This window comes from Proteiniclasticum sp. (genome assembly GCF_003514505.1).
Lineage (GTDB): Bacteria > Bacillota > Clostridia > Clostridiales > Clostridiaceae > Proteiniclasticum.
Map to the genome: position 1 here is coordinate 57,672 of NZ_DOPX01000012.1, position 57,671 is coordinate 115,342.

Sequence of the window (57,671 nt, forward strand, 5' to 3'; positions counted from 1 at the left end):
CTTCAAAACCGAGAACCCGTTCCACAATACCAGAAGCTTTTACAGCATCCGATGCTCCTTTCACGTAGGCTCTAGTTAAGCCGCCAGCTCCAAGAAGGATCCCGCCAAAGTACCTTGTGACCACAACGCACACATTTCTCAAGTCATTTTTCTTAAGAACCTCGAGTATGGGAATCCCCCCAGTACCTTGTGGTTCCCCATCATCGCTGTATCTTTGAACATTCATGTTCTCACCAATGGTGTAGGCATACACATGATGCCTCGCATCTTTATACTTCGCTTTGATTCCATCAATAAATGCTCTTGCTTCCTCTTCTGAGAAAACCCTTTTACAAGCTCCTATAAAAGTAGATTTCTTTTCTACAAATTCTGTCTCTGATCTTCGTAAAACCGTTTTATATCCCATTACAGCCAGTACACATTCTCCTTTATAAGTTCTTTTCCGGAAGGCGTCTTCACTTCTCTGAAGTCTCTTTTTAAAAGATTCTTGTGATGAAGGAGGTTCAGAATGCCTTCCATCTGTATATCGAAGTTCTGGAACAAATGGTCTGCAATGATCTCCCTCGCACTCATAGGTTGTGATTTATCTCTGAAGTACTGCAGAATCACTTCAGAAGCTTCTGTGATCTCCTGATCTATGGTCTGTTTCAGGTACTTGTTCACCTGTCTAATTTTCTTCTCTAGATTTTCACCAGAAACCAGGTATTGGTATTTTTCCTCATAGACCGGATCAAGACCAGCAGCCATCCCTATGGTATCTTTGGAGATCATATACCCTCTGGAGTTGACATAAACGGATGCATAGAGCTCCATGGACTCCAGAACAGAATTGTATGCACCATAAAAGTTTCTGTTATGAAGAAACTTATCTGTCGCATCTATGCTCTTGATGAGTTTGCCCAAGTAAGACAGTGTCCATTTTCTTCTGTCCATTTCAGGATAGAATCTGCATTGGTTATAATGCTCTGTAATATCACCGTCTTTTGAGAAAACAAGCTTTGAAGAGGAAAAAATCCTATGAATATAGCTTCCCTTCACCTCAAGCCCTTTTAATGTCATGAACTCTTTCTTGCTCATCACCTTAAAATGTACTGGCACCCCATGTTCCATTGAATAGACATTTTCGACGCCCTCTTCTTCACCATCATAAATCACAAAGAAATCAATATCTGAGTTTTCCCAAAGATCTCCATTGACAATGCTGCCAAAAACAAAAGCTGCCAGAATATCTCGTGTATCACTCATACTCTTGGTTACTTCATGATAAACTCTCTGATATTCAATGATAAGATTCTTCATGGTCTCCTCCTTCAATGATAAAGGGTTCAAATTTCACAAAGTCTTTTTTCAGGATCTTGGCTCTGATCTTCGTTCCCAGTTCCTCATAGGATTCCTGAAGCAGCACACCACTTTCATGAACAGATGAGATGAGTTTCTGCTGGTCATATGGTATCAGTGCTTCTATTTCCAGCAAATGATCTGGAAGAACCTCGTTGAACAGCGCCATCAGTTCTTTCAGATTCGTCCCATTTTTTGCAGATATCTCAATAATTGGATACTTCCCATGGTAAAGTTCTTCCACTTGCTCTGTGACATAACTCTTCCCTTTATCAATTTTATTGATGGCAATGATTCTTCTTGTTTCACCAGCACCAATCTCATGGAGCACTTCATCCACTGCAACTGCTTGTTTCAGACAGTCATCCACTGATCCGTCAATCACATGAACCAAGAGATCTGAATAGATTACTTCTTCCAGTGTGGATTTAAATGCTTCCACAAGATCATGGGGGAGCTTTCTGACAAAACCTACCGTATCTGTTAATGTCACCACTCTATTATTTTCAAGACTTAATGCTCTTGTGGTTGTATCAAGTGTTGCAAAGAGCATATCCTTTTCCAAAACCTTTTCTTTCACCACCGCATCTTTTGATGCAATATCAGCCAAAGCATTTCTGAGTGTGGATTTACCAGAATTGGTATACCCCACCAGGGAAATTCTTGGAATCTCATTCTGATTTCGGTTTTCTCTCTGGACTCCTCTAATAGCTACAACTTTTTTCAGTTCGTTTCTTAGATCATTCACTCTCTCTCGGATCTTTCGACGGTCAATCTCAAGTTTCTGCTCACCAGGCCCTCTCGTTCCAATGCCTCCACCGGTTCTGGACATAACCGTACCAAGACCAATAAGTCTGGACATTCTATATTTCAATTGAGCCAGTTCCACCTGAAGCTTTGCTTCTTTACTTCTGGCTCTTTTCGCGAAAATCTCTAGAATCAACGTCGTACGGTCAATGACTTTCACCCCAAGCTCATCCTCAAGGTTTCTGATCTGACTGCCAGACAGTTCGTCATCAGCGATGACCATATTGCTTCTCGAAAGCTGCAGTGCATCTCTGATTTCAGACACTTTACCCTTGCCGACATAATATGCATTGTCCTGGGTTGCCCTCTTCTGATAGAGGAGTTCTCCTACAGAAACCTCTGCGGCTTTTGCCAGTTCCCGAAGTTCATAAAGACTTTCTTCCGAATCCAGCCCAATAAGAACCGCACGCTCTTCTTCCTCTTCCAAATCTTCCGCATCCAGAAGAAGACCCTCATTAAAGAGGATCCGATCAATGATATTGAATCTTTGGGCTTCTTCAACACTAAGAGGTTTTGTGGCTTCCACATGAATTCTCTGATTTTCTACTGTGAGGAAGCCCATGACCACTTCAGGAGTTTCCTTGACCCCTATGGCAACGATCGCATCCAGTTTCATTTTTACCAGAGCTGAAATATCCAGCGCTGAAAGATTCGGATTGCCGTTGGGATGTGTATGAACGACCCGTACTCTTGAGAGTTTGTTGTCTCTCAAGTCCACCAAAGGCATGGAAACAGTACTGCTGTCACCAATGGTGACTTCCAGCACCTTTCCCTTTCGGTCAATTAGTACACTGACTTCACGGTTCAGTTCTTCTGTGGCTTTTGTCATAATTTGGATAATTTCGTCATTTAAAAATGAATATTTTTCAGTTTTTATATCAAAAATCGCTTCCAATTCTTCTAGGATACGCTTCCGTACACCTTCAATATTTCCAGTAATCACAAGATTCCCTCCTTTTTTCCAAGGTTCTTGACATATTCACATCAATTATATATTATTTACTTTAATATGTACACTTTGAAAGGAAACGGTGAAGGAAGCCCATGGAAAACAAAGAGAGAAATATTCTCATATCAGCTGAGGAGATTCAGGATAAGGTTAAGATTGTAGGAGCACAAATTACTGAGGACTATAAAGGCAAAAAACTGTATGTGCTGTCTCTGCTTAGAGGTAGTTTTATTTTCACAGCGGATCTTGTGCGGGCCATCGATTTAGACACTACCATCGGCTTTATGACAACCTCATCTTACGGACATAGTGAAACATCCAATGGCAGCTGTAAAGTTGTGAATGATGTGCCTGACAACATCGAAGGCTATGATGTGCTCATTGTGGATGATATCATTGATACCGGAATCACCATGGAGTTTGTCGTAGATTATGTCAAAGCCAAAGGTGCGAATTCAGTGAAGACATGTACCCTTTTAGATAAGCCATCCAGAAGAAAAGTAGAAATTACTGCTGATTACTGCTGCTTTGAAATCGAAGATGTCTTCGTTGTAGGATATGGTCTGAACTATGGAGATTTCTATCGAAATATCCCTTATGTTTTCAACTGGAAATAGTTCAAGAAGAGAATTGTCAAGGAATCTTAAGAGTTTAATAAAGATGCTCTACTTCAAGGTAGAGCATCTTTTATGCTATAATACTTAGGTAAATATTCTACGGAGGTAAGATGATGGTAAGTAAGCCAAATACGCGAAAGAACGCCAAAAGCAACTCCTTCACCTATTTCGCGAAATTCGTAAAGTTCTTTTTTATTTTGTTTATGATTATAACGATGGCAGGTTCACTCTATGTGGCCAAAATTGTCCTTGATATTGCAGAAGAAGCTCCTGAAGTATCCATCAACCGCTTTCTGTCTCTAAACGAGCCCAGTATTGTGCTGGATGATGAAGGCAACCAGATGGACCTGATCCATACCGATGAGGTTCGTTTCCCCATCGCTCTGGAAGACATGGGGCAGAATATCATTGACGCGTTCATCTCCATCGAGGATGAACGTTTTGAAAAACACAAAGGTGTGGATTATCGACGAACTATAGGGGTTACTCTCCGAGACATAGTAGGTCAGGTCACCGGTAATAGAGACATGCAGGGTGGTTCCACTCTGACGCAGCAGATTATCAAGAATACTTTCCTCACAAGAGAGCAGAAGTATGAAAGAAAAATCAAGGAAATTTTCATGGCCCTTCGCGCGGAGAAAATGCTGACAAAAGATCAGATTCTAGAAACATATCTCAACAGCATCTTCCTGGGTGGTCGAGCCAACGGTGTGGAAGCGGCAGCCAGACAGTACTTTAATAAGTCCGCAAAAGACCTGACTGTAATCGAAGCTGCCTATATCGCGGGCACAACCCAAAGCCCCACAAACTTTTATGCATTCTCACAAAGCTCCACGGCAAATCCGCAAAAGTATATCAACCGTACTCAGCTTGTCCTGAACGCTATGAGAGACAACAAGAAGATCTCTGAAGAAGAGTATGCACAATATACAGATCAGCTGAACTCTGCACTGATAGATCCTGATGAAAAAATCGCAAAAGGCGAAGAATTGCGCCTGAAATTTGAATCAGGAGAAATCACTGAAGAAGAATACAACTACCAGACGGATGTGTTAGAAACGGGAATTGTGTTCAACCAAACCAGTATTGTGTCAGACAAGTACAATTATGAGTACTTCACCCGTCCAGTCCTTGATCAGGTCAAAGCTGATCTGAAGGAAGTCAAAGGATATACCGACGAAGAGATTGAGCAAATGATTGCCTATGGTGGATTGGTCATTCACTCCACCATGGACAGAGATGCCCAGGATTATGCTCAATCCGTTCTCTCTGACTTTGAAAATGTAAAAGCAGAATATGTGCTCGTATTGGAAGAAGAAGATAAAGCAACGGGAACCATTGTGGAGAAAGAAGACAGAAGAGAGGCCGAAGCCGCATTCTCCGCAGTAGATTACAAAAGCGGTCAGGTTAAAGTACTTGTTGGGGGACGTGACGCTTCAACACCGGGCACAAAAAACAGAAGCTATTATTCTGATACCTTTGGTGTTTTGGGTGTTCTTAGAGGATTAGGATCTGCCACAAAACCCCTCACCGTTTATGGCCCTGCACTGGAGTCAGGTACAATCAATTTAGGGTATGCAGCTCTTGATGAGCAGTTTAAGAGGCCTCAAGACAACGCCATCTTAAACTCCATCAATGTAGCTGGTAACCGTACAAGTTATCCAAATAACGTGAATTTCAGATACACCGGTCCCACTACCATCCGAAAGTCATTGGTGAACTCCTACAATACTGTAGCTATGAGAACTCTGATAGGCTTAGGTGATTTTCAATCGGTGGCCATGTCCTATGGTGAAAAATTTGGACTAGTATTTCCTAAAAATGAAGACGGCAGCTACAACCGCGCACCAGTGGGAGCCGCCTATCTGTCCTTAGGACGTAATCAGCAAATGGACAAAGATGGTGCGAACCCCTTAATTGTTTCAGGTGCCTATGGTGCCTTCGGCAATAACGGTGTTGTCACTGAAAACATTCTTTATACGAAAGTCACAGATGCAGACGGAAGAATCATCTTAGAAAAAATTCCAGAATCCACTCAGGTTCTCTCTGCTCAGAATGCGTATTTACTCTATGACGTAATGAAAGATGTAGTGAAAAACAATGTACCAGGTACAAGACTGACCTCCATGCCATTGGCCGGTAAGACAGGTACCAACACCAAAGGAGATCAAAGCGATCAGATTGACCTTTGGTTTGCAGGTGTCTCTCCCTATTACTCAGCAACCATATGGTTTGGAAATGACTATAACTCCCGTCTCCTGATTCCAGGAACTGATCGGGGTATCTCCTCCTATTCCACTCAGTATGCTTATGGAAAGATCATGGCATACCTGCATGAAGGCCTTGAGGTAAAAGATATCGCAAGACCATCCGGACTAACAAGTGCATCCTTCTGCTTTGTGTCAGGTGGAATCCCCAATGAGCAGTGCTATATTGAAAACACTGTGGCGTCAGACCTATTCGTCAGTGGCACACAGCCAAAACAAGTATGTACTGTTCATACCTATGAACCACCTGTAATTGACCCGATTCCGGAAGAGCCAGAAACACCAGCTCAGACTCCAGGAAACCCGGGCAACGGCAATGGAAACGGCAACTAGTAGATAACCTATGAAAATAGAACCTCTGAGAAGAAAACTTTTCAGAGGTTCTATTTGTTTGTACAGCTTCTGCTGTATACTGGAATAGACGGCATCAGGATGAAAGAAGGTGGATTATGAAAACAAAAGAACAGATCCTATTGGAAACCATAGAAAATGCAACACTTGAAGAAATCATTGAATTATCAGAAGAACTGCATCCTGTAGATCTGCTTGAAGCCTTACAGGCCTATGAAGGAAACTCAAAAGATCTTCTGGATAAATTCCCCGACGAATATATTGCCATGGTCATTGATGAAGCAGAACTGGATGAAAAATATGAAATCCTTTCTTTGTTTCCCCAAAAACAGAAGCAGGAGATCATCTCAGAAATGTCCTCCGATGAACTGGCAGATATGCTTGGAACCATCGATGAGGAAAGTCAGCGTAATTTGCTGGATGGGATGGAAGAGGACTATCGGGAGGAGATGGAAGAACTTCTCTCCTATAGTCCAGAGACAGCTGGTGGTCTTATGGCCACAGAATACATCGCTGTGAAAGAATCCATGTCCATTGACGAAACATTGAAGTTTCTGAGAGATATTTCACCAAATGCAGAAACGCCGTACTACATCTATGTAACAGATGACCACAAAATGTTAAAGGGTATTGTTCCCATCCGAAGCATTTTGATTTCTGAACCAAAAGCCCTGGTTAAAGATGTCATGGTACAAAATGTCACAACCATTCCCATTGACATGGACCAGGAGGAAGTTTCCAACTTATTCCAGAAATACGGCTATATGGCAATGCCTGTTGTGGATAGAGATCAGATTCTCATGGGGGTCATTACTCTGGATGATATCATTGAAGTCATGTCTGATGAGCACACAGAAGATTTGTATCGTCTCGCCGGACTGGACGAAGAAGAAGAAGTGGACGGGACCATACTGGACTCTATCAAGAGCAGACTTCCCTGGCTTATTGTAAACCTTGGTACTGCAATGCTCGCATCTACAGTGGTACGGCTATTTGATGACACCATCGGGAAAGTAGTAGCATTGGCTGTGTTTATGCCCATTGTCGCAGGCATGGGCGGAAATGCGGGAACGCAAACCCTTACACTTATTGTAAGGGGAATCGCATTGGGCGAGATAGACTTTGAAAACAAGAAAGAGATCTTGAAAAAGGAAAGCCTGGTAGGATTGATTCACGGAGTAATCTTGGGACTCATCGTCGCCTTGATAGCTGGACTCTGGGAGCATAATTTTGTCTTTGGCTTTGTCATCGGCTCTGCAATGCTGCTCAATATGGTAATTGCTGCATTGGCTGGATTTTTCATCCCTCTTCTATTAAAAAAACTGAACATCGATCCCGCTCTGGCTTCTTCAGTTTTTGTCACTACCATGACTGATGTCCTTGGTTTTTCCATATTCCTTGGTCTTGCCACGGTTCTGATCCGTTATCTGATATAACAAAAGCTCCTTCTACATTGAAGGAGCTTTTGTTATATCAATATCCGAGTTCTGTCGGTAGTATCAGAACCTCAATTCTATCTTTGACACTTTGACGCTTGATTAAGGTGTATTCACTGCAGATGCGATCTTTCGCATTGCACTCTGTGCAGCTGCCCAGTTTTGTGCAGGGCGTATCCCGGTTGAGTCTTACATTATTTGCAGGAGCTGCGATGGATCTGATTCTGCCTACAGCTTCCTCTTCTGTATCCACAATTTTGTTTAAGCCAATGATAACAAAGACTTTATCTGGACCAAAAAGCATTGCTGCGACTCGATTCCCGACATGGTCAATATTATAAAGGTGCCCATCAAGTGTAATTGCATTGGTCGAAGTAAAATAAAAGTCTGCGAAAAAGCTGTTTCTGAATACTTCCTTTCTCCCTTCCATCGACAAACCTTCCTCATAACGGTCAAAAAACGTTACATTTCTGGTTCGTAAATATTCAATGACACCAACCTCAAAGAGTGTCTGAGAACCTCCCACAGCCACCTTTACCCCATCTGGAATCTGCTGATTCATATACTCTTGAAGGGCCTCTCTATCTTTTAGAAAAGTTCCCTTCATCTGGTTTTTTTCTAGGTTCTTCATAAGTCTTTCAATTTTCATTTGCCATACTGCACTTAGATGCTGATCCATTTAAACTCCCCCTTTTTATATACAACTATTATACCGTAACTTTTTCACTTTGGGAGTAGTATTGATTTTCTTCTTACCAAACTTCTTCAATACAGCAATTAAGTATGATACAATTTAATCGGAATGATATTAGGAGGGAACGAATGATTGCTATTGTATCACCTTCAAAAACAATGAGGGAAGAAAACAGAAAAATACGAACCACAAGCCCAAAATTTATTTCTGAAACTGATGTCCTTGCAGAGGAGCTGAAAAACTACAGTATCTCAGATCTTGAAAAGCTCATGGGCATCAGTGAAGATCTGGCTATACTGAACTATGAGCGCTTTCAGAATTATTCTTATGCTACGGAGTATCCTGCATTATTTCTATTCAGAGGAGATGTGTTCAGAGGGATCGATGCAGATACACTTACACAAGACGAAATCCAGTATCTCAATAAACACCTCCGTATTCTTTCAGGGTTTTACGGTGTGCTGAGACCACTGGATCGAATGAAACCTTACCGCTTAGAAATGGGGACAAAGCTCAAGACCCTCCGCGGAAAGGATCTGTATTCATTTTGGGGAGCGCAAATCAAAACATTGCTGGAAAAGGAAGCGAAAAATCAGATCTTGATCAATCTAGCCTCAAAAGAATATGCAAAAGCAGCCAAACTACATGAGATAAAACTCAATGTGTATGATGTTGAATTTCGAGAGAAGAAAAACAATAAATTCCCTATTATAGCTTTTTACGCTAAGATTGCGCGGGGAGAAATGGCTCGGTTCATGGCTAAAAACAACGTTCAGCAGATAGATCAGCTGAAAGAATTCAACTACAGCGGTTATGTGTATAATGAAGACCTGTCAAGCGAGAAAAGACTGGTTTTTACAAGAGGTTAATAAGAACCCAAAGGCTCAGCCTTTGGGTTCTTATACGCTCAACAGAAAATCACTTAAAACATGGTTTGAAAATTCTATACCCTTTTTAGTAAATCGAAGCACTTCAGGTGTATCTATAAGAAGTCCCGATTCTACATGCTTTCGAATACTTTTCTCATAATAGGACTCAATGGTCCGTTGAAAACGCACTTCAAATTTCTTCTTATCCAGACCACGCATCATGCGCATCCCCATAAATACATACTCTTCCACTTCTTCTTCTTTTGTATTTTCATGTTTTCTGACTGAAGCGCTTCCTGTATTTTGGATCAAGCGAATATAACCTTCTACGGTCTTTATGTTCTCTTGGCGCTCACCATTGTAATACTCATGGGATGAAGTTCCTGTACCTATATAATCCTCACCTGACCAGTATCTGATATTATGCCTGCAGTACTTTCCATCTTTGGCATAGTTCGAAATCTCATACCGCTCATAACTATTTTCGCCAAGAGTCTTCAAAATCATCTCATTCATCTTTCGTTCTGTTTCCTCATCGGGAAGGAACAACTCATTTCTCTTTGCCCGATAGTAGAAAGGGGTGAACTCCTCTATGATCAGAGAATAGCAGGAAATGTGTTCGGGATTTAACACGGCTACATCTGAGAGAGTTTTTTGTAGTATGTTTAAGTTCTCATGTGGCAGTCCATAAATCAAATCAATATTGATGTTCATGAATCCCAAGTCTCGAAGCATTCTGTAGTTTTCTTCAAATTCCTTAAAGGTATGGATTCTGCCAATATCAAGCAAAATATTATCATTGCTTGATTGAAGTCCAATGGATAACCTATTGACCCCCATTTTTTTGATAACTTCAGCCTTTTCTTTTGTGATATTACCGGGATTACATTCCATTGTAAACTCTACATCATCAGTCTTTTGAACTTCACTTAGAGTCTTTGCAAGTCTTTCCAGCTCTTCTTTTGATAGAAATGAAGGAGTTCCTCCTCCAATAAAGATGGTGTCAAAAAGCAATCCCTGGGTCTTGTTTCGTATCTCGAGCTCCAATGCATCAAGATAATCATGAATCAGGTGACTTTTCCCCTGATAAGAGGCAAAATCGCAATAAAAGCACTTCTGCTCACAAAAAGGGATATGAATATAAAGTCCTATTGATTGCACTTCATCACCTACTCAACTTTCAGCACACTCATAAAAGCTTCTTGTGGTACTTCTACAGAGCCCACCTGCCTCATTCGTTTCTTTCCTTCTTTCTGTTTCTCCAGAAGTTTTTTCTTTCTTGAAATATCTCCACCATAACACTTCGCTAAGACGTCTTTTCTCATGGCTTTTACAGTTTCTCTCGCGATGACTTTAGACCCTACCGCTGCTTGAATTGGGATTTCAAACATATGTCTTGGAATGACTTCTTTGAGCTTCTCAGCAATATTTCTTCCCTTCACATAAGCCCTTTCGTCAGGCACAATCATAGACAAGGCATCCACAACTTCACCATTCAGGAGTATATCCAGTTTCACAAGTTTTGTTCTCTGATATCCTGTTAGTTCGTAGTCAAGGGATGCATACCCTCTAGTACGGGATTTTAGTGTATCAAAAAAATCATAAATGATCTCATTCAACGGAATGATATATGTGACGACTGCTCGGGTCTGCTCCACATATTCCATGCTTACGTAAGATCCTCTTCTGGACTGGCAAAGCTCCATCACCGCACCGACATAATCAGATGGAGTGATAATAGAAGCCTTGACTATGGGCTCTTCCATAAAATCAATCTCAGTGGCTGATGGCATATTCGTAGGATTTGTAATCTGAATCACTTCACCATCCGTTCTGTGTACATTATAGATAACAGAAGGAGCTGTAGTGATAATCGGAATACTGAACTCTCTTTCTATTCTCTCCTGAATGATTTCCATATGAAGAAGACCCAGGAAACCACACCGGAATCCAAATCCGAGTGCTACGGATGATTCATATTCAAAATCCAATGCGGCATCGTTTATCTGAAGCTTTTCCAGCGCTTCCTTCAGTTCTTCATAATCTGCACCATCTACAGGATAAATACCTGAAAAGACCATCGGTACTGCTTTTTTATAACCAGGCAGAGCTTCTACAGCAGGATTTTTCGCAGAGGTCACCGTATCTCCGACACGAGCATCTCTTACATTTTTTATACTGCCTGTGATATATCCGACATCACCAGCCTTCAATGCATCCACTGGTAGGTACTCCGGAATAAACACGCCTACTTCCGTTACTTCGTACTCTTTTCCCGTCGCCATAAACTTGACTTTCATTCCTGGTGTAATGGTTCCTTCCTTTACACGAACAAATGATACTACTCCTTTATAGGAATCATAAGTGGAATCGAAGATTAAAGCTCTTAATGTACCGTTCTCATCCCCTTCTGGTGCAGGAATATGTTGAATAATTCCTTCCAGTACATCCGGAATATTTAAGCCGGTTTTTGCTGATATCTTCGGACAGTCTTCTGCTTCCAAGCCAATAACATCCTCTATCTCTTTCACTACCTCATCAACTCTCGCAGAAGCTAAATCAATTTTATTGATCACCGGAAGTATTTCCAGGTCATTATCCAGCGCGAGATAGCAGTTCGCAAGGGTCTGAGCCTGAACACCTTGAGTTGCGTCAACAACCAGTATGGCGCCTTCACATGCCTGCAGACTTCTTGAAACTTCATAATTAAAATCCACATGACCTGGTGTATCGATCAAATTCAAAATATAATCGCCATCTTCACGATGATAAATAAGCCTCACCGCTTTTGACTTGATGGTGATGCCTCTTTCCTGCTCCAGTTCCATATTATCAAGGACTTGTTTGTCCATTTCTCTTTGTGACAGCGTTCCTGTATATTCAATCAAACGGTCTGCAAGGGTGGATTTTCCATGGTCTATGTGTGCAACGATGGAAAAATTTCTAATTTTCTTTTGTCTTTCACTCTGCATAACTTTCACCTCATAATTTTTTCCCACATTATATTATAGCATAATCGATACTCATCTTGATTATTTCTTTGAATTTATTTAACCTTGCTGTTAGAATAACACTTTACAATCAAATACTTCAAACACATCAATAACCAACCGCTTTGAATCCTCATTTTCTCTTTCTTGCTTTAATTTGTTTCCTCCCTGAATATTCTCCATTTCTTTGTTTCTCTTTTTCAGACATAAGTTATTCTTCAAATAAGGATATCGAGACTTATCGAGACTTTATCGAGACTTTACTCATTATCACATGATTTTCTTCTTGAATATAATCAGTGGTGATGATATAATACCAATGTTAATGACTCGCAAGCATATTTCCCCAAATTGCTAGAGTTAACCCTTTAGAAGTTGTTGAGAAATTACAGCTTCGAAATATGATTGGAGGGGGTGAAAAAGTGGCAAATATTAAATCTTCAAAGAAGAGAATTAAGGTTACACAAGCAAAGACACTTAGAAACAAAATGGTGAAATCCGCGCTGAAGACTTCTATCAAGAAGTTCGAAACTGCAGTAACAGCAGGAAACGCTGAGGAAGCTAAGGTACTTCTTGGTTCTGCGATTAAGTCCATAGATATGGCTGCATCTAAGGGAATTATCCATAAGAACGTTGCTTCAAGAAAGAAGTCAAGACTTACCATTAAGTTCAATAAAATGGCATAATTAATACCCGAGAGTACTAACGTATTCTCGGGTTTTTACGTTGTTCGAAGAATCAGATCAATAAGTTGCATCTTATTTTGTATCCCTTGAGTTCACCATCGAAATTATCAGCATTTCTAATAAAGCGCTGCTTTCAACAGATGTAGTCTTCAGCATATACTCATGCTCAAGAAGCACACGAAAAAGTTTGTTGTACTCCTTAAATGACAAAGAACCACTAATCTTTGACATTCTATCAGCATACCAGGCACTGCCTGTTCTTAGGTGCTTCATGATCTCTTGCGAAGAAGCACTTCTATCTTGAAGAATTTTCACTTTAAAGAGCACTCTAAGCCTTGACCCAACAAGACCAATAATCATCTCGGGTTTCTCCCCTCTGTAAAGCAGATCGTTAATCAGATTTAGTATTTCCTTAATATTTCTCCCCAGACCTCTTTCCGTAAATATCAGATCCAAGAGATTCATTACGTGACGTTCATCCGAAACTTCCATAATGGTGAGAACATCTTCTTTTCTTATTTCTCCACCATCAGTATAGGCAATTAGTTTCTCAATTTCTTTCTCCAGCTGCAAGCTGTTTCCTCGAAAAACTTCGCCAATAAAGACAGGTATATTCTTAGAAACCTGAACGTTCTGTTTCATGAATAATTCTTCAATAAGCGAAACCATCCCTTTCTGCTTAAGCGAATCTATAGATTCAATGAAAGAAAGAGATGAGACTTTTTTCTTCAGTCCATCCAAATAACTATTTCTTTTACTCAGATCATTCTCATACTTATACGTCGCAAAGAAATATAGATCTTCTCTTGGATTTTTTAAATATTCCTCAATGACTTCTTTCATCGGATGCTGCGTAGCACTCTCCATAAAGTTACAGTTGGAAAGCTCCACCAATATATCCTCTTGAAACATAGAGTAAGTATTTAGTGCATTCTCAAGATCCAACGGTGTACATCGATTAGCATCAAGCTTAATATGACTCATTGAACTCTCATCACCTATGACTCTTCTCCGAAGTATTTCACGGATTTGAAACAACAGCTGCTCGTCTTCTGCATAAAGAAAATATGCCCTTTTATGATTTTTGTTTACAGTCTCTTTAACTTGTGTGAACTCCATTAATGCACCTTATATACCAAATCTCGCCAGAATAAAATATGATGATGTTTTTTTACACCTCGATAGTACGGAAGTTCGTCTGACAAACTCAGAGATTTACCGTTGACAAGAATACTTGGCACTCCTTTCTTGATGAGGTGTGGCTTAATCAATACAGTCTTACGACCAAGTTCTAAAGATACATCCCCCCTAAGAGGTATAAATCCTTTTTCTGCCACTCTATAATCCATCATATCATATTTGCGAAAGTTATGGATAACTCGAATATATGGCTTTCCAAAGTAACTATAAATACTGACACTTGTTCCAAAAGGGAGGCTCAGGCACAGAACAAAAACCATCAACGTAAAGACCATTCGTTTTTTATGGTATCTGAGAAGAAGATACACCATAAGAATCCATGGAACATACTGAAGCGAAAGATGTTCCAAGTTCACTGAGCTGTTATATGAACTAAAGAATCTCCCTGCATAAAAGGAAAGCAGAAAAAAAGAATCAATAAACGGGTATAGTACTGTCTGAAGCACTGGTATTCCTGATACCAATACTCCAAGGAAGGACATATACGTTATGATTGAATACAGAGGAACTAAAATGAAGTTGCCGATAAAAACCCCCATCGAAAAATCTGGACTGAATGACAAGATCACTGGAAATGAAAGAAAAAGTGCTGAGCATGTGAGTGCTATTGAACCCCTAATGACGCTTGGTAAAATCTTAAGATACTGTAGAAAGTGCGGATAAAAAATCAATATCCCTAAAGATGACAGATATGTGAGAAGATATCCTTGTTTGAATATGTAGTATGGCATAAAGAAAGCCTGCAGAAACATCCCCACGAAAATTCCCGTGAGAGCATTCGTATCTTTCTTAATAGTCTTACCGACCATCCTATATATTAAGGAAATAATCGTTCTGTACCCTGGAATACTATCCAGAAAAACACCATAAATAATCAGCACCATTGGCGCAATCTTTTTCATCCTTAGTTTCTTTAATGCACTTTCCAATAAACTGAAATGAAATCCAGAGATTGAGAGAATATGCATTATCCCTAGTTCTCCCATATTCTGTGCTCTCTCTTCGTTCATATACTTCTGATTCCCTAGAACCAGTGAGCCCATTAATCCGCCATAGTGCTCTCCATACCTCATAATGAGAAGATCCATAATCCTGTTCTTTAAAGCACGGAACCGGCCAATAAAATCCGTATATACTGTATAATTGCTTCCTATTAACGTACAGATCACACCTTGCTCCGCATTTCCAGGTCCCCCATAAGCAAAGTTTCCCTTCAGCCAGTCTCCTACCTCTACAGTACTTGTCTGCTCCTCCAACCAGTATAGCCTAACCCCTGAAGAAACCAACAGTTGATTATAATAGATCCTCTCAACTTTCACCTCATCTGGAATACCTTCCGTATAATAAAGTGTCACTGATATAAATGCTAGAATTGGGATCATCACATAGATTTTCAAGTTTTTTAGTCCGCTCTTTATCACCAGTACCACCGCGAAAGCACTAACACCAATCCAGAAAGAGTATAAGTTCAAAATCAAACAATACAGGCAGATGAGAAAGTACAAAACGTAGGAACCTAATATATACATTCTTTCTGATCCAGCAGACTGATTAGCTTTTTTCTTGCTCTTTTCTCTTCTCTGGACACAAAAACCTGGGATTTGTTGATAAGCTCCCCGATTTCTTTCTGAGACAAGTCATCGTAATATCGGTACACCAGTATTTTTTTCTGTAACGGAGTCACTTTTTTCAAAAGATCATCCACCATGATTTTATCATCGGTCATTTTCTGATGGTTCCATTCGTCTTCCCAGGATTTCCGTTCGTAACGGATGTAATCCATCGCTTCCTGTGATTCCATCACTACGCCGTCACTATTTCTTATTTGAATATCAGACATGGTCATTTCGCGCTTGGAATGCTCTTCATAGATTCTCTGAACTTCTCCTCTTATGAGATAATAGGCATAGGTAACAAATTTGTTTCCTAGCTCAGGTTTAAAATTTCTGACAGCCTTTATAAGCCCCAAGCACCCGGCCTGATAAACATCTTCCATGTCGAGTACATTCTTTGAAGCATAATAGTAGTCTTTGATTATCTTATATATTAGTGCCTTATTACTTTCGATAATCTCCATTTCAGCATTGCGATCTCCATTTCGTATCTTTTCAATCAGTTTCTCGTTACAGTATATATCAATCATCTCCTTTCATCTCCTTTTTAAATTACCTTTGTTTACGGAATATCACAATAAAAAGGAGTCGACAAATAAAAAGCAGATGTAATCATAAGATATTAGTAATATTTTTGTATCATTTTATTATATTCACAAACGTAAGCTTATGCCTTTAATAAATTGAAATATATTATTGATTATATTTTATTTGTATATCTTTTTTCTATTTTAATTGCTCTTTTATTTTTGATTTTAACTTAAAAATATAGAATTATATCGATTATAAAATATCATTAAAAGCACTCACCATAGAATATCAATATTTCTATAAAATTTAATTCAAAAACCTTCATAACCTTTGACGAATAATAAACACGATAAATAAGTGAATAAAAAATACGGAGCAAGCTAGAAGCTTGCTCCGTAAAAAAAATTACTATTTTACATAATCCGAAGGATTTCTATGTACACCATTTACTCTAATCTCAAAGTGCAGATGTGGACCAGTGGATGTCCCAGTAGATCCTATATACCCGATGGTTTGTCCTTGGGAAACTCGCTGACCATAACCCACAGCAAAACCACTTAAATGAGCATATAATGAGGACACTCCATCTCCATGATCAACGATGATATAGTTGCCATAGGACGCATGGTATTTCGCTAGAATAACAGTCCCTGATCTGGTTGATGCTACAGGCACACCATAACCGGCTGCATAGTCCACCCCAGTATGGAACCTCCTGTCACCGTATACAGGGTGTATTCTGTATCCATACGGTGATGTCACACGCCCACTCACTGGCCTTATATAACCTGAGGATGGTCTTGGAGTCTCAGGCACGCTGGTGCTGCCGCCATTTTGGGCTTCTTCAGCTGCTTTTCTCTCCTCTTCTTCTCTTCTTGCTTTTTCCTGAGCTTCGCGAATCAGTTTCTGAATCTCCGCTTCTAGGGCAGCATTTTCTTCCATGATATCACCAATCTCATTGGCAACCCTTCTTTCTTCGGCAGAAAGATTATCAATAAGGGTCTTCTTCGCCACTTCCAGAGACCGTTGATTATCAAGCTCTCGCTCTAAAGTTGCTTTTTGTCTTTCGAGACTGGTTTTTTCTTCTTCTAGAATAACTTTATCTTGTTCCAAAGTGATTTTAATCTCTGACGCCGCCTTCTGGCTTGCTTCAAGCTTTTCACGCTCAATCTCTAATACCGATATAATCGAATCGATAAGATCCATGATTTCGTGGTCTTTAGATACCATCCGTTCAATAAACAAAAGTCTTTCCGTGAAGTCTACGATACTAGTTGACTCAATCAACGTAAAAATAATATTATTGACCGAATTAGTTTTATATGCCGCTCGCACCCTTGTGGCAAGCAGCTCTTCTTGTATTCTAAGTTCCTCTTCTTGTTCAGAAATTCTTTCTTTTTGTACTACAATGTCTGCTTCAATTTCCTGAATTTTCAGTATCATCTCCGCTATCTCTTCTGTTTTGATCCGAATATTCTCTTCTTTGCTCTGAATACTGCTGTTCAGATTACTGATGCTATTGGAAGTGTTTTTGATTTCATCAAGAATTGCATCCAGTTCAGAATTAACGATTTTTTTATTCTTCTGCAAATCTGATTTTTCTTGTTCCAAAATATCTATTTTTTCATTGTTATCATTAACCTGATCTTTAATGTCATTTGTATTCACAGCAAAAACTGGAATCGATGCAGTAAGTAACGTTGTGACAAGAAGTATAGTAATTTTCTTTTTCATGGCGACCTCCTACTCATAAAGCAATTTTACACCATATACACAAAGAATTTAATATTATTCAAAAACTTTCACATTTATAATTTTATTTTATTCAGTTTATTTTAATTTTTCTATCGATTGCACCTAAATAAGAATATTGTTCACTAAATATTAATAAAAGTCACCGGCAGTTCACAGTGCCGGTGACTTTATCAAACATTCAACTGTTCCACTTTAAATTTATAGACTGTTTTTGCGCTGTATTTTCCCCCGCCATGGACGATCGAATTTTCCAAATTGACTCCGTTCTTTCCAATAGGAAGATTTTGGAACTCCAACGCTACCGACCTTCTCTCCTGGAGTATACCGCCACATTGTACATGCTGATTTTCAGAGTAATTCTGTGTGTACACCACAACGCATTCTGCTGTAGAGTCTATTTCAAGCACCCTTCCAGAAAATCTATGCGCCAGTCTCACCTTTGGAGAAGCGTCAGGCACTAACAGAAACGGGTGATCATAACCATTCCCGATCAGAAGTTGCGGATGCCTTCCTTTAATTTCTTCTCCAATCTCCCGCATATATCTGAAATCAAAAGGAGTTCCTTCCACTTCCAGCAGTTCTCCTGTAGGTGCTGAAGTATCATCAATTTCAGCAAATTTTTCAGCTTTAATCATGAGCTCATGATAAAGTATACTCTCTTCAAATGAACCAGATAAATTAAAGTAAGTATGATTTGTCATATTAATCAAAGTATCCGCATTGGGAAGCGCTTCGTAATGAATACCAAATTCATTGTAATCATTCAAGGAGTATGTAACCTCAACCAAAACTTCCCCTGGATACCCCTCCTCTAAATGTGGTGATAGATATCTCAGCGTAACCGATGCATTGTCATTGAGATTGCTGCACTCAAACTGAAAGTTTCTTCCCGAAAACCCTCTGAATCCTCCGTGACCCTGGTTTTCCCCATAATTTTTAGATAGAGAATATACTGTTCCATTCAGTTCAAACTGAGCATTTTTAATCCTTCCCGAAGTTCTTCCAATGATTGCTCCAAAGTACCCTGGATTTTTTATATAATCCCGATAATCCGTGTGAGAAAGAACAACATTTTCATAACGCCCCTCAATATCTGGCACGAGAATCTTTGTAATAATTCCACCTAGTGTTAGAAATGAAACTTCCATCCCTTGTTTGTTTATCATCGTAATTTCATGAACTTCTTGATCCGATATATTGAATTTAGTGATTGAGATTTTCATGTATAACCTCTATAAAGCGTTGGAACGCTTTCTCACCCTCGTTGTCCTTTTTAAATACACCACAATTTTCCAGTACTTTCATAAAAACATATCCAATCTCATCATATAGTTTTGCTTCAATCTCCTCTTCTGAGGTAAACTGATTTTCATCTAAGATTCTTCGTGCAAAATCACCATGTTTTTGAAGAGTTTCCTCTGAATAAATGCCATCCAGATCTTTTTTGAACATAAACTGTTTCAAGAGCTCCATTTCATCTCGCAGTCTTGCAGGAAGAACAGCCAATCCAAGACACTCAATCAAACCAATATTCTCTCTTTTAATATGATGATATTCCTTCTGTGAATGAAAAATACCAAATGGATGTTCTTCATCCGTACGGTTATTCCGGAGAATCAAATCCACTTCATACATATTATCTCTAAATCTTGTAATAGGTGTAATGGTATTATGTTCTATATCCCCCGACTTTGATATGATCCCAACTTGCTGATCTTCATAAGTCTTCCAAACAGAAAGAACAAGTTCAGAAATCCTAACAAGTTCTTTTACATCTTTACCCTTAAGACGGATTACACTCATCGGCCAGTACAGTTTACATAGTTCAACGCCATTCTCCTGAAGAAGAGTTCTATCATACTCTTTAGCTTTTGACATCGCAAACTCATACCGACCACCCTGAAAATGATCGTGCGTGAGAATACTCCCGCCAACAATCGGTAAATCAGCATTGGACCCGAGCATGTAATGAGGATATGCGGAAACAAAATCAAGAAGTCTTTCGATTGTTTTGCCGGATATCTTCATCGGTTCATGATTGCCCTTAAAAACAATGCAGTGTTCGTTATAATACACGTAAGGTGAATACTGCATAAACCAGGACTCGTCCGCTAAAGTAATTGGAATAATTCTATGATTCTGACGGGCTGGGTGATCCAACCTGCCTGCATACCCTTCATTCTCCTTGCACAGTAAACATTTGGGATATTTCTCATTTTCTGTATTTACCCCTTTACTCGCCAGAGCAATGGCACGGGGATCCTTTTCTGGTTTCGAAAGATTAATGGTCATATCAATCAAACCGTAGGGGGTTTCATATGTCCACTTTATATCTTTCGCAACTCGTTGTTCCCGAATATAGTTGCTTTTTTTTGCAAAATGATAATAATACTGTGTAGCTTTCTCCGGTGACTCTTCCCAAAGATCATAATATTTCTTTCTGAAATCTGAAGGTTTTGATACAAATACACTCATGAGTTTTGTGTCAAACAAATCTAAAACCTCATTAGAATCATTAGGCACAAACTCAGTCTCCACTGCCCATTGCCTAAACTTTGCTAAAATATCCTCAACAGATTCATATCTCATGATATCTGCTCCTTCAGAATAATATTCTAAATTGAGTATCTCCAGAATCCTATTTACAGCATAGACCCGATCCTCATTTTCTATAAGTCTTTCACGAACCGCATAATCCACAAGACTGGCAATTTCATTATTAATATTCATATCCACCCACCTCAACACAATTCTTACAGAATACTTTGCTCAAATAATATATAATCCATTTCTATCTTAATGTAGATTGTATGATTTATCAAGAAATCTCCTTTCGTAGATTCCTAATGTCACCAAAAGAGAATACTACTGCATATGGACCCGCTTCATTTCAGGAGATCCTAAAGCGAATCATACTACTCTGTTGGAATTTGATATTCTATGCTAGAATATCAATATTATGTAAATTCAGGAAGTGATTTATTGAAAAGTAAAACAACATTCTCATCTGGATTCATCGATAGTTTTCCAATTATGACAGGTTACATCCCTATCGCCATCGCTTATGGAGTCATTGGTACTCAAGCCAGCATACCCTCTTGGGTAGTACTGTCAATGAGTATTTTCATCTATGCTGGCGCCAGCCAGTTTATGGCAATCAATCTCTTTGCGCTGAACACCTCTCCTGTTCAGATGATGATTACCATTGGAGTAATCAACTTAAGACATTTGGTTATGGGGTTATCTTTTTTCAATAAGGTGAATCTAAGCCTTAAAAACCGCGTCATCGTCAGTTTCGGTTTGACGGATGAGACCTTCGCGATCCTGTCTCTCAAAGAAAACCTCAGTGCGCCCTATATCAAAGGTGTGATGCTTGGTTCTTATTTATCATGGATACTTGGAGCAATCATCGGAATTCTATTCGGATCCATTCTCCCTGGAATAGTTGCAGAAGGTATGGAGATAGCAATATTTACTCTTTTTATTACACTGCTGGTGAACTCACTAGACGGAAACAGACGATTAATAGGAATACCAATAATAAGTATGATCACCAACTATATTGCATCGAGCTTCCTCCCAGGCGGTTTATCAATAATCCTCTCAATCATCGTAGGAAGCGCTGTCGGGATGATGATTCAAGGAGATGAAGAGGATGAATAAGTACCTTCTGTCAATCTTATTAATGTCTGCAGCTACGCAAATCCCGAGACTACTTCCAGGACTCAGCAGAATGTCCACGATAAAGAGCAAAAGGATCAATAAACTCTTACGAAGTGTACCTCTGGCCGCACTTGGAGCACTCATTTTCCCAGGCATCTTAGATGTTGGTGACACAATTGGCACCGGCATAATAGCAGGCGTAGTTTCTTTCATACTTGCAACAAAGAAAGTCAATATCATGGTAAACATCCTAGTATCCTCAATTCTTACCTCAACACTCATTTATCTCAGTCAGTTGACTTAGGTAGTGCACTATAAAAAACCCTCATGATCATCAATCATGAGGGTTTTCCGGTTTTTACTCTTATTCTATAGAAAGATCAATATGACAGTATCCTCTAGGATTTTTCTTTAAATAATCCTGATGATACTCTTCAGCATCAAAGAAATTACTCAAAGCTTCCACTTCTACAACAATAGGCTTCGTATACTTAGGTTGCATTTTGGCAATAAATTCTAACGCTTTCGCCTCATCCTCTGGATGAATAAAATAGATTCCTGTTCTGTATTGGGTTCCTACATCATTTCCTTGTTTGTTCATAGAAGTTGGGTCAATGACTTTGAAGAACTTCAGTAATATCGTCTCTAAATTTATAAGATTCTCATCATATGTGATATAGACTGTTTCAGCGTGTCCTGTTGTCCCAGTACACACTTCTTCATAAGTCGGATTTAACTTATGACCATTAGAGTATCCAGACTTTGTAGTCAGAATTCCTTCTTTTCTAGAAAAAAACTCATCAACCCCCCAAAAACAACCTCCAGCCAGCGCAATCTCTCTCATGACAAATCATTCCTCCTAGTTTTCACTTTACCACTATTGTAACAGAAAATGGTCATTTATTGACAAATTATCACGTGAGGAGAAGCTTAGATTTATGGAACTTGTATTTGCAAACGTTACTCATCTCGAACGCTTTGATATTATAATAATATTTACGTTTATAAATTCGAAAATCAGCAATAACTTAATTAAAAACGCAAATTTGGATACCAAACTTGTAAATGTAATGAAATACTTACTATTTGCAAGTTTTCCTGCATAAATCTTTGTCAATTCACCGTTGACTTGCATGTACAAATTTGCAATAATGTACATGAGAGAAACAAACACACAAGTACTAAAAATCATGGAGGTAATTGATATGAAGAACATGTTGAAAGTAGTTATCCGTTTCATTACAAAAGATGTAATTGCTCCAGACTTTAATCCATGGCTTGTACAAAGAGAAGTGGATGTACCAAAAAGATTCGTTTAATACTAATACTATATAAAGTCCCACCTTCTGTCATTCTTGGTTGGGATCGCAGGATTAAAATCCTTGAATATAAAACCGCTGGGTGTCTCCAGCGGTTTTATATTTTCGTGTTTTTCTTTGATTCTCAAGGAGTATAGTATTTATTAACTTTACTTAAAATATACTTTTTCATGTTCTGTTTATAAAAATATACCGTTCATCAATGCTTGAAACATAACTTATTATATTACTATTTATCATAGTAAAAATCAATGTTTTCCCAGTTTTTATTTTGCGACAGGCTAAATATTCTGATATTGACGAATATTGTTTTTCAGTTTTTTAATTTGAACTATATTATTTAGATTTCCGTATTATTCGACATTCATTCTTTCTCTCCACTATTTTTTCGACTTGTATGGCAGTTAAGTAAATTTACATTAATATTATTATTAATTTTGACTAAACCTTCGAATTTTTAGATAAATTGAAGGTTTTTTTTTATTATGATACGATGCACTCATAAAAGTCAATGAATATTTTAATAGAAATAAAACCATTTGATAAAAAATAACGAGGTGTATTTATGAAGAAACTCATATCATTAGTAATAGCAACTTCTACTTTGATATCTTCTTACTGGACAATAAACATCCAGAATCGAAAAGATGTTCCTGCCGAAGAGAACAAGCAAATTGTATTATCCGAGGAAAGCGCAGCCGAAACCACTCATATATTCAAACCCACCGGATTAAAAACAGAACAGTTCAAGGATGGATTCAGCTTTGATCTTCATAAAAAGATGACCGAAATAAAATCTGATCTTTTCTTTCAAAACTTCAAGAACGAGCTCGCCGCGAAAGAAGCCCAAAGACTGGCTGATCAGCAGGCAAAAATAGCCGAAGAAGAGAAAAAAGCTGAAGCAAGCGTTACACAGAAGAACCCCAGCACACAGAGCAATAAGCCAGTTGCATCTACTGTAAAAACGAGCACAACCACAAAACCCGCTTTAAGCACAGCAGAAAAGGTTTCTCCTAAACCAGCTCCAGCTCCGACTCCAGCTCCGGCTCCAGCTCCAGCTCCGGCTCCAGCTCCAGCTCCAGCTCCAGCTCCGGCTCCAGCTCCAGCCCCAGCTCCAGTTAACACAAATACTTCGAGCTTTGATTACTTAAGCAATGTTGAGAAAGAAATCTTAACTGTAACAAACAGATACCGAAGCGAAAACGGTCTTGCTCCATTAACTTGGGATTCCTCCCTATATAGCTCAGCAAGATCCCACAGCGCTCTAATGTTTACCACAAACACATTTAAACACACCACGAAGTATAATGTTGGAGAGAATATCTACATGTTAGCTTCTGGTGATAAGAGCAAATACACCGCTGAGTTCATAGTTGCAAAATGGATGAACTCAGACGGACATAGAGCAAACATCCTGAACCCAAAAGCAACCAGAATGGGCGCAGGCGTAGTTTTCGGCCAGCAGTATTTCGCAAAATACAACCGTAATTTGCCAACCATCTACGCAACACAGCATTTCAAATAATATTACAGCTATAAAAACAACCACCAGACGAATCTGGTGGTTGTTTTGTTCTTCGTATCTTATGATGTAGAGTTCCGATACATGTATCCAACTTACAATGGAGATCCTTCAAGTTCTTTTGCTAAAACAGCAACCCTGCTAATTCTTCATCCTGCACATTTACCATATAGTCCGATAAGGTAATTTCCCTTAGTGCATCCAGTACATTTTGCTCCTGATGTTTCACACCAATGAGCTTTTCTTCAAGTTCATGTATGTTCCCTGTACCGAAAAAATCACCATAAATTCTTATATTCTCAATACATCCTTTTTGCACATCCAGTGTAACTTCAACAGTGCCTCCAGTAAATCGCCCTTCTTTTGTCATGGAAAACTTCGGACTTTGCCCATAGTTCCATTCCCAGGTAGAATACTTTTCTTCTCTAAGTTTTTTGATTTTTTCTTCCTCAATTGCATCAAAAACCGTAATATTATCTAACCCTCCGGCTACTGACCTCATAATACGATCCCTGAATTCTAGAACGTCCATTGGACTCTCCAAGTGTTCGCTGATATTCGTGATTCTAGAAGCCACAGATTTCACACTTTTCCCAGTGAACTTAATATCCCGAGGTTTAAGCGCTCCTGAAATATCCGATTTTTTTGAAGAAAACAACAGCGTTCCATGATGCATGACACGATTCTTATACTTACACTGGGCTGTTCCAGAAAACTTCTTCCCATCAATGGTCATATCATTTCTACCAGAAAACTCCGCTTTCACCCCCAACTCATTGAGCGCTTTCGTAATGGGCTCACAAAATCCCCTGAAGTCATTAAAACTCTTCTTGCTGTTTTCTATAAAAGTGTAATTGATGTTTCCCAAATCATGATAAACAGCTCCACCACCAGTGAGGCGGCGGACAACTTTAATCTCTTTTTCTTTTACATATTCAACGTTAATTTCAGACAGAGTGTTCTGATTTGTACCAACAATAATGGCATTGTCATTTCTCCACAGGTAAAATATGTCCTCATCTGTGTGTTTAAGCAGATACTCTTCCGAAGCTAAATTAAAATAAGCATCTGTATTCTCGCTAATAATATATCTCATGTTATCTCCTTGACTGAACCATGTGTACAGCTTCCCCTTTTAGTCCCATAACACTTTCATAAAAGGCTTCTGCAAGGGTCGGATGCGCATGGATGACGTGTTTCAGTTCATCTACACTCAATCCCATTTCACAGGCTAAAAGCCCTTCATGGATTAAATCTGACGCATGGACACCCATAATATGGACACCGATGATTTTAAAATCCTCATCAGAAATCACCTTAACAAGACCTTCACTTTCGCCCATGGTAAGCGCCTTTCCATTGGCTCCAAGCATAAACTTACTTACATGATATGCTAAACCTTGCTCTTTCAGCTGTTCTTCTGTATATCCTACAGAAGCAACTTCCGGGAACAGGAAAACGCACCCAGGAACAAATCTTCCCATCTTCGGTTTCTTTCCCGCAAGATACTCAGACACATACTCTCCTTGAGCAGAAGCGGCATGGGCTAGAAGCCACTTACCATTCACATCTCCAATGGCAAAAATATTCTCTTGACTGGTTCTGAAATGATCATCCACCACAATTCCTTTTCTGTTCATTTCCACACCAATCTCTTCCAGACCAAGATTCTGTGTATTAGGTCTTCTTCCAGTAGCAATCAGCACCTGGTCTCCTGATACGACTACCGGCCCCTTCTTCCCTTCCATTGTCACATGAAGTTTCTGTCCATCTCTATTGATTTCCTGGACCATAGCTGAAGTGATGATTTCAATCCCTTTCTTCTTTAGAATCGGTTTTAACCTTTTTACAATTTCACCATCAATCCCAGGTAAAATATTTGGCATCGCTTCCAACACTGTCACCTTTGACCCAAAACTCGCGAAGATTCCAGCAAACTCCATCCCGATCACACCACCACCAACAATAACCAGTTCTTCAGGAATGGATTCAAAATCCAGAAGCTCTGTACTTGTCACCACACCTTCATTTTCTACTCCAATGATTGGCGGGATAAAAGAAGACGAGCCTGTAGCAATGATCAGATTGTCAAACTCAATTACCTCTCCATTGACAGAAACACTGTTGCTTGAAAGAAGTTTCCCTTCGCCATAGAGTACATTTACCCCTGCTGATGATAAAAGTTTCTCCACTCCAGAAACCAGTGTATTTACCACCTGATTTTTCCGCTCCCGAATCTTATGCGCGTTGGGTTTTACTGCGCCTTCAAAATCCAGACCATAACTGTCCAGATGAGTGGCGTGATTTAGAATTTCCGCACTTTTGTAAAGTGCTTTTGTTGGAATACACCCTACGTTGAGGCACACTCCACCTACTCTGTTTTTCTCGATTAATGTTGTTTCAAATCCAAGTTGGCGCAAACGGATGGCGGCCACATAGCCGCCAGGTCCTCCGCCAAGTATCACTACTTTATTTGACATAACTACTCCTTTGTCCAGTGCAGGATCAGCTGTCTTGCCGCAAGTGCTTCATCCAACCTTCGGACCGGAGTGTCATGAGGTGCATCCTTCAAAAGTTTAGGGGTTTCCCTCGCTTCTGTCGCAATCTGCTTCATGACCTCTATATATGCATCTAACGTTTCCTTGCTTTCGGTCTCCGTCGGCTCCACCATCAGCGCCCCTTCTACAATAAGAGGGAAATACATGGTTGGTGGATGGTAACCATAGTCAATGATTCTCTTAGCTACGTCCAGGGTAGTAACCGCATCGGTCTTTTCCTTTAACCCTGCAAATACAACTTCATGCATACAGGTCTCATCCACAGCTACTTTATAGTGCTCTCTAAGGCTTTCCTTCATGTAATTGGCATTAAGGACCGCATTCGTTGAAGCAGCTTTCAACCCATCATGTCCCATGGATAGCATATAGACATACGCTCTCAGCACTACACCAAAGTTGCCGTAAAAATTCTTTACCTTGCCAATGGTATCTTTATAGTCATAATCAAGATAATATGTATCCCCATTCTTTGCCACCACCGGAACAGGCAAGTATTCCTTCAAAATGTTCTTGCATGCCACAGGACCTGATCCAGGCCCCCCTCCACCGTGTGGAGTAGAGAATGTCTTGTGCAGGTTATAATGCAGAACATCAAAGCCCATATCCCCAGGTCTTACAATTCCCATAATCGCGTTCATGTTGGCTCCATCGTAATAGAGAAGACCTCCCGCTTCATGGACAAGATCCGCAATTTCCTTGATATGCTTTTCAAAGAGCCCCAGTGTAGAAGGATTGGTCAGCATAAGCCCAGCAATCTCATCACTTAAAACAGATTTCAGTGAATCAATGTCTACCGATCCATCCTTATGGGAAGCCACTTCCACCACATCAAACCCAGCAACAGCTACCGAAGCAGGATTTGTGCCGTGTGCAGAATCCGGTACTATGATCTTATTTCGCTTTTTATCGTTTCTCATTTCATGGTACTTTTTTATCAGCATGAGGCCCACAAGTTCCCCATGAGCTCCGGCTGCGGGCTGAAGCGTGACAGCATCCATTCCAGAAATTTCTTTAATATTTTCCTGAACGGTATACATTACTTCCAGAGCACCTTGTACGGTCTCCTCAGGCTGGAACGGATGAAGTCTCGCAAATTTAGGATTCGCAGCGACTTCCTCATTGATCTTCGGATTGTACTTCATCGTACAGGATCCTAATGGATAGAACCCTGAATCAATCGAATAATTCTTCTTTGAAAGCAATGTGTAATGCCGAACCACATCAAGTTCACTTACCTCAGGAAAATCCAGTTCTTCTTCTCTCAGAAGGCCGGGATCAATAAAGTCACTAAGATTCATCTCTTTTAGAGAATCTTCAGGAAGAGCATACGACTTTCTTCCAGGTTTGGATAATTCAAAAATCAACTTTTCGTAAGCCATTAGATCTCCTCCATAATTTTTACAAATCTATCGATTTCTTCAAGAGTTCTATTTTCGGTGACAGCAATCAGCATCGCATCGCCGAGTTCTTCATTTGCCTTCTTCAGATTAAAGCCACCCAAGATTCCTTGAGCCCTTAGCTTTTCATTGATTTCATCTACAGACTGAGGGCATAGAACAGCAAACTCTTTAAAGAACGGTTTGTTGAACAAAGGCTTGTACTTTCCACTCTTTGTCAGCTCCTGGAATGCATAATGTGCTTTCTTAAAAGACTGCGAAGCCACTTCCTTCATCCCATGCTTGCCAAGAGTAGCCATATAGATTGCAGCTGTAATTGAATTCAACGTTTGATCCGAACAGATGTTGGATGTAGCTTTGAATCTTCTAATATGCTGTTCTCTTGCTTGAAGCGTCAGAACAAAAGCACGTTTTCCGTCTCTGTCCAATGTCTGGCCTACAATACGGCCAGGCATCTTTCGCATGAGCTTTGTGGTGGTGGCCATGAAACCTAAAACAGGACCTCCATAATTGAGGTTCTGACCAAGAGCTTGACCTTCTCCAACCACGATATCCGCTTTCAGCTCCCCTGGACTCTTTAAAATACTTAATGCAATTGGATCCACACTCATAAGAAGAAGCGACTTGTTGTTATGAACAGCTTCTTCAATCTCTTTCACATTTTCCACAACACCATAGAAATTTGGGTATTGCAGTACTACACCCGCTACATCAGCTGTAAGCTTTTGCTGAAGATCTGAAACATCTGTAACACCATCCTTTTCATCCACAAAAAGAATGTCAACATTTCTAAACTTCAGATACGTCTCCAGAACCGCTCTTGTTTCAGGATGCACTGTTTTAGAGACCAGAATCTGCTTTCTCTTTGTTTGTACAGAAGCTAGGATTGCTCCCTCAGCAGCAGCAGTAGGTGCGTCGTACATGGACACATTTGAGACTTCCATGCCTGTAAGAGCACACATCATAGACTGATATTCAAAAACACTCTGAAGTGTTCCCTGACTGATTTCAGGCTGATACGGTGTATAGGCTGTATAAAACTCAGAACGAGTGACAAGAGTTCTGATAATGGATGGAATGTAGTGGTCATAAGATCCAGCTCCTAAGAAACAGGTCAGTTCATCCACGCTCTCATTTTTTGATGCAAGGGCACTGACAATTCTTCTAACTTCGATCTCAGACTTGGACTTGGGAAGGTTCAAATCTTTTTGCAATCGGACATTATCCGGAATGCTCTTGAACAGAGCCTCCGTGGACTCCACACCGATGACGCCAAGCATTTCCTGAACATCTTCCGGTGTATTAGGCAGATATGGATGCATAGACTATTCCTCCTCAGAAATAAACGCTTCGTAATCCTCTTTGCTTAACAGTTCCTCAATCTCATCTGCATCTGTAAGCTTTACAATGACCAGATGATTGTCATATGGAGCTTCATTGACAAGTTCAGGATTATCTTCAAGATCTTCATTGATTTCAAGAACCTCACCTGATACAGGCATGATGATATCTGAAGCAGCCTTCACAGACTCCACAACACCAAGATTATCGTCCTTGCTGATTTCATCTCCTACTGAAGGAAGCTCGACATATACGATGGAGCCAAGAGAATGCTGAGCATAATCAGTAATACCGATATAAGCCTTTTCACCTTCCACTCTTACCCACTCATGATCCTTTGTGTAAAATAAACCTTCCATTACTAATGACATAACACGATCTCCTTTAATATTTATTTGTATTTTTATTTATTATTGACTATTTTTGCAGAAACTTTCGGCTTCTCACCGTAGCTTGGGACGTTTTATTTCTGATTTCCACATCGATCTCAGTGCCCATTTTGCTGAACTCGGTCTTCACCATGGCAAGACCGATGATTTCACCCAAAGTTGGGGATTTATAGCCAGTGGTGACAAACCCGATTTCTTCACCATCTTTAAGAACCCGATAGCCGTGTCTTGGGATTTTCTTGTCCGACATTGTAAACCCAACAATTTTTCTGGAAACGCCATCTTCTTTTTGCTTTTTAAGCACTTCTTTTCCGATGAAATCCGCTTTATCGGTTTTCACAAAAAAACCATATCCTGCTTCGATGGGCGTCCAGTCATCACTGAGCTCATTTCCATAAAGCGGCAGATTCGCTTCAAATCTTAACGTGTCCCGTGCACCAAGACCTATGGGTGCTGCACCGTCTTCGATGAGGTTTGTATAGAGCTCTACAACCTTATCATTGGAGAGATAGATTTCGAATCCGTCTTCTCCAGTATATCCTGTTCTGGAAACCATACAGTCAATCCCATCAATCTCTACGTTTCTTTTTGCAAAGAAAAACTTGATCTCTGACAAATCTTCATTGGTATGTGCCTGGAGCAGAGATTCCGCCTTCGGTCCCTGAATCGCCAGCTGCGCTGTTTCATTGGAAATATTCTCAATCTCCACATGCTCATCTTTGTGGTTCCCGAGCACCCACTGGTAGTCTTTCTCTGTATTAGACGCATTTACAACAAGAAGGATATCTTCTTTGCTGAATCTGTAAACGAGAATATCATCCACAACCCCGCCGTCTTCTCTACACATAAATGTATAAAGAACCTGAGAATCGGCAATCTTCTCCAGATCATTGGTGATAAGTCTATTTACAAATGTAAGTGCGTCCGGTCCCTTCACAGTGATCTCTCCCATATGGGATACATCAAAGAGTCCAACATTATTTCTTACAGACTCATGTTCTTTGATGATGCCTTCGAACTCCACCGGCATGTACCAACCTGCAAAATCCACGGTTTTACCACCATACTTCTGGTACTCATCAGCTAAAGCTGTTCTTTTTAAATTGTCCAACGGTAAACCTCCTAACTACATTATAGTGTACACTACTATCATACGCATTTTTAGAAACTTATTCAATAAGGCTTGTGTAATAGTTTACAACGTTTTTTTGATGACTTTTTCACAAAAATGAAGATATTTAAAACAGATACTGGGTTATTGTTTTACTGTACTACTCAGTAAAAGAATGGTATCAAACAGATTCTGTTTTAGATGAACTCAAAACAGTTTATTTTTCTTCCTTATCCTCTTGATTTTAATACGTTGACGTGCTCCTTGCCATACACATTATTTTAGTACAGCGTTTTTCAGAAACAATTCTTCAACAATAAAAAACACCCATCCTATGAACTATTTCACATACATTCATTAAAAACTGATAATTTCATCAAAGATTCTTACATTTGATAGTATTTAAATAAAACACAGCGCTTTCTATCTCTTTTCTATGAACATCTAAAGGTTTTCTTTTAACATATCATGAATCATGTAACCTATGTATGTATGTTTGTTGAAACTTCTGTGTACTTCAGGAATGACCGCATTCCTTTGTTATAATTGAGGCATCAAAAATTATACGAGGTGAATACTATGGATTTTAACCTACTCATTGGTGGCGCTGCCGGTCAAGGGATGGAAACATTCAGTGCCACTTTATCAAAAATTCTGCAGAAGAGAGGATACCACCTCTTTACACTGCAAGATTATATGTCCAGAGTTCGAGGTGGACATAACTTCTTCCAAATCCGCTTTTCAGAAAAACCCGTGAAAACACATAGGGACGATCTAGATGGAATCATTGCTCTCAACAGTGAAACCATTGATCTTCACCTGAATCGTCTTCACGAAAATGGATTTATCATTGCAGATGAGGATGTCCCTCATCATGATCCAAGACTCATCACAATCCCAGCTAAAAAACTTGCTAAGGAAGTTGGAAATCCTAAAGTCCAGTCCAGCGCAATTCTTGGGGCTCTCCTGAAAATATATGGAATGGACCTTACTTTTGTAAAAGAAATCTTTTCCTACAAATTTGATGACAAAGTAGTTCAGCAGAACATGGAAGCTTTTCAGAAAGGCTATGAGCTCACTCAAGCCCGATTTACAGAGCCAGAAAGAAGTACAGAGAAGACCATGATGCTCCAGGCCAATGAAAGTATTGCCTTAGGTGCCCTTGCTGCGGGTCTTAAATTCTACAGTGCTTATCCCATGACCCCTGCGACTTCCATCATGAGCTATCTTGTGAAGAAATCTTTTGACGCAAAAGTTGTGGTGGAGCAGGCCGAAGATGAGATTGCTGCCATCAACATGGCCATTGGCGCTTCTTATGCGGGTGTCCGGTCCATGACTGGAACATCTGGCGGTGGATATTCTCTTATGGTAGAAGCTGTAGGTATGGCTGGAATCATGGAGACACCATTGGTTATTGCTGAAATACAAAGACCAGGGCCTGCCACCGGACTGCCAACAAGAACAGAACAAAGTGACTTGAATTTCGTCATTCATTCCTCTCATGGTGAGTTTCCCAAGATGGTCATTGCTCTGAGACATCCGGAAGACGCCTTTTATCAGACTGCAAGAGCTTTTAATCTAGCTGATAAGTATCAGATCCCAATCATCATTCTTGGTGATCAGTATATGGCTGATGCCATCCGAACAGTCAAACCTTTTGATCTCAGCAAAGTGAAGATTGAGCGGAACCTTGCGGATGAATCTGTCTACCAGAACGGTAAAGAGTATAGACGTTATGAATACACTGAAACAGGAATCTCTCCACGACTTATTCCTGGAAAAGTGGAAGGAACCATGGTCAATGTAGACAGTGACGAACACGATGAATTTGGTAATATCACAGAATCTGCTGAAGTTCGCGTCCGTATGGTAGACAAACGTGCAAAGAAGCTGGAGCTATTGAAAGAGGACCTATTGGAACCTGATCTTCTGGGACCAGAGGATCCAGATATTCTCCTTCTAGGATTTGGAAGTCTTCATAGCCCTCTTTCCGAAGCAGTGGATCTCTTAAATGCCGAAAGTGGAAGTAAGTACTCAGCCCTTGTCTTTGGTGATGTATGGCCATTGCCAACAAAAAAACTTGAGGAACTCTCTTCAAAAGCAAAACTTCTCATAAATGTGGAGCAGAACAGTACCGGACAGCTTGCCGCACTAATCAGTCAGGTCACTGGTATCAGAGTTCACCAGTCTGTACTGAAGTATGATGGAAGACCACTTTCTGCGACCGAAATTAGAGACAAAATACTGGAGGGACTGAAATGATCAAGAAAAAAGAATTTGTTACCTTTGAAACCGCTTGGTGTCCAGGCTGTGGAGATTTTGCCATACTGGAAGCTTTAAAAGAAACTTTGGAAGAAATGAATAAAAATCCTCACGAAGTTCTTGTTGTCGGCGGAATCGGACAAGCAGCCAAGACCCCTCAATACATCAATGCCAATGGCTTTGAAGGTCTACACGGAAGAGCCCTTCCCCCTGCTGCTGCTGCGAAAATCGCAAATCATAAACTGACCGTAATCATAGATACCGGAGATGGAGATTCTTATGGTGAAGGCGGAAACCACTTTATCCATAATATTAAACGAAATGTGGATATGACTCATTTCGTTCATGACAATCAGATTTACGGACTCACAAAAGGTCAGAGTTCTCCCACATCTGATTTAGGACATGTGACTGATTTTACGCCACATGGTGTGAATACAAACCCAATTAATCCAATGGTGGCCGCCATCGGACTCGGATGCGGTTTTGTCGCTAGAGCATTCAGTGGAGACAAAGAACATTTGAAAACCATCATGAAAGCTGCCATCAACTACAATGGTTATGCCCTGGTAGACATCCTCCAGCCCTGTGTGAGCTTTAATAAAGTTAACACTTTTGCCTGGTACAAAAAGCGTGTCTATAATCTGGATCTAGATGCATCCTATAACCCTACTGACAAAGTAAAAGCTTTTGAAAAAGCACTGGAATGGGGAGATAAGATTCCCACCGGTATACTGTATATAAATGACGGCCCCAGCTACGTGGACAAGGTACCATTCCTTCAAGATAAAGCACTGGTGGATCTGCCCGTTGAACATGAGACCATTCAGTCTTTCCTGAACGAATTTATGTAGTTCACAAGGGATTGCGCATACTAGTAAACCTAGTAGTGCCGCAATCCCTTTATTCTTTTCTTCTACGATCTACACTTTGTAACCTAAAGATATGGCGATGCCTTTTGACTTTGCCGCCCACCTAATAGTTGAAGACTACCGCTTCTGTTCTTGATTACTTATAGAAAAACACAAAGAAAACCAGGAAGGGGATCCTGGTCTTCTTTGTGTTTAAGGAGTGTATAAAGTATAGGTTGTATTAGTAATATCTTCTGAGACTATTTCAGTGAACGATAGGCCTTCACCGATTATTTCTCAAGGGATTCTGAAATCTCATCCAGCATGATACCTGTTCCAGTAAAACCACCGGAAGTGATGTACCATACTTCAGGATTGAGGTAATGAATCTTACCATTTTTAAAGGCTTCTGTTTCTTTTATAATGTCGTTATCCATTGCTGCAGATGCATCGGTTTCTCCGCCAACCACAGCTGCTCTATCAATAACATAAAGATTCTCTGGATTTTTTTCTAGAATGTACTCATAAGTGATGCTCATTCCATGGGTCGCTTCTTCAATATTCTCATCTGCTTCCTTGAATCCCAGGGTGTTGTGAACGATACCGAATCTGGAGACTCTACCATAAGCGCTAAGTGATCCGTCATTAGCTAAAACCACTAAAGCATTTTCATCTTTTTCTGCTACTTTTTCAGTAATCTCTTCCACTTTAGCTTTAAGAGAAGAAATATTCTCTTCAACTTCACTTTCTTTTCCAAACAGCTCTCCAATGAGCGCAGCATTATCTTCTACTGAACTCATATAATCTTCACTGTTTACAGTGAGATAAACAGTAGGTGCGATTTTAGATAATTCTTCGTAAGCTTCCGCAGTTCTTCCAGAAATAAAAATCACATCTGGAGACAGTTCAAAAATCTTCTCAAAATCAGGTTCCTTTAAGGTTCCAACGTTGGCGTACTTGCTCTCATCTTTATACTTCTCAAGGAAGGAAGGTATGTTTCCCATTGGAAGCCCAATGACCTCAACGCCAATATTATCCATGATATCCAGAAGACCATAGTCAAAAACAATGACTTTTTCTGGATTCTTAGATAAAGTCACTTCACCAAGCTCATGAGTAATTGTCATTTCACCAGCTTCTTCTGGGACGTTGACACTTTCCACTGAAGTTTCAGGAGTTTCTCCTGGTTCCTCTGCCTTTGCGCTGTTTCCACAGGCGGAAAGCACCATGACAGCACTGAGTAATAGAGCGGAAACAATGATATTTTTCTTGTTTTTCATTTTTGCACCTCTTAATTTATTGTCTTATTGATTCAGATCATTACATGACTTTTTTTGATAATAGAGTTAATGGAGTACCAGGAACTTCGCAGTCACACAAACCTTCCTGGTAATATGTACAGATTTTCTTCCCACCCAGATGATGCACATCAAACTCCATATCAAATACTTCGCTGAGCACCTGAGCATCTATGATATTTTCAGTATCATCGTAGTATTTGATATGACCATCCTGCAGCGCAACAATCTTATCGGAATAGCAGGAAGCAAAGTTGATATCATGAATGACAAGAACAACCGTCTTGCCCAAATCATCTACAATCTTTCGCAGAATCTTCATGATCTCCACCGCATGTTTCATATCCAGATTGTTCAATGGTTCATCAAGCAGAATATACTCTGTGTCTTGGGCAAGCACCATGGCAATATAAGCCCTTTGCTTCTGGCCTCCTGAAAGCTCATTGATATAACTGTTCTCTATGTCCTTCAGCTTTAGGTAATCAATGGCCTGATCCACAAACCGCTCATCACTCTCCGTGAGATTTCCCTTCGAATATGGAAATCTGCCAAAGGATACCAGTTCTCTCACCGTGAGCTTCACATTAAGATTATTGCTTTGCCTTAATATCGATATTTTCTTCGCCAGCTCTCTGGAGTTCCAGTTCTTCAGGGTGACTCCATCAATGGTCACCTCTCCTTCACTGACATCCATAAGCCTGGAAATCATGGAAAGAAGAGTGCTCTTGCCAGCTCCATTGGGCCCAATGAATGAGGTAATATATCCTTTTTCGATATTTAGCGTGACATTTTTTACCACTTCTTTGCTTTCATATCTCTTTGTTAGATTTCTTACACTGATCATAATTGATTCTCCCTTAACAGCAGATAAATGAAATAGAGTCCACCGATAAAATTAATGATTACACTGATTGGTGTACTGAACACAAAAATTCGTTCCACCATCAGCTGACCGTACACCAAAGCTGTGGAGCTGATGAGCATCGCACCGATTAACAGATACGTGTGCTTGAAAGTTTTTAGAAGCTCTCTAGAAAGGTTCGTCACAAGGATTCCAAGAAAAGTGATGGGACCCACCAAAGCTGTAGATACCGAAATGAGCACAGCAACGATGATGAGCATGGAATTGACAAGTTTTTTATAGTTGATCCCGAGATTTACCGCATGATCCTTTCCTAAAGAAAGAACATCCAGTTCTTTCGCCTTCATCATCCCCATTGCCATTGTCCCAATAAGAAGTACTGCAGAAATCACAAGAACATCTGTGTTGATATTATTAAAACTTGCGAAAAGTCTTCCTTGTAGTGTAAGAAACTCATTAGGATCAATGATGACCTGAAGGAAGGATGAAGCACTTCTAAAGAGTGTCCCCGTGATGATTCCTACAAGCAGCAGGAGATAAATATTACCTCCAACTTTCCGAAGTATTCCACCAAGAATCCCTACACTGAAAAGAACCATAATCCCTACGGAAAAGAGAAAAGAAATCCTCACATCCACTTTAGCTATGGCTTCTGATCCAATGAAGAATATGGAGACAGTCTGAATAAAAACAAATACTGAGTCTAATCCCAGGACGCTGGGCGTAAGTATTCGGTTTTCCGTTACTGTCTGGAAGATCAGTGAAGCATATGCTATGGCTCCTCCAGTAAGAGTGATGGCAAGAATCTTAGGTATTCTTCTGGACAACGCATATTCATAACTGTTGGGGTTAAGCCCAAGAAACAGAAACAGTGCTATCCCCAGAAGGAGGAGTATACTCAGTACAGTCATTTTTTTCTTCATATTACTTCTTCACCCCCTTGAAAATCAGGTACAAGAAGACAATGCTTCCTAATACCCCCACCGTTAAGGATATGGATATTTCATAGGGGTAAATGAGAACTCTGCCTAGTATGTCGCAAAACAGAAGAAACACTGCACCAAGCAGTGCGGTCGTACCAAGACTGTTCTTTAAATTGTCACCACGAACCATGGAGACAATATTAGGCACAATAAGACCCACGAAAGGAATACTGCCAATGGTGACCAGAACTGCACTGGATATGAGGGCTACAATCGCCAGTCCAATGTTTACGATGAGCTGATAATTAAGACCAAGATTTTTAGCAAAATCCTCTCCCATTCCAGCAATGGTGAACTTGTTGGCGAAAATATAGGCTATTATCCCCAGTGGAATCGCCAGATAAATGATCTCATACCGTCCCTTTGTAACCATAGAGAAACTACCCTGAAGCCACGCGTTGATGTTCTGGATGAGATCAAAACGGTAAGACACAAAAGTAGTAATGGAATCAATGAGGTTTCCCAGCATAATGCCCACCAAGGGAATGACGATTACATTTTTCACTTTGATTTTTCTTAGGATGAACATAAATAAGAACGTTCCTCCCAAAGCAAAAATAAAAGCGATTCCCATCTTACCGATTACCGGTAATCCAGGCAGGAAAATCATGGATACCAGGATGCCAAACTTGGCTGAGTCCATTGTTGCAGCAGTACTGGGGGAAACAAACTTGTTTCTTGTGATCTGCTGCATGATAAGCCCTGATATACTAAGTGCCATACCTGTGATGAGAATGCTGATCAGTCTAGGTATTCTGCTTAACATAAATACCAGAACTTCAGTTTCGCCACCATTGAATAAATCCTGAATTGATAAGGTTTTTGCTCCGATAAATAGAGAAATCACCGATAAGATGATTGTGGCCACAATTAAATGTTTATTTTTCATATCTTATAACAGTGTATTCCCCGTTATGTTTGACACCTCACTCTATTCATTGATATAATTGAACATGACGAAATTGATAATCATTCTCATTTATAGTAACAAAAAGTCGAATAATTATCTAATAGAGTATTTGGTTTTTTATAACGATATTTGGGTAAAAGAAAGGAGAGGTTCATTTGTTCATCGAACGGAACCCCAGAGAAGTGGCTGAAGACTTTTATGCAAGCACCTTCATTGCGGTGAGCGCCTACAGCTATGATGGAAAGATTCAGTATAGTGGCGGTGACCACTACCGATATGCAGATTATGACATTATAAATAATCTTTTAGAAAAAATGTTATACCCTAAAGATACAAACTATACCTCATTGACTCTGTCCAATGACAAGGGGTATCATTACACAGCCTACTACATCAACAAAACAAGTCCTAAGGATGGCTTTGTCATCATGGGACCTTATAATCAGGATGATCTTGAACGAGTAAACAACCTGAATATTTGCTATTCCAACAACCTATATATGGCACCACTCAATCAAACATTAGATCTGTGTCCAGCGAATGGTTGTGCCAGCTGCTACAGTCTCAATGTCCGTAGAGCCATGAACTATATTCAAGCTCATTATAAAGAAAATATCACCCTTGATACCCTTGTATCACATCTTAATCTGAATAAAAGCTATTTCTGTACTCTTTTCAAAAAAGAAACTGGTGTAACTTTTACCCATTACGTGAACTTAGTAAGGGTTGAAAAAAGCAAAAGACAGCTCCTTAAAGATAATCGATCTGTCCTAGATATTGCCCTCTCAGTGGGATTTAGCAATCAGAACTACTATACAATCACATTTAAGCGAATGACCAGCATGACTCCCATGGAGTTCAGAAAGAAAGCCTATATTTAATTTCTTTTATTATACAATAATAAGTTTACTTTGTAACCATTATAATTTAAATTAAATCTTAATTAACAGATTTATAACTATTTTTGGTAGTCTGCAGTATTCTCTGCAGACTATTTATTTTGGATCATCAGCATTCCATGCTAGAATCAAAATATACCGAAGTTAAACGAGGAGGAACTAAAAATGAGAATGTTTGATTTATTCTATGAGGACTATTTCCAGATGAAACGCGAGGAGATTCTATCATCAATTAAGAGTACTGAAGGTAGAACAATCATGGCGGAGACAATCATCAGCACATTTCCCCTTTTAGATGGTGTATCCAATCCCGAAACTGCTGCCGCCTTCAGCGCGGACATGGTTACACTGAACACTTTTAATTTTGAAGCTCCCTTTGTATTTGGATATGATGATTCTCATCTAAGTCCCTTGATCGGGATCCCAAACTATACAACGGAGATCCAAAAGATTATCCTGAAGAACAAAGAAGACCTTCAGTATATACAAAAACTGAAGAAAGTTGTAGGAAGATTCCTTGGAGTTAATCTGGAGCCTGTGCCTGAAGACAGCACGTATCCAAAAGGACTACGCTGTACGGAGGAAAATCTGCAAAAAGTTAAAACCCTTGGCTTTGATTATGTGGTTATTACGGCAAATCCAAGTACCGGTGTGACCAGTGAGGGTATTTTGGAAGGCATCAGAACAGCACGTGCAATATTAGGTACGGAGATTCTCATTGTGGCTGGTAAAATGCACGGTGCAGGAGCAGGGAACATTTATGATGTAGAAACAATCGAAGCATTTATTGGTGCCGGTGCTGATGTTATTCTACTTCCAGCTCCTGGAACAGTTCCAGGTTTTACGGTAGATCTTGCTAAAGAATTCATTGACCTGATTCATAAAAAGGGCGTACTTGCCATGACTACCATAGGCACAAGCCAGGAAGGTGCAACAGAAACCTTTATTGAGAGTGTAGCGCAAATGTCCAAAATGGCTGGAGCAGATATTCAGCATACAGGTGATTGTGGCGTTTCCGGTATGACGCCTCCTGAAAATCTGCTTCGTATGTCGATCACTATTCGAGGAAGAAGGCATACATATCGTAAAATGTCCCGCTCTCCACATAGAGTCAGATAAGATTAAAAAGAAGCCCAGAGCTTATTCAGAATAAGCCTGTGCTTCTTTTTAGTATCTTGTCACAACATTTTCAGTGATAAATCCGTTGATTGAAAATATGTCTATTTTGATGGTACAACAATACTTCCCTTATCAACTTTGAACATAATCATTGGTGTCTCAGATACGCCGGACTCGTTATGGAACTGACGAATCACATAATAGGTACCATCTTCAGGAAACCCCGTCAGCTGGTCAAATAGAACTGTGTCTTCCATGGTTTTGCCTGGCTCAAGCATTCCAAGCATTTCGATAAATGCCATATCTTTAGTCAGTTCAGTATCCTTTAAAGTTCCATCACTTTGCAGCTTATGTATGGTATACGCGAAGCCATAGTTCAGCGTGATATCAGATGTATTTTTCAGCTGATATTGAAGACTTTTTTCCGCTCCATCATACTTCATATCAACAATCTGCAGTTTTTCAGAAAACGTGATGCCTTTCACTGGTATGACAGGATCATCCGATGATTGAGCCTGATTCTTCTGCCAGAGTGTATAGCCAGTAATAGCCAATGCCGCAACTATTAGTATCGATACAAATTTTTTCATGTAGTACCCACCTTTTCTGATTTATTTATAGTAATCATACCAGAGTGTTCATTTTTAAGAATGACAAAGCAATGACCAAAAAATGACAAAATGACGCAAAAAAAAGACTGAAATAATCAGTCCTTCATTTGCAAGCAAGCCTATAAGCCGAGTTCTGTATTTGATAATCATCTGTCTAGGTCCAGTATTACTAAAGGACTCAAGCGGCGCACCCGGGGACGAGACGAGCAGCCTCTTCATGTCCCTCTATTCGGCCTTGCATCAAGTGGGGTTTACATAGCCGCAAAGTCACCAATGCGCTGGTGAGCTCTTACCTCACCTTTCCACCCTTACCTCAATTGAGGCGGTATCTCTCTGTTGCACTTTCCTTAAGGTCACCCTCACTGGGAGTTACCCAGCACCCTGCTCTATAATGCTCGGACTTTCCTCTCCTGATTTACATCAGCAGCGATTATCTGGCTTACTTGCCCATTTATCATATCAGAGTTTTCATCATTTGTAAAACGAAGCACCCTCTGTTATGGTTTCAAGTCATATTGTAATATTCCATAATGCTCAATACATCTTCTATCTTGAACGATCAGATGAACTTATAGGGATCTTCTTCTCTTTCGGAGAAAAAATAAGGCACATCGTGGACAGCAGAAAATTCTTTCATCATTCTCTCCATAATTTTATAGAATACTTTCTTTTCTGAAAGAAAATGCCCAGGATCAACTACAGCGATACCTTGTTCTTCCAGTTCCTGAACATGATGATACGTGGTATCCCCCGTAAGAATGCAGTCTGCTCCCTCTCTCAATGCTTGACGGATATAACTTTGACCGCTTCCATTGATAATGGCAACACGCCTGATTGTTTGGCCTGGGTTCCCAACATATCTTAAATTTTGAACTTCAAGAACCTTCTTTGTCTTCTCAATGAAATCAATGAGCTTCACAGGTCTTCTAAGATAGACAATTCTTCCGATACCTGAATCAAAATCAAAGGGACACTGTTCAATAATATCAAAATCAACATAATCAAACATGCGCACGATTGTATCATTCATACCATCTTTTACAGAATCCAGGTTTGTATGCGCTGCGTACACAGATATATCATTTTTAATCAGCTCAATGATCTTTCTTCCCTGAAGGGTTTTATTGGTAATGGAGGTTGGCTTCATAAAAAGCATCGGATGATGAGAAACAATCAGGTTTGCTCCTCTTTCTTTTGCCTCCTGAATCACATCCAAGGTGGTATCCATAGAAAATAAAATCCCTTTTACTTCAGCCTTATCATCACCTACCATAAGCCCAACATTATCATAGTCTTCCTTATAAGAAACAGGTGCATGGGATTCCACAAGCTTCATAAAATCCTTAACATAAGTACTCATCTTTAACTCTCCTTAGCTCTCTCATTTTATAGTTAAGACGTTCCATCTTTATCTTAGCATTCTCTGTGGTTCCATGAATCTTCTCAGAAATAATTGCCAACTCCTGAATCTTAGATTCAATATACACCTGTAGTAACGGATGTTTTTTCTCAAGCAATATGCTCCCAATGGAATACTCGCAAATAGATGGATAGATATCCACATCTTTTTTCGATTTTCTCACCAGAAAATACTCATAAAACCTTCGTTCTTCTTGCACCAGTTCTTCATCCATGATCTCAAAGTTATTCTGATACAGGTATTTTCTCAAAATTTCAGGATTTTGAGCTGGCTGCAGAAGTAAAAACTCAAACTTCTCTACTACCGGTTGAGCAGATTCTAATAGTTCCACCATGAGAATCCCTCCCATTCCTGCGAGAATTGCTCCATTTGCTTCACCAGGCTCCAACGTCTCAAATCCGCTCCCTAACCGAAAGCTCATAACCTCTGATTGGCCTTCCTCTTCTGCATTTCTTCTGGCTTTCTCTAGAGGCATAGCTTTATTGTCAGAAGCAATACCCTTCTCAATTTTCCCCAGTTTCAATAGTGAAATCAAGGCAAACCCATGATCAGTACCAATATCTGCCACTGTATGGCACATTGGCACCATCTCAGAAACTTTTTGCAATCTTTTGCTCAGATCCATATCTGCTCCTTTTATTTTTGTATAATTCTCTTCAATTATACCACCTATTCTGAACTACTCACACTTAAATGATTCACCTCATTCTAAAGTAGGAGGTTCTTGGTCAATATTTCTTATGAGATAACTATATCCAATCTCATCGGGTGGTCCCCCTATAGAATTTATATCAACCTTTTTTCAGTAGTGTTTCGCAGCCTTATGGTCTTTGTCATGCGTAGCCTGACAATTTGGCCAAGCCCATTCTCAGAAGGCGATTTTTTACCTCGCTGCAATTATATCCACAAACATGATAAAACTGGCCGAATGCAAAGTGAGTATCTTGGCATTCACTCAGACTGGACTCTCACCACTTAGCAATTAACTGCTTGCTAGACACGCAGGACAAAATAAAAAGCGATTCATCCCCCACTTATCGAGGATGGGAGAGTTCTCGCTGATTTATGTTACACAAATACTGGTATTAGAACATTTGCTAGATTCAGCAGCAGAAACGATACGATGACAAGGGGAATCAGCATGACTCTATAATAGTAAATCCGATCAATCCTCTCATATACTTTTCCACCAAAGAAGACAAGCAAATTCAAAAAGAATGCGCTGATTCCAACAAGAACAGTTCTATCAAGAAAAACCTTCACAGGCATATATGAAAGTGTTGAAGCATCCAGTTGATGGGTCGACATATATTCCGGGAGTGCACTCTGATAGAACAGAACCAGAGGAACACCAATATAAATCAAGATCATCAATGTGTTCAATACGAAATATTGCTTCAATTTTTCATCACTTTCCAAAATATCGGATTCAAGCAGAGACCTTTGTGGAAATTTTTCCGGTATTCCTTTTTTCAGAAGCGCCTGTGAGAATGCTGCCATATTCTCTGGCGATATGGCATAATTTTTGTAATCTGTACCAAAATAAATTGTCTTTCTAGAACTTGTAATATACATCTCTACTTTCCCAAGTCCTTTCATGTATCCTTTTCCCACTGAGAATCTTTTACTGAGCATTCCAGCCAAACCACTGTGGTTGAGTAACGTGATTCTCTCTGTAAAAAAACGAATATCTTTGAGAGGAATGATATGATTTAAAAATCGAAAAGCGCTCCCAATGACAACGTTATCTTCATTTATTTCATAGTATAGCGTCTTCAGCAGCACAAAGTAATACCCTGATATGAGGATAAGTATAAATATCAGAAGCATCATAAGACTTTTAAGTAGAACACTATCGCTGAAACGCAAAATCAATCCCATTGTCACTAAAAATCCAATGAGTGTCAATATCAGATTATTTATGAACTGAGACCGTTCAGGAAAAAACTTCATTCTCATCACCTACTGTAATTATAGCATATAATGGCTTGCCGCCTGGTTTCCTGGGTTATTTCCATAATAATATAACAGTTTGAATATATAGAACTGTCTTCACCCCTTTGAGTCCATTCCTCCAGAGAGCAGTTTGATCTGAAAGCTCAGTATCATTTCCATATTCAGCCACTCTCTCTAATTATTATAGAACAAAAGCACCCGAAGGTGCTTCTCTGTTAATCTAAATAGTCCTTCAGCTTTTTGCTTCTGGATGGGTGTCTTAGTTTTCTTAAAGCTTTTGCTTCAATCTGTCGGATTCTTTCTCTTGTGACATTAAACTCTTTTCCAACTTCCTCCAAAGTTCTGGAGCGGCCATCATCAAGTCCAAAACGAAGTCTGAGCACTTTCTCCTCACGAGGGGTTAAGGTATCTAATACACTGATGAGCTGTTCCTTCAGCATTGTAAAAGCTGCAGCTTCCGCTGGAGCCAATGCATCATCATCTGGGATGAAGTCTCCCAAATGGCTGTCTTCCTCCTCACCAATTGGTGTTTCCAATGAAACTGGTTCCTGCGCAATTTTCATGATTTCCCTAACCTTCTCAGGAGGCATTTCCATGATTTCCGCAATTTCCTCTGCTTGTGGGGCACGTCCTAACTCTTGCAATAACTGACGTTCTATACGAATGAGCTTATTGATGGTTTCCACCATATGAACTGGAATTCTGATGGTACGTGCTTGGTCTGCGATGGCTCTTGTAATTGCCTGACGAATCCACCAGGTGGCATAGGTTGAGAATTTAAATCCTTTTGTGAAATCAAACTTTTCAACAGCCTTAATCAGTCCCAGATTACCTTCCTGAATCAGGTCTAGAAACAGCATACCTCTTCCTACATATCTCTTGGCAATTGAAACTACAAGTCTTAAGTTTGCTTCAGCAAGTTGTTTTGCTGCATACTCATCACCCGCTTCAATACGTTTGGCCAGAGCAACCTCTTCTTCTGAAGTGAGAAGCGGTACCTTACCGATTTCTTTCAGATACATTCTGACAGGATCATCGATGGCCACACCTTCAGGAACTGAAAGGTCAATCTCAGTATCTTCCTCTTCCTCCACATCCCCAATGATTTCAATATTCAAACCTTCGAGGGTTTCATAAATCTTATCAATCTGGTCGGGAGAAAGATCGATTTCCTGAAGATCGTCAAGGATTTCCTTTTCTGTGATATTCCCAGCTTTCTTGCCTTTGTCGATTAATTTCTTAACCACAGACATCTGATACTCTTTATCCTGTACTTTCTTTTCTTCCTTATTCATATCATCCAGAACATCATCGCTGTCCAGGTTCTCTTCATCTTCTTGCATCTCATCTTTTTTCGGAGCAACTTTCTTCTTTCGCCCTTTCGCAGCTCCAGCGCTCTCACTTTTCACAGACTTTTTCCCTTTTGGCTTCTGTACCTCTTCCTGATTCTCTGTCATCAGGTCCTCAGCAATATTCTCCATATTCTCTGTGCTTATTTTCTTTTTTGCAGCCATATCAATACCTCCCTAAAGTCTTTTGAAGAGAAATCAGTTCATTGGCAAGTTTTACCGACTCTTCAAAATTTCCAGCTTTTTCTAAAGCCTTTATTTCCTGTTGTAACTTTTTTTGCTTTATTTTACCCTTATAATGATTGATTGTTTTTAAGAAGTCATCAATAAGAACTTCTACATCCACCTCCGGTATCTCTGCCACCTGACCAATCAGAGTCCATTCCTTTGAGCTTTCTGCATCATCGCATTGACTCAACACATAACTTTGAAGACTGATTTCGCCATTTTCATAGTTTTCTAATATCCGGTATATCTTCTGATGTGCTGGTACAATGAAATCACTCAAACTGATTCGTTCGTTGAGATAAGACCGGTTCTCAGATAATATCTTAAGAAGACTCCGCTCTGCTTTCACATGTCCTTGCTCAATATATACAGTAAGATTCTCGGGATACGGTGTTCCCAAAGTAGAATTTTCATTCTGATTTCCCATGTACTTTCTAATGGCACGTTCAGATATACCTGCATCTTCCGATACCTTTTGTAAGTAGACCTCTTTCTCAATAGGATCCAGCTCATTTAAGATTTCAGCAATCCGTTTTGTATAAGTAATACGCCCTTCATCAGAATCAAGATTAAGTCCTTCTTTCTCCTGAATCAGCTTGTACTCCATCAGAGGTAATGCATTTTCAAGCAGCTTCAAAAATCCTTCTTTACCTTCTTCACGAACATAGTCATCTGGATCTTTCCCTTTTGAGATTTGCACAACCTTCACTTTCACACCTTCGGCTTGGAGAATCTCAAGGCCTCTTACGGTAGCTTTTTGTCCTGCCGTATCCGCATCATAGCAGATATAAACTTCTTCAGAATTCCTTCGTAAAAGTCTCCCCTGAATTTTAGTTAATGCTGTTCCCAGAGAAGCGACGACGTTCTGAATGCCCGCTTGGCTTAAGCTGATTAAATCCATATACCCTTCTACCATAATAAGGCTTGTTTCTTTGCTGTTTTTCTTAGCAAAATTCAATCCATACAAATGGGTGCCCTTATTGTAAATGGGTGTTTCTGGAGAATTCAGATACTTGGGTTTTGTATCATCAAGTACTCGAGCTCCAAAAGCAATCACTCTTCCTCGAATGTCAAAAACAGGAAAAATAATCCTATTACGAAATCTGTCATAAACTTTACCCTTTTCACTCTTTGTTGCTAGACCGCACTTAACGATATCCTCTTCTTTATATCTTCTGGATCGAAGATATTTCAGTAAACTGTCCCAGGAATTCAGTGCATAGCCTAATCCAAAAGATCTGATGGTTTGGTCCTTAATCCCTCTTTTATAGAGATACTCTCGAACCTCTTTATTATTCGAGAGATTCTGAAAGAAAAACCGTGCTGCATCCACATGCATCTTATAGAAAACTTCAAGCCTATCCTTTTCTCTCTTCTTCTCAGGGCTCTCCTCAAATGGGATGTTTGCCCTCTCAGCAAGGATTCTCAAAGCTTCATTAAAACCGAGATTTCGGGTTTTCATGATGAAAGTAATGACATTTCCTCCTTCACCACATCCGAAGCACTTAAAAAGCTGCTTATCTTGAGTGACACTAAAGGAGGGAGTTTTTTCATTATGAAATGGACACAATCCCCAATAGTTTCTACCTGATTTTTTAAGCGGCACGGTTTCAGAGATAACATCTAAAATATCGTTGCTGTCTTTAATTTTTTCAATGATCTCTTCAGACACGTACAATGCATTCACACCTTTTTTTCATAGTCCCAAACATAAATTATACCATTAACCTCAGTAGATGACAATTTTGGGCACAAATATCTGATTGAATAGGATTATAGCATAATCATCTGTCATGCCAGCGATATAGTCTGCTACAGCACGCTCTTTCCCCTCTTCTTCAGCTATTTTCTGATACAGTTCAGGCATTTCCTCAATTTTCTTCAAATAATAATCATAAAGCTGACCTAGAAGAAACTTAGCCTTATCTCTCTCTTCTTTCAAGTGCTCGCCGTTATAGATATTCTTAAATAGAAATGCCCTAAGACCATAGAGTGCATTGAAGATGTCTTCAGGCAGAGCCACTGTAAACTCCCCTTTAAAGATGTTCTTATTGGTCTCATCCACTAACTTGCGTACCAGAGTATCAATTCTTTTGCTGTGGGTGTAACCCAAAACCTCAATATGCTCCTTTGGCAAGTCTGTAACATTTAATAGACCGGCACGGATCGAGTCATCGATATCATGGTTGACATAAGCGATTTTATCTGCAAACCGCGCAATTTGTCCTTCAATCGTGCTACTGGCTTCACCGGATTTCAGGCCGCTATGATGCAGCACACCATCTAGCACTTCGAAAGTAATATTAAGTCCTTTTCCATCTTTCTCTAGCTTCTTTAAAACGCGCACGGACTGCTCGTTATGCCTGAATCCCCCCGGCAGTCTTTCATTCAGCACTTCTTCGCCATTATGAGCAAATGCCACATGACCAAGATCATGTCCAAGGGTTATGGCTTCCACCAAATCCTCGTTCACAGCAATGCCTCTGGCAATGGTTCTCGCTATTTGTGAGACCTCCAATGTATGAGTTAGTCTTGTACGATAATGATCACCAGTGGTTTTGATGTAAACTTGAGTCTTGTGTTTTAATCTGCGAAAGGACTTTGAATGTATAATCCTATCTCGATCATGCATAAAACACGTCCGGTAAGAGTCCAACTCTTCTTCCACTTCTCTTCCTCTTGAATTTTTGGAGAAACAGGCCTCTTTAATTAACGTCAGTTCTTCATTCCGTTCTATTCTCTCTCGAATACTCAATATCCCACCTCCTATATTGTATTATTCTACAAAAATCCTTCGAATCCTTTATTTGGACTTGAGAGATATTCATATATAATCATTATCCACCTATGTGTTTTTACCCATTCATTGATTTCATATATAAATAAAAAAACTTGCTGCTAAGCAGCAAGTTTTTTGGAATTAGTAAAACATAATCCATGTCAGGAGGGCAAAAAAAGCATAGAAACCGACAACAATCGGAAACAGATAGGTAGCCATGGCAAACGCCATTGCCATCAGATCGCCTCTTTCAAGCTTTACATCTGCTTCCATATCGGGTTCCACATCATCAAATCGATGTTTCCCAAAAATCTGCATTAAATTATCCCTCCTTTTTAACCTATGAGTTACAAATATTATATTTCGCCTGCAAAGTGACAAGCTACAAAATGATTCGGATGCTTCACTGGATTAAACTCTCTTAGTATTGGAATCTGCTCTTTACAGATATCCTTTGCATAAGGACATCTTGTGTGGAACTTACATCCTGGTGGAGTATTTACATTACTTGGCAGTTCTCCAATGATTGGTTCCATCTTTCTCAGATGTGTTGGATCTGGAACAGGAATCGCTGCCAAAAGCGCTCTTGTATATGGGTGAGTAGGTTGATCATATAGTGCATGCTTCCCAGCCAGTTCAACCAAAGAACCCAAATACATAACTCCAATTCTGTCACTGATGTGTTTTACAACACTAAGGTCATGGGAGATAAAGAGATAAGATAGTCCCATTCTTTCCTGAAGATCCATCATCAGATTCAGAATCTGTGATTGAATCGATACGTCAAGAGCGGAAACTGGCTCATCAGCCACAATAAAATCAGGATTTAAAGCAAGTGCTCTAGCAATTCCAATTCTTTGTCTTTGTCCACCAGAGAACTGATGAGGATATCTATAGATGTGATATGGTGAAAGACCACACATCTCGATGATCTCCATTACTCTGTTCTTATACTCTTCTCCAGGCTTAACAAGATTATGGGAAAGCAGTGATTCACCCACAATATTACTTACGTTAAGTCTTGGGTTCAGAGAGCTGTATGGATCCTGGAAAATCAGCTGCATCTCTCGTCTCAGTGACTTCAGCTGTGCTCCCTTCAGTGTTGCGATATCCCCATCAATGGCTTTTCCATGATAGATGATCTGTCCATCTGTTGGGTCATATAATCTTACGATGGTTCGGCCAAGGGTAGATTTTCCGCATCCTGATTCGCCTACAAGACCGATGGTCTCTCCTTCATTTAATTTGAAGGTTACTCCATCTACAGCCTTGATAAAGGACTTCTTACCAAAAGCACCAGATTTTACTGGGAAATATTTTTTAACATCATTTACTTCAAGCAATACTCTTTTATTATCGTTCATATTTCCCTCCTACTTATCTTCATACAAGAAGCATTTAACCTGATGCGTCTCGCCGTTTTTCTCTTTGTCTATGAAATATACCCCTGGCTCTTCCTGCCAGCACTTATCCATGGCAAACTTACATCTTGGAGCAAAGTAGCAACCCTTTGGAAGCTCCATAGGATTTGGAACTACACCCTCAATACTGTTCAGTCTCTTCTTCTCTGACTTAAGATCTGGAATAGATTCCAGAAGTCCTTGAGTATATGGATGCTTTGGATTCCCATAAAGCTCTTTTACTTCTGCAGATTCTACTACTTTACCAGAGTACATTACAATAACATCATCAGCCATCTGCGCTACGACTCCTAGGTCATGGGTGATCAGCATGATTGCAGTATTGGTTTTCTCTTTAAGATCGTTCATCAAAGACAGAATCTGTGCCTGAATGGTTACATCAAGCGCAGTAGTCGGTTCATCTGCAATCAGAACCTTAGGATCACATGCAAGCGCCATGGCGATCATAGCTCTTTGTCTCATACCACCAGAGAGTTGGTGAGGATAGTCATAAACTACACGCTCTGCTCTAGGAATACCAACAAGTTTGAGCATATTTACTGCTTTGTCATGGGCTTCCTGTTTACTTAAATCCTGATGAAGTTTGATCGATTCAATAATCTGATCTCCAATTCTAAAAACAGGGTTTAAGGAAGTCATTGGTTCCTGGAAAATCATGGAAATTTCATTTCCTCTGATTTTTCTCATTTCATCTACAGGAAGCTGGACGATATCTTTATCCCCATACATAATGCTTCCTTCAACAATCTTACCATTCTTATCAATGAGCTTAAGAATACTCATGGAGGTAATGCTCTTTCCGCATCCGGATTCACCAACAATACCTAGAGTTTTTCCTTCATATAAATCAAAATTTACACCATCTACAGCCTTAACAACACCCTTATCTGTGAAGAAGTGTGTTTTAAGGTTTCTTACTTCTAATACTTTCTTCATAATCAACCCTACCTAATTTCCTTTGGATCAAAAGCGTCTCTCAGCCCTTCACCAAGCAGATTTATACTCAACACAGTCAACATAATCATTACACCGGGTGGTACCCAAAGCCATTGCATATTTCTGAATACATCTGAGTTTCTGGCTCTTTCAATCATATTACCCCATGTTGGTGTTGGAGGTGTTACTCCAAGCCCCAGGTAAGATAAGCTCGCCTCAGTCAGAATCGCACCAGCCATTCCAAGAGTTGCGCTTACAATAATATATGCGTATGTATTTGGAAGAAGGTGTTTTGCAATTCTGGATCTTGTGGAAAGTCCCAGGATCTCAGTTGCTTGCATAAACTCCTGCTCTCTCAGAGATAGAATCTGCCCTCTTACCATTCTAGCAAGTCCTGGCCAGCTTAAAATACCAATGAGGAACATAACAAGGTACATCTTATACTTGGAATCTACCCACATCAGAGCACCTGAGATGGTAATAACGGTTGGTGTAAACGGAATGGAGTAAACAATTTCTGCAAATCTCATAAGTGCATTGTCTACAACTCCACCATAATAACCAGCAACACCACCAACAATAGCTCCAATGAGCACGGTGAATCCTGCTGCGATTAAACCTACCATGATTGATGTTCTTCCGCCAAGGAAGAGTCTTGTGAATACGTCTCTTCCCTGTTCGTCCGTGCCTAGCCAATACTTTCCAGATGGAGGCAACTTTTTGTCATCCAGTATAAAATCATTCAGTTCAAACTTAGAAAATATCGGTACAAAAATGACAGCCAGCAATATCAGTATAAACAATACTGCTCCGAACATAGCTGTTTTATTCTTCTTAAATCTACCCCAGGCAATCATCCATGGTCCTACGATATTGGCAGCTTGGGTAGTTTTCTCATAGTTTTTCTTATTGTCTTCCATAATAAACCCTCCTAACTAACCTTTACTCTAGGATCCACCAGTGCATAACTGATATCAGCCAGCAGGTTTCCTGCGAGCATGAGCACTGCGTAGAAAATATTGATTGCCATAACTAATGAAGTATCTTGTTTAAAAATCGCTTCGTGAAGGGTATTTCCGATTCCTGGCCATTTAAAAATGGTTTCGAGAATCAGAGAACCACCAAATAATGAAGGAATATAGCTACCAAGCAATGTAACAATCGGTAAAAGAGCATTTCTAAATGCATGCTTGTAAATAACAACTTTCTCAGAAAGTCCTTTGGATCTTGCGGTTCTGATGTAGTCCTGATTAATGACTTCAAGTACAGCATTTCTCACATATCTTGTCAAACTTGCAAGAGAAGAAATAACTAGTACGATCAGAGGCATAATCATGTGCCTGCCTACGTCAACAATTTCTGCCCACAAACTTGGATATCCACGAACAACCATCAGTGGATCTCTCATAAGTGTAAGTGGTAATCCTGCTGGAATTCCCACAAAGAAAATCAGAATCATCGCAAAGAAGAAGGAAGGCATGGAAACACCAATTAGGGAAAATACCGTCCAAAAATTATCGAAATTGCTATACTTATTTACTGCAGACTTAATACCAACGGGTATTGAAATCGCAAAAGCAAAAATCATCCCTATAAAGTTGATCAAGAAAGTATTCCAAACACTCTCTCCAATGATATCTTTAACTGGTGCTCTTTTCAGAATAGAACGTCCAAAGTCCCCTTGTAGAGTTCTTCCCATCCAGTTAATATATCTTTCTACAATATTTCCATCTAATCCAAGCTGTTCTTTTAACGCTTGTTGCTGCTCTGCAGTAACACCTGATCCAACACCCAAGTAGGCTTGGACAGCATCACCTGGCATAAGCTCCATAATTCCGTAGATGACCATGGATATCACGATCATAACAGGAATCAGGTGCAGCAATCTCCTTGCTATATATTTTAACATTGTTTCACTCCCCATAGCTCCTATATATTTTTGTAGTAGAAAGGCAGTCTGAAACAGACTGCCTTAAAACTTCTCAAATTAGAATATTATTCTATTCTTCGATGTAAGCATCTCTAACAGCCTTTACCCAACCATACAGGGAGCTGGTGTTAAAGTTCTTAACCTTTGAATTGTAAAGGTCAAAGTATGTGTTTGCATAAACAACGATCTTTGGCATTTCTTCGTTCAGAATCTTTACAACTTCTGCATAAAGTGGCTTAGCTTCTTCTGGATCCATAATCTTTCTAGCTTCGTCAAGAAGTCTGTCAACTTCAGCATTCTTGTATCTGGAAGTGTTGTCCTTACCTGAACCTACATCATTTGAGTGGAACTCAGAGTAGATGGAGTCTGGGTCAGCACTTGTGATGGATGTTGCAAGGAAGAACAGGCTCCACTTGTCAACGTTCGCATCAGAGTTGTAAATAACGTAGTCAAGAATGGTGTTGAATTCGAGGTAAGAAATATTCAGCTTCACGCCAAGTTCCTGTCCCCAAGCCTTTTCCCACATTGGGATAAGTGTAGCAAGAATATCATGTTCTGGCATAGCTGCGATGTTCAGCTCCAGAAGCTTTCCATCCTTAGCTCTGATTCCGTCTGCTCCAGCTACCCAGCCAGCTTCATCCAGAATGGACTTAGCCTTTTCGATGTCGTAGGAGTAGTCAATCAGGGAGCTAACAAGCTCGTCACTCATAACCCAAGAAATCTGGGAGAATGGATGGTTCTGTGTTGTAGCAAGTACCATACCTGAATCAGGATCCTTGTAGTAGCTGTTTACGAAGGACTCTGTGTCAAATGCATATGCAAGAGCCTGTCTTACAGCAACTTCAGCTGTTGGTCCAGCTTCTGTGTTGAAGTTTACATAACCGTAACCGGATCTTGGATATTCGTTGATGGAGTATCCGCCATCTCTAGCTTCCTTGATCTTAGCTGGTTCGATAACGCCAGCCAGAAGGTCAACTTCACCGTTCATCAGCTGAACGATGTCTGTGGACTGGTCTACGAACTGGAGAAGGATTTCCTTGATCATGTAGCCTTCACCAGTGTACTTGTCATTTCTTGTCAAATAGATGAACTGAGCTTCAGTAAAGTTGTCAAGTACGTATGGTCCTGATCCTACAGGAGCAGCGGACTTTTCTTCAACTGGAGCGGTATTCTTGTATGTTACACCTTCACCATAGTAGTGTTCTGGCATAATAGCAAATGTTGTGTTTGCAAAGTTTGTTCTCTTGCCTTCAGCAAAAGTAAATGTAACTTTGTAGTCACCATCGGCAACAACACCTGGGAATTCTTCTGACTCACCAGCTGCATAAGCTTCGTAACCTTCAAGGTCCTTAACTACTGAACCGTATCTTCCTGTATAGGAAGGGTCGGAGAGCAGCTTGTAGGTCCAAACAACGTCACTAGCTGTTAGTGGTTCTCCGTCAGAGAATACAACGTCTTCTCTCAGATTAAAGGTAATAACCTTACCATCTGGAGAAATTTCCCAATCTTTAGCAACAACAGGAATGTATTCATCCCCTTCGAAGTTAAGTGTAGCAAGTCCCTGGAACACAAGATCTACTACATATCCGTCATAGGATGAGGAGTAGTATGCTGGGTTGAAGTTACCTGATGCTTCGGTGATACCAACCTTCAATGTACCGGATGGTTCATTGGATGGTTCTTCTGGTGTTTCACCTGGAGTTTCGGTGCCTGGAGTTTCCCCTGGTGTCTCAGGAGTCTCTTCTTTAGGACTGCAAGCAGTAAATACAACTGACATAACCAGTGTAAGTGCTAACAGTAAGCCTATTCTCTTTTTTGTCATTCTTTCTTCCTCCTTGAATAATCTTTTATTTTAAGCTGATGTCGCCAGCAGCTAAAAACCGAACAATGTGTAATTGAGAATGTGTTGCTTAAGATATTACTCATTTTATTATAAAACGTACAATTTATCAACTAATTTTTAATAAAAGTTCATAATCTCTGATTTTTGAGTCAAAAATAGAACGTTTTCTTAATCAAATTATCAGTAAAGAAGTTAAAAGGAACATTCTTACTGAAAATAAGCCAATAAATAGTGCACTTTTTTAACAAATCATAATTCAACTTATTAGGCATAATTATTTACTTTTCAAATAACGAAAGCTTGATCTGGTGAGATTTTACCAGTTGGTAGCATTTTCAATAATGTAATAAACAGAATTAAAAATCATCAATCAATAAAGCTTAGTCCTATTTTACCACAACATATGGAAAACAGAAACTTTTTGTTTATACTATATTCATAATCTGACAGATTTCACGGATTCTGTATTGGTTGTTTATTGCTATTTTTATCAGTAACACCGCTTCTATCCATATAATTTGATAACTTTTGTATCTGATCACTGATTATCTTGTTAATTAAAGAGATTTTAATTTTTTTTTGAACTTATTATAGGATAATAGATACCATATTATACATATTATGCAGAAAAAATTATAAGTATTCAAATACAAATTCGAGAATTTGTTTTTCAGGAGGTCGCTATGCTCTATTTAAATGTTTACATGCAGTTAATAAACATCTTTGCTTTTCATTTTATGTTATTTGACAAGCAATCAGCACGAAAATCAAAGCGAAGGATTCCAGAAAAAGTACTATTTACTTTCGCATTGCTTGGCGGAAGTGCTGGAGTCTTTCTTGGAATGCTGTTTTTCAGACATAAAACAAAACACGTTACGTTTACTTTACTCATTCCTTCACTGACAGCAGCCCAGATAATCGCATATTTCTTTATAAGAAGTTATTTGGTTTAATATACATCTCATACGTTTAATGATTTTGCATTTTGTAAACGTTTCCTGATTAATTCATAAAATCATCATGTAAATGTTTACTTATACTGAATCTATTCATTACAGAGGTTTAATCTCTACTTCAACCACTTGAGCCTCCATAAGTTCAGCAGAAGCCAAGCTGTTGATATAGTGGTTCTAATTATAGCGTTTCACCTTAACAAAAGCATAAACTCACAAAAAATATCACACTTTCTGTATCTTACGTAAAACAGCCAACAGCTCTTCAACTCCTCCGCTCAAGAAGGAACTGCTCATTATCCTATGCATCTTTATTATTGCGAATCGTCGTGGAGACTCTAGATGAACTATTGATCCCACGTTGCTTTTCTATACCAAAACAAGGATCCCAGGGTTCTCGTGGTTAGTTCTAAATTCACTCACGTGATTTCAGAAATACAGCCTATCGGCAGCTTCTCATTTTGAATCTCTTACCTGTATGGTTCTGATGACAAAATCACTCCTGTTGCTGCCTGATTATTTAGGATTTAGATATTGCGACGAATCATCTACTCTCCTTAGACTGAGCAAATGTAAAAGAGGATATTACAGCTGTCGTCACAGCCATAATATCCTCTTTCTAATTAGGTTCGGTGATACATATCACCAAATGAATTACTATCTTGGATTCTTAACCTGAGCCTGAGCTGCAGCAAGTCTAGCTACTGGAACTCTAAATGGTGAGCAGGAAACATAATCCAGTCCATTCTCATGGAAGAAGTGTACAGAGGATGGATCTCCACCGTGCTCTCCGCAAACACCAAGCTTAAGGTTTTCCTTAACGCCTCTTCCCTTTTCTACTGCAATCTTTACAAACTGTCCAACACCTGTCTGGTCAAGCTTTGCAAATGGATCGAAGTCGTAGATCTTCTTATCATAGTAGTGCTTCAGGAATGTTCCAGCATCATCTCTGGAGAATCCGAAGGACATCTGTGTAAGGTCATTGGTTCCGAAGGAGAAGAAATCAGCTTCTTTAGCAATTTCATCAGCTGTTACACAAGCTCTTGGAATTTCAATCATAGTACCAACCAGATACTTCAGTTCAACACCCTTTTCAGCGATGATTGCATCAGCTGTCTTCTTAACGATGTTCTTCACATACTTCAGCTCGTTTACTTCACCAACCAGCGGAATCATGATTTCTGGAACAGTATTCCATCCCATTTCTTCATTAACTTCGATGGCAGCTTCAATAACTGCTCTGGTCTGCATTTCAGCAATTTCTGGGTAAGAAATTGAAAGTCTGCATCCTCTATGACCCATCATTGGGTTGAACTCATGAAGGTCGGATATAATTCCATTCAGGTCAGCAACGGAAAGCTTCAGCTCTGCTGCAAGATCTGCAATTTCCTTTTCCTTGGTAGGTAGGAACTCATGCAGTGGTGGATCCAGGAATCTAACAGTTACTGGATGTCCTTCCATAGCCTTGTACAGTCCCTTGAAATCACCCTTCTGCATTGGAAGCAGCTTCTCAAGAGCAGCTCTTCTAGCTTCTTCTGTTCTAGCTACGATCATCTGTCTCATAATGAAGATTCTATCTTCAGCGAAGAACATATGCTCGGTTCTTGTCAGACCGATACCTTCTGCACCAAATTTGATAGCCTGTGCAGCATCGTGTG

50 protein-coding genes and 1 other RNA gene (2 of these 51 cut by a window edge) are annotated in these 57,671 nt (G+C 39.7%); 13 read left to right on the top strand and 38 right to left on the bottom strand.

Features of this window, described 5'->3' with window-relative positions:
- The 3 genes in view from DEF30_RS03620 to hflX are tightly spaced (each overlapping or abutting the next) and all read right to left on the bottom strand, a layout consistent with a single transcriptional unit that may run on beyond the window.
- A protein-coding gene (locus DEF30_RS03620) for a YigZ family protein (RefSeq protein ID WP_294096608.1) crosses the window boundary here: on the bottom strand, nucleotides 1-406 show its 5' portion. 251 nt of this gene lie to the left of the window's left edge; the window shows 406 of its 657 coding nt (coding positions 1-406); its start codon is at nucleotides 404-406; the stop codon falls past the left edge of the window.
- Nucleotides 406-1,299, bottom strand: coding sequence for a nucleotidyltransferase domain-containing protein (locus DEF30_RS03625; RefSeq protein ID WP_294096610.1), 894 nt, complete (start codon nucleotides 1,297-1,299; stop codon nucleotides 406-408). Before DEF30_RS03625 ends, DEF30_RS03620 begins: the two co-directional genes overlap by 1 nt.
- Nucleotides 1,280-3,088 carry a GTPase HflX gene (gene hflX / locus DEF30_RS03630; RefSeq protein ID WP_294096611.1) on the bottom strand — a complete coding sequence of 603 codons (1,809 nt, stop codon included), beginning with the start codon at nucleotides 3,086-3,088 and terminating at the stop codon, nucleotides 1,280-1,282. Before hflX ends, DEF30_RS03625 begins: the two co-directional genes overlap by 20 nt.
- 101 nt (nucleotides 3,089-3,189) lie before the next feature.
- Here hflX and hpt point away from each other — a divergent pair, with 101 nt between their 5' ends.
- From hpt to mgtE, 3 genes are all read left to right on the top strand, one after another.
- Nucleotides 3,190-3,711, top strand: a complete 522-nt coding sequence (hpt, locus tag DEF30_RS03635; RefSeq protein WP_294096613.1) for a hypoxanthine phosphoribosyltransferase — start codon at nucleotides 3,190-3,192, stop codon at nucleotides 3,709-3,711.
- A gap of 110 nt (nucleotides 3,712-3,821) precedes the next feature.
- On the top strand, nucleotides 3,822-6,311 hold the full coding sequence (locus DEF30_RS03640) for a transglycosylase domain-containing protein (RefSeq protein WP_294096615.1): 2,490 nt from the start codon (nucleotides 3,822-3,824) through the stop codon (nucleotides 6,309-6,311).
- A gap of 116 nt (nucleotides 6,312-6,427) precedes the next feature.
- Entirely contained in the window at nucleotides 6,428-7,765 is a 1,338-nt protein-coding gene (mgtE, locus tag DEF30_RS03645; RefSeq protein WP_294096616.1) for a magnesium transporter, read from the top strand.
- A 37-nt stretch (nucleotides 7,766-7,802) separates the two neighbouring features.
- Here the strand turns inward: mgtE and DEF30_RS03650 are convergent, their stop codons facing one another.
- Nucleotides 7,803-8,444, bottom strand: a complete 642-nt coding sequence (locus DEF30_RS03650; RefSeq protein ID WP_294096617.1) for a lactate utilization protein — start codon at nucleotides 8,442-8,444, stop codon at nucleotides 7,803-7,805.
- Nucleotides 8,445-8,587: 143 nt separating this feature from the next.
- Between DEF30_RS03650 and yaaA the strand changes: the two genes are divergently transcribed.
- Nucleotides 8,588-9,328, top strand: a complete 741-nt coding sequence (gene yaaA, locus DEF30_RS03655) for a peroxide stress protein YaaA (protein WP_294096620.1) — start codon at nucleotides 8,588-8,590, stop codon at nucleotides 9,326-9,328.
- A gap of 30 nt (nucleotides 9,329-9,358) precedes the next feature.
- Here yaaA and hemW read toward each other — a convergent pair whose 3' ends face one another.
- On the bottom strand, nucleotides 9,359-10,489 hold the full coding sequence (hemW, locus tag DEF30_RS03660; protein ID WP_294096622.1) for a radical SAM family heme chaperone HemW: 1,131 nt from the start codon (nucleotides 10,487-10,489) through the stop codon (nucleotides 9,359-9,361).
- 8 nt (nucleotides 10,490-10,497) lie between these two features.
- A complete protein-coding gene (gene lepA / locus DEF30_RS03665; RefSeq protein ID WP_294096624.1) occupies nucleotides 10,498-12,300 on the bottom strand; it encodes a translation elongation factor 4 in 1,803 nt (600 codons plus the stop codon).
- Between the two features lie 440 nt (nucleotides 12,301-12,740).
- On the opposite strand from lepA, the gene rpsT reads away from it, so the two are divergent.
- Nucleotides 12,741-13,004: a 30S ribosomal protein S20 gene (gene rpsT / locus DEF30_RS03670; RefSeq protein ID WP_031573022.1), complete on the top strand. Its 264-nt coding sequence runs from the start codon at nucleotides 12,741-12,743 to the stop codon at nucleotides 13,002-13,004.
- A gap of 72 nt (nucleotides 13,005-13,076) precedes the next feature.
- Here the strand turns inward: rpsT and holA are convergent, their stop codons facing one another.
- From holA to DEF30_RS03700, 6 genes are all read right to left on the bottom strand, one after another.
- Nucleotides 13,077-14,123, bottom strand: coding sequence for a DNA polymerase III subunit delta (gene holA, locus DEF30_RS03675; RefSeq protein WP_294096626.1), 1,047 nt, complete (start codon nucleotides 14,121-14,123; stop codon nucleotides 13,077-13,079).
- Nucleotides 14,123-15,625: a ComEC/Rec2 family competence protein gene (locus DEF30_RS03680; RefSeq protein WP_294096628.1), complete on the bottom strand. Its 1,503-nt coding sequence runs from the start codon at nucleotides 15,623-15,625 to the stop codon at nucleotides 14,123-14,125. The genes holA and DEF30_RS03680 overlap by 1 nt, the downstream gene beginning before the upstream one ends.
- Before the next feature lie 95 nt (nucleotides 15,626-15,720).
- Nucleotides 15,721-16,347 carry a sigma-70 family RNA polymerase sigma factor gene (locus DEF30_RS03685; RefSeq protein ID WP_294096630.1) on the bottom strand — a complete coding sequence of 209 codons (627 nt, stop codon included), beginning with the start codon at nucleotides 16,345-16,347 and terminating at the stop codon, nucleotides 15,721-15,723.
- Nucleotides 16,348-16,756: 409 nt separating this feature from the next.
- A complete protein-coding gene (locus tag DEF30_RS03690; RefSeq protein ID WP_294096631.1) occupies nucleotides 16,757-18,082 on the bottom strand; it encodes a M23 family metallopeptidase in 1,326 nt (441 codons plus the stop codon).
- Between the two features lie 191 nt (nucleotides 18,083-18,273).
- Nucleotides 18,274-19,326: an aldose epimerase family protein gene (locus DEF30_RS03695; RefSeq protein ID WP_294096633.1), complete on the bottom strand. Its 1,053-nt coding sequence runs from the start codon at nucleotides 19,324-19,326 to the stop codon at nucleotides 18,274-18,276.
- Nucleotides 19,307-20,833 (bottom strand): UDP-glucose--hexose-1-phosphate uridylyltransferase, encoded by a 1,527-nt coding sequence (locus tag DEF30_RS03700; RefSeq protein ID WP_294096635.1) that lies wholly within the window; start codon nucleotides 20,831-20,833, stop codon nucleotides 19,307-19,309. The genes DEF30_RS03695 and DEF30_RS03700 overlap by 20 nt, the downstream gene beginning before the upstream one ends.
- 252 nt (nucleotides 20,834-21,085) lie before the next feature.
- On the opposite strand from DEF30_RS03700, the gene DEF30_RS03705 reads away from it, so the two are divergent.
- A complete protein-coding gene (locus DEF30_RS03705; protein ID WP_294096637.1) occupies nucleotides 21,086-21,766 on the top strand; it encodes an AzlC family ABC transporter permease in 681 nt (226 codons plus the stop codon).
- Nucleotides 21,759-22,070, top strand: a complete 312-nt coding sequence (locus DEF30_RS12120) for an AzlD domain-containing protein (RefSeq protein ID WP_366409339.1) — start codon at nucleotides 21,759-21,761, stop codon at nucleotides 22,068-22,070. The genes DEF30_RS03705 and DEF30_RS12120 overlap by 8 nt, the downstream gene beginning before the upstream one ends.
- A 60-nt stretch (nucleotides 22,071-22,130) precedes the next feature.
- Here DEF30_RS12120 and msrA read toward each other — a convergent pair whose 3' ends face one another.
- Complete coding sequence (gene msrA, locus DEF30_RS03710) at nucleotides 22,131-22,610, bottom strand: peptide-methionine (S)-S-oxide reductase MsrA (RefSeq protein ID WP_294096640.1); 480 nt, start codon at nucleotides 22,608-22,610, stop codon at nucleotides 22,131-22,133.
- Between the two features lie 1,040 nt (nucleotides 22,611-23,650).
- Here msrA and DEF30_RS03715 point away from each other — a divergent pair.
- Nucleotides 23,651-24,610 carry a CAP domain-containing protein gene (locus DEF30_RS03715; RefSeq protein ID WP_294096643.1) on the top strand — a complete coding sequence of 320 codons (960 nt, stop codon included), beginning with the start codon at nucleotides 23,651-23,653 and terminating at the stop codon, nucleotides 24,608-24,610.
- A 121-nt stretch (nucleotides 24,611-24,731) separates the two neighbouring features.
- On the opposite strand, the gene DEF30_RS03720 is transcribed toward DEF30_RS03715, so the two are convergent.
- The 6 genes from DEF30_RS03720 to gcvT are packed head-to-tail and all read right to left on the bottom strand — an operon-like array spanning nucleotide 24,732 to nucleotide 31,403.
- Complete coding sequence (locus DEF30_RS03720) at nucleotides 24,732-25,703, bottom strand: lipoate--protein ligase (protein WP_294096645.1); 972 nt, start codon at nucleotides 25,701-25,703, stop codon at nucleotides 24,732-24,734.
- A gap of 1 nt (nucleotide 25,704) precedes the next feature.
- The gene (gene lpdA / locus DEF30_RS03725) at nucleotides 25,705-27,087 is read right to left on the bottom strand and encodes a dihydrolipoyl dehydrogenase (protein ID WP_294096646.1); all 1,383 of its coding nucleotides are present in this window, start codon (nucleotides 27,085-27,087) and stop codon (nucleotides 25,705-25,707) included.
- Nucleotides 27,088-27,089: 2 nt separating this feature from the next.
- Nucleotides 27,090-28,544, bottom strand: coding sequence for an aminomethyl-transferring glycine dehydrogenase subunit GcvPB (gcvPB, locus tag DEF30_RS03730; protein WP_294096647.1), 1,455 nt, complete (start codon nucleotides 28,542-28,544; stop codon nucleotides 27,090-27,092).
- On the bottom strand, nucleotides 28,544-29,884 hold the full coding sequence (gene gcvPA, locus DEF30_RS03735; protein WP_294096648.1) for an aminomethyl-transferring glycine dehydrogenase subunit GcvPA: 1,341 nt from the start codon (nucleotides 29,882-29,884) through the stop codon (nucleotides 28,544-28,546). Before gcvPA ends, gcvPB begins: the two co-directional genes overlap by 1 nt.
- 3 nt (nucleotides 29,885-29,887) lie before the next feature.
- Entirely contained in the window at nucleotides 29,888-30,274 is a 387-nt protein-coding gene (gcvH, locus tag DEF30_RS03740) for a glycine cleavage system protein GcvH (protein ID WP_074910292.1), read from the bottom strand.
- A 46-nt stretch (nucleotides 30,275-30,320) separates the two neighbouring features.
- On the bottom strand, nucleotides 30,321-31,403 hold the full coding sequence (gene gcvT, locus DEF30_RS03745; protein WP_294096649.1) for a glycine cleavage system aminomethyltransferase GcvT: 1,083 nt from the start codon (nucleotides 31,401-31,403) through the stop codon (nucleotides 30,321-30,323).
- A gap of 579 nt (nucleotides 31,404-31,982) precedes the next feature.
- On the opposite strand from gcvT, the gene DEF30_RS03750 reads away from it, so the two are divergent.
- Nucleotides 31,983-33,665 (top strand): 2-oxoacid:acceptor oxidoreductase subunit alpha, encoded by a 1,683-nt coding sequence (locus DEF30_RS03750; protein ID WP_294096650.1) that lies wholly within the window; start codon nucleotides 31,983-31,985, stop codon nucleotides 33,663-33,665.
- Nucleotides 33,662-34,519, top strand: a complete 858-nt coding sequence (locus DEF30_RS03755) for a 2-oxoacid:ferredoxin oxidoreductase subunit beta (RefSeq protein ID WP_294096651.1) — start codon at nucleotides 33,662-33,664, stop codon at nucleotides 34,517-34,519. The genes DEF30_RS03750 and DEF30_RS03755 overlap by 4 nt, the downstream gene beginning before the upstream one ends.
- A 287-nt stretch (nucleotides 34,520-34,806) precedes the next feature.
- On the opposite strand, the gene DEF30_RS03760 is transcribed toward DEF30_RS03755, so the two are convergent.
- From DEF30_RS03760 to DEF30_RS03775, 4 genes are read right to left on the bottom strand one after another with little or no spacing between them, the layout of a single operon-like run.
- Nucleotides 34,807-35,796, bottom strand: coding sequence for a siderophore ABC transporter substrate-binding protein (locus DEF30_RS03760; RefSeq protein ID WP_294096652.1), 990 nt, complete (start codon nucleotides 35,794-35,796; stop codon nucleotides 34,807-34,809).
- A gap of 40 nt (nucleotides 35,797-35,836) precedes the next feature.
- Nucleotides 35,837-36,658, bottom strand: a complete 822-nt coding sequence (locus DEF30_RS03765) for an ATP-binding cassette domain-containing protein (RefSeq protein WP_294096653.1) — start codon at nucleotides 36,656-36,658, stop codon at nucleotides 35,837-35,839.
- Nucleotides 36,655-37,599 (bottom strand): iron chelate uptake ABC transporter family permease subunit, encoded by a 945-nt coding sequence (locus tag DEF30_RS03770; RefSeq protein WP_294096654.1) that lies wholly within the window; start codon nucleotides 37,597-37,599, stop codon nucleotides 36,655-36,657. The genes DEF30_RS03765 and DEF30_RS03770 overlap by 4 nt, the downstream gene beginning before the upstream one ends.
- A 1-nt stretch (nucleotide 37,600) precedes the next feature.
- On the bottom strand, nucleotides 37,601-38,548 hold the full coding sequence (locus DEF30_RS03775; RefSeq protein WP_294096656.1) for an ABC transporter permease: 948 nt from the start codon (nucleotides 38,546-38,548) through the stop codon (nucleotides 37,601-37,603).
- A 176-nt stretch (nucleotides 38,549-38,724) separates the two neighbouring features.
- On the opposite strand from DEF30_RS03775, the gene DEF30_RS03780 reads away from it, so the two are divergent.
- A complete protein-coding gene (locus DEF30_RS03780; protein WP_294096658.1) occupies nucleotides 38,725-39,450 on the top strand; it encodes an AraC family transcriptional regulator in 726 nt (241 codons plus the stop codon).
- Nucleotides 39,451-39,633: 183 nt separating this feature from the next.
- On the top strand, nucleotides 39,634-40,587 hold the full coding sequence (locus DEF30_RS03785; RefSeq protein WP_294096660.1) for a hypothetical protein: 954 nt from the start codon (nucleotides 39,634-39,636) through the stop codon (nucleotides 40,585-40,587).
- A 101-nt stretch (nucleotides 40,588-40,688) separates the two neighbouring features.
- Here DEF30_RS03785 and DEF30_RS03790 read toward each other — a convergent pair whose 3' ends face one another.
- The 14 genes from DEF30_RS03790 to DEF30_RS03855 form a co-directional block, all read right to left on the bottom strand.
- A complete protein-coding gene (locus DEF30_RS03790; protein WP_294096662.1) occupies nucleotides 40,689-41,177 on the bottom strand; it encodes an immunoglobulin-like domain-containing protein in 489 nt (162 codons plus the stop codon).
- A gap of 127 nt (nucleotides 41,178-41,304) precedes the next feature.
- An RNA gene (gene rnpB, locus DEF30_RS03795) (RNase P RNA component class A) lies at nucleotides 41,305-41,644 on the bottom strand.
- Nucleotides 41,645-41,757: 113 nt separating this feature from the next.
- Nucleotides 41,758-42,558, bottom strand: coding sequence for a Nif3-like dinuclear metal center hexameric protein (locus DEF30_RS03800; protein WP_294096663.1), 801 nt, complete (start codon nucleotides 42,556-42,558; stop codon nucleotides 41,758-41,760).
- Nucleotides 42,542-43,243, bottom strand: coding sequence for a class I SAM-dependent methyltransferase (locus DEF30_RS03805; RefSeq protein WP_294096665.1), 702 nt, complete (start codon nucleotides 43,241-43,243; stop codon nucleotides 42,542-42,544). The genes DEF30_RS03800 and DEF30_RS03805 overlap by 17 nt, the downstream gene beginning before the upstream one ends.
- A 443-nt stretch (nucleotides 43,244-43,686) precedes the next feature.
- Nucleotides 43,687-44,571, bottom strand: coding sequence for a PH domain-containing protein (locus DEF30_RS03810; RefSeq protein ID WP_294096667.1), 885 nt, complete (start codon nucleotides 44,569-44,571; stop codon nucleotides 43,687-43,689).
- 218 nt (nucleotides 44,572-44,789) lie between these two features.
- Nucleotides 44,790-45,869, bottom strand: coding sequence for an RNA polymerase sigma factor RpoD (gene rpoD, locus DEF30_RS03815; protein WP_074910925.1), 1,080 nt, complete (start codon nucleotides 45,867-45,869; stop codon nucleotides 44,790-44,792).
- Between the two features lie 220 nt (nucleotides 45,870-46,089).
- The gene (gene dnaG / locus DEF30_RS03820) at nucleotides 46,090-47,838 is read right to left on the bottom strand and encodes a DNA primase (RefSeq protein WP_294096669.1); all 1,749 of its coding nucleotides are present in this window, start codon (nucleotides 47,836-47,838) and stop codon (nucleotides 46,090-46,092) included.
- Nucleotides 47,839-47,880: 42 nt separating this feature from the next.
- Nucleotides 47,881-48,906 (bottom strand): deoxyguanosinetriphosphate triphosphohydrolase, encoded by a 1,026-nt coding sequence (locus tag DEF30_RS03825; RefSeq protein ID WP_294096671.1) that lies wholly within the window; start codon nucleotides 48,904-48,906, stop codon nucleotides 47,881-47,883.
- A gap of 165 nt (nucleotides 48,907-49,071) precedes the next feature.
- On the bottom strand, nucleotides 49,072-49,248 hold the full coding sequence (locus tag DEF30_RS03830) for a hypothetical protein (protein WP_155953233.1): 177 nt from the start codon (nucleotides 49,246-49,248) through the stop codon (nucleotides 49,072-49,074).
- A gap of 38 nt (nucleotides 49,249-49,286) precedes the next feature.
- A complete protein-coding gene (locus tag DEF30_RS03835) occupies nucleotides 49,287-50,294 on the bottom strand; it encodes an oligopeptide/dipeptide ABC transporter ATP-binding protein (RefSeq protein WP_294096673.1) in 1,008 nt (335 codons plus the stop codon).
- A 9-nt stretch (nucleotides 50,295-50,303) separates the two neighbouring features.
- Nucleotides 50,304-51,287, bottom strand: a complete 984-nt coding sequence (locus tag DEF30_RS03840) for an ABC transporter ATP-binding protein (protein ID WP_294096675.1) — start codon at nucleotides 51,285-51,287, stop codon at nucleotides 50,304-50,306.
- A gap of 8 nt (nucleotides 51,288-51,295) precedes the next feature.
- The gene (opp4C, locus tag DEF30_RS03845) at nucleotides 51,296-52,207 is read right to left on the bottom strand and encodes an oligopeptide ABC transporter permease (RefSeq protein ID WP_294096677.1); all 912 of its coding nucleotides are present in this window, start codon (nucleotides 52,205-52,207) and stop codon (nucleotides 51,296-51,298) included.
- A gap of 11 nt (nucleotides 52,208-52,218) precedes the next feature.
- Nucleotides 52,219-53,196, bottom strand: coding sequence for an ABC transporter permease (locus DEF30_RS03850; RefSeq protein ID WP_294096679.1), 978 nt, complete (start codon nucleotides 53,194-53,196; stop codon nucleotides 52,219-52,221).
- Between the two features lie 91 nt (nucleotides 53,197-53,287).
- Nucleotides 53,288-55,039 (bottom strand): ABC transporter substrate-binding protein, encoded by a 1,752-nt coding sequence (locus DEF30_RS03855; RefSeq protein ID WP_294096681.1) that lies wholly within the window; start codon nucleotides 55,037-55,039, stop codon nucleotides 53,288-53,290.
- A gap of 704 nt (nucleotides 55,040-55,743) precedes the next feature.
- Between DEF30_RS03855 and DEF30_RS03860 the strand changes: the two genes are divergently transcribed.
- Nucleotides 55,744-56,013 carry a DUF1294 domain-containing protein gene (locus DEF30_RS03860; RefSeq protein WP_294096683.1) on the top strand — a complete coding sequence of 90 codons (270 nt, stop codon included), beginning with the start codon at nucleotides 55,744-55,746 and terminating at the stop codon, nucleotides 56,011-56,013.
- A 657-nt stretch (nucleotides 56,014-56,670) separates the two neighbouring features.
- On the opposite strand, the gene ppdK is transcribed toward DEF30_RS03860, so the two are convergent.
- On the bottom strand, nucleotides 56,671-57,671 hold the end of the coding sequence (gene ppdK, locus DEF30_RS03865) for a pyruvate, phosphate dikinase (RefSeq protein ID WP_294096685.1). Its footprint extends 1,627 nt past the window's final position; only the last 1,001 of its 2,628 coding nucleotides appear in the window; its start codon lies beyond the right edge, outside the window; the stop codon is at nucleotides 56,671-56,673.

Excerpts from the sequence above, each read along its gene's own strand:
- DEF30_RS03855 (WP_294096681.1), bottom strand. The coding sequence starts at position 55,039 with ATGACAAAAAAGAGAATAGGCTTACTGTTAGCACTTACACTGGTTATG.
- DEF30_RS03840 (WP_294096675.1), bottom strand. The coding sequence starts at position 51,287 with ATGAAGAAAGTATTAGAAGTAAGAAACCTTAAAACACACTTCTTCACA.
- DEF30_RS03640 (WP_294096615.1), top strand. The coding sequence starts at position 3,822 with ATGATGGTAAGTAAGCCAAATACGCGAAAGAACGCCAAAAGCAACTCC.
- rpoD (WP_074910925.1), bottom strand. The coding sequence starts at position 45,869 with ATGAATAAGGAAGAAAAGAAAGTACAGGATAAAGAGTATCAGATGTCT.
- DEF30_RS03650 (WP_294096617.1), bottom strand. The coding sequence starts at position 8,444 with ATGGATCAGCATCTAAGTGCAGTATGGCAAATGAAAATTGAAAGACTT.
- DEF30_RS03770 (WP_294096654.1), bottom strand. The coding sequence starts at position 37,599 with ATGAAGAAAAAAATGACTGTACTGAGTATACTCCTCCTTCTGGGGATA.
- DEF30_RS03805 (WP_294096665.1), bottom strand. The coding sequence starts at position 43,243 with ATGGATCTGAGCAAAAGATTGCAAAAAGTTTCTGAGATGGTGCCAATG.
- gcvPB (WP_294096647.1), bottom strand. The coding sequence starts at position 28,544 with ATGGCTTACGAAAAGTTGATTTTTGAATTATCCAAACCTGGAAGAAAG.
- lpdA (WP_294096646.1), bottom strand. The coding sequence starts at position 27,087 with ATGTCAAATAAAGTAGTGATACTTGGCGGAGGACCTGGCGGCTATGTG.
- mgtE (WP_294096616.1), top strand. The coding sequence starts at position 6,428 with ATGAAAACAAAAGAACAGATCCTATTGGAAACCATAGAAAATGCAACA.
- DEF30_RS03720 (WP_294096645.1), bottom strand. The coding sequence starts at position 25,703 with ATGAGATATATTATTAGCGAGAATACAGATGCTTATTTTAATTTAGCT.
- lepA (WP_294096624.1), bottom strand. The coding sequence starts at position 12,300 with ATGCAGAGTGAAAGACAAAAGAAAATTAGAAATTTTTCCATCGTTGCA.
- DEF30_RS03755 (WP_294096651.1), top strand. The coding sequence starts at position 33,662 with ATGATCAAGAAAAAAGAATTTGTTACCTTTGAAACCGCTTGGTGTCCA.
- DEF30_RS03790 (WP_294096662.1), bottom strand. The coding sequence starts at position 41,177 with ATGAAAAAATTTGTATCGATACTAATAGTTGCGGCATTGGCTATTACT.
- DEF30_RS03695 (WP_294096633.1), bottom strand. The coding sequence starts at position 19,326 with ATGAAAATCTCAATCACTAAATTCAATATATCGGATCAAGAAGTTCAT.
- DEF30_RS12120 (WP_366409339.1), top strand. The coding sequence starts at position 21,759 with ATGAATAAGTACCTTCTGTCAATCTTATTAATGTCTGCAGCTACGCAA.
- gcvH (WP_074910292.1), bottom strand. The coding sequence starts at position 30,274 with ATGTCATTAGTAATGGAAGGTTTATTTTACACAAAGGATCATGAGTGG.
- DEF30_RS03690 (WP_294096631.1), bottom strand. The coding sequence starts at position 18,082 with ATGAAAAAGAAAATTACTATACTTCTTGTCACAACGTTACTTACTGCA.
- holA (WP_294096626.1), bottom strand. The coding sequence starts at position 14,123 with ATGGAGTTCACACAAGTTAAAGAGACTGTAAACAAAAATCATAAAAGG.
- yaaA (WP_294096620.1), top strand. The coding sequence starts at position 8,588 with ATGATTGCTATTGTATCACCTTCAAAAACAATGAGGGAAGAAAACAGA.
- DEF30_RS03775 (WP_294096656.1), bottom strand. The coding sequence starts at position 38,548 with ATGAAAAATAAACATTTAATTGTGGCCACAATCATCTTATCGGTGATT.
- DEF30_RS03850 (WP_294096679.1), bottom strand. The coding sequence starts at position 53,196 with ATGTTAAAATATATAGCAAGGAGATTGCTGCACCTGATTCCTGTTATG.
- gcvPA (WP_294096648.1), bottom strand. The coding sequence starts at position 29,884 with ATGCATCCATATCTGCCTAATACACCGGAAGATGTTCAGGAAATGCTT.
- hpt (WP_294096613.1), top strand. The coding sequence starts at position 3,190 with ATGGAAAACAAAGAGAGAAATATTCTCATATCAGCTGAGGAGATTCAG.
- DEF30_RS03800 (WP_294096663.1), bottom strand. The coding sequence starts at position 42,558 with ATGAGTACTTATGTTAAGGATTTTATGAAGCTTGTGGAATCCCATGCA.
- msrA (WP_294096640.1), bottom strand. The coding sequence starts at position 22,610 with ATGAGAGAGATTGCGCTGGCTGGAGGTTGTTTTTGGGGGGTTGATGAG.
- DEF30_RS03835 (WP_294096673.1), bottom strand. The coding sequence starts at position 50,294 with ATGAACGATAATAAAAGAGTATTGCTTGAAGTAAATGATGTTAAAAAA.
- DEF30_RS03830 (WP_155953233.1), bottom strand. The coding sequence starts at position 49,248 with ATGCAGATTTTTGGGAAACATCGATTTGATGATGTGGAACCCGATATG.
- DEF30_RS03765 (WP_294096653.1), bottom strand. The coding sequence starts at position 36,658 with ATGATCAGTGTAAGAAATCTAACAAAGAGATATGAAAGCAAAGAAGTG.
- DEF30_RS03625 (WP_294096610.1), bottom strand. The coding sequence starts at position 1,299 with ATGAAGAATCTTATCATTGAATATCAGAGAGTTTATCATGAAGTAACC.
- opp4C (WP_294096677.1), bottom strand. The coding sequence starts at position 52,207 with ATGGAAGACAATAAGAAAAACTATGAGAAAACTACCCAAGCTGCCAAT.
- DEF30_RS03860 (WP_294096683.1), top strand. The coding sequence starts at position 55,744 with ATGCTCTATTTAAATGTTTACATGCAGTTAATAAACATCTTTGCTTTT.
- DEF30_RS03785 (WP_294096660.1), top strand. The coding sequence starts at position 39,634 with ATGAGAATGTTTGATTTATTCTATGAGGACTATTTCCAGATGAAACGC.
- DEF30_RS03750 (WP_294096650.1), top strand. The coding sequence starts at position 31,983 with ATGGATTTTAACCTACTCATTGGTGGCGCTGCCGGTCAAGGGATGGAA.
- DEF30_RS03700 (WP_294096635.1), bottom strand. The coding sequence starts at position 20,833 with ATGAATATTAATAATGAAATTGCCAGTCTTGTGGATTATGCGGTTCGT.
- DEF30_RS03685 (WP_294096630.1), bottom strand. The coding sequence starts at position 16,347 with ATGATTGATATATACTGTAACGAGAAACTGATTGAAAAGATACGAAAT.
- DEF30_RS03715 (WP_294096643.1), top strand. The coding sequence starts at position 23,651 with ATGAAGAAACTCATATCATTAGTAATAGCAACTTCTACTTTGATATCT.
- DEF30_RS03760 (WP_294096652.1), bottom strand. The coding sequence starts at position 35,796 with ATGAAAAACAAGAAAAATATCATTGTTTCCGCTCTATTACTCAGTGCT.
- DEF30_RS03810 (WP_294096667.1), bottom strand. The coding sequence starts at position 44,571 with ATGAAGTTTTTTCCTGAACGGTCTCAGTTCATAAATAATCTGATATTG.